Here is a 57423-nt window from a genome sequence, read left to right on the forward strand (position 1 = left end):
TTCAGAAGAAATAAAAAGTTTGCAGCTTACCGCAATGGTTCGCTGCCTGTTATGTCCATATTGTAAAGAGAAGATTTATCCGGATAACATCATTGATGTTATGTCGCTGTTACTTGCTCTAAGTGCAGCACTATGATGGCTTGTTTAACCGCAGCCTCGGATTAATCTCAAGAAGCTGGTCTTTTCGCCGGCATTTCCTAGAATTCAAGCGCAGGAAATGTTGGCAAGCATTGCTTTTTTAAGCGGTTGGCACACAGCCGTGCATATTAGCAATGAGAATGATTAAGTATAAGAAGGGCATTTAGTGGATGCCTTGGCATGCACAGCCGATGAAGGACGTGATACGCTGCGAAAAGCTATGGGGAGCTGCGAATACGCTATGATCCATAGATGTCCGAATGGGGAAACCCACCTTAGATACTTAGAAATTCAATTGAGCCGCAAGGCTCGGTGCTTCACGCATTGGCTCTAGGGCTTAATTGATTTCTAAGTATCGCTATAAGGTATCTTAACCTGAATACATAGGGTTAAGAAGGGAACGAGGGGAACTGAAACATCTAAGTACCCTTAGGAAAGGACATCAACCGAGACTCCGTCAGTAGCGGCGAGCGAACGCGGACCAGGCCAGTGGCAAAGTTAAGTTAAGTGGAACATTCTGGAAAGTTTGGCCATAGTGGGTGATAGCCCCGTACACGTAATACGAAACTTTGTCCTAGAGTAGGGCGGGACACGTGAAATCCTGTTCGAACGTGGGGGGACCACCCTCCAAGCCTAAGTACTCGTGCATGACCGATAGCGAACAAGTACCGTGAGGGAAAGGTGAAAAGCACCCCGACAAGGGGAGTGAAATAGTACCTGAAACTGGATGCCTACAAACTGTCGGAGCCCGCAAGGGTGACGGCGTACCTTTTGTATAATGGGTCAACGACTTAATGTAACGAGCAAGCTTAAGCCGATAGGTGTAGGCGTAGCGAAAGCGAGTCTGAATAGGGCGCCAAGTTCGTTGCATTAGACCCGAAACCAAGTGATCTATCCATGAGCAGGTTGAAGGTTGGGTAACACCAACTGAAGGACCGAACCCATAGACGTTGCAATGTCTCGGGATGACTTGTGGATAGGGGTGAAAGGCCAATCAAACTTGGAAATAGCTGGTTCTCTGCGAAAACTATTTAGGTAGTGCGTCAGACGAATACTCCGGGGGGTAGAGCACTGGATGGGTAATGGGGACTCACCGTCTTACTGATCCTAACCAAACTCCGAATACCCGGAAGTAATATCTGGCAGACACACGGCGGGTGCTAACGTCCGTCGTGGAGAGGGAAACAACCCTGACCGTCGATTAAGGTCCCCAAGTTGTAGTTAAGTGGGAAAGGAAGTGAAGATCCCAAAACAACCAGGATGTTGGCTTAGAAGCAGCCACCATTTAAAGAAAGCGTAACAGCTCACTGGTCTAAATAAGGGTCTTTGCGCCGAAAATGTAACGGGGCTAAAACTACACACCGAAATCGCGGGTTTACACATTAGTGTAAGCGGTAGCAGAGCGTTCTGTAAGTCTGTGAAGGGAGACCCGTGAGGGCTCCTGGAGATATCAGAAGTGCGAATGTTGACATGAGTAACGATAAAGGGAGTGAGAGACTCCCTCGCCGAAAGTCCAAGGGTTCCTGCTTAAAGTTAATCTGAGCAGGGTTAGTCGGCCCCTAAGGCGAGGCCGAAAGGCGTAGTCGATGGGAAACAGGTTAATATTCCTGTACTTGGAGGTAGTGACGGATCACGTGTATCGTCAATTCTTATCGGATTGAGTTGGCGGTGAAGTGGTTCCAGGAAATAGCTCCTCCATTATAAACCGTACCCCAAACCGACACAGGTGGACAGGTAGAGTATACCAAGGCGCTTGAGAGAACTATGTTGAAGGAACTCGGCAAATTGCACGCGTAACTTCGGAAGAAGCGTGACCCTTATTTACGCAAGTAGATGAGGGTGGCACAGACCAGGGGGTAGCGACTGTTTATCAAAAACACAGGGCTCTGCGAAGCCGTAAGGCGACGTATAGGGTCTGACGCCTGCCCGGTGCTGGAAGGTTAAGAGGAGGAGTGCAAGCTCTGAATTGAAGCCCCAGTAAACGGCGGCCGTAACTATAACGGTCCTAAGGTAGCGAAATTCCTTGTCGGGTAAGTTCCGACCTGCACGAATGGCGTAACGACTTCCCCGCTGTCTCCAACATAGACTCAGTGAAATTGAATTCCCCGTGAAGATGCGGGGTTCCTGCGGTTAGACGGAAAGACCCCGTGCACCTTTACTATAGCTTCACACTGGTATTCGCCAAGACATGTGTAGGATAGGTGGTAGACTTTGAAGCGTGGGCGCCAGCTCACGTGGAGTCATCCTTGAAATACCACCCTTATCTTCGTGGATATCTAACCGCGGTCCGTTATCCGGATCCGGGACAGTGTGTGGTGGGTAGTTTGACTGGGGCGGTCGCCTCCTAAAGAGTAACGGAGGCGCGCGATGGTGGGCTCAGAACGGTCGGAAATCGTTCGTCGAGTGCAATGGCATAAGCCCGCCTGACTGCGAGACTGACAAGTCGAGCAGAGACGAAAGTCGGTCATAGTGATCCGGTGGTCCCGAGTGGAAGGGCCATCGCTCAACGGATAAAAGGTACGCCGGGGATAACAGGCTGATGACCCCCAAGAGTCCATATCGACGGGGTTGTTTGGCACCTCGATGTCGACTCATCGCATCCTGGGGCTGGAGCAGGTCCCAAGGGTATGGCTGTTCGCCATTTAAAGCGGTACGTGAGTTGGGTTCAGAACGTCGTGAGACAGTTCGGTCCCTATCTGCCGTGGGTGTAGGAATATTGATAGGATCTGTCCCTAGTACGAGAGGACCGGGATGGACACACCACTGGTGGACCTGTTGTTGCGCCAGCAGCATTGCAGGGTAGCTATGTGTGGAATGGATAACCGCTGAAGGCATCTAAGCGGGAAACCAGCCTAAAAACGAGTATTCCCTGAGAGTCGTGGAAGACCACCACGTTGATAGGATGGGTGTGGAAGTACCGTAAGGTATGAAGCTTACCATTACTAATAGCTCGATCGACTTCATCATTCTCATTGCTTGTATTCACGTTTGTGAAAACAACACTTAAAGTAAGTCTCTCGTCATTTGCTACGCAATTGACTGCCGACTTAAACGCATTTTGGCTGCGCCAAATTTGCTTTACCAGCTTCTTACATATTGTCCTTTGCTGACCTGGTGGTTATGGCGGGGTCGCTGCACCCGTTCCCATTCCGAACACGGCCGTGAAATGCCCCAGCGCCGATGGTACTTTGTCTTAAGGCACGGGAGAGTAGGTCGCTGCCAGGTCTGCAAAGGACAATATGTATTCTCATTACAATATAAACATTACATTTAAGGCCGCTTACCTCACTTATGGTGTAAGGTCAGCGGCTTTTTTGTATGTTCAACTTTGATAAACAAAGATGAACACCATCATCAGTTCTTTATTGGTGATGTAATGACGCGGCCCTTCTCGGTATTTGCTTCGCAATTACCTGTCAGGGTAGCGTCAATCGCTTCAAGTAAGCAATTGACGCGGGATGGAGCAGCCCGGTAGCTCGTCAGGCTCATAACCTGAAGGTCGCAGGTTCAAATCCTGCTCCCGCAACCAAAAATAACATTAAAGCCTCTGATTTATCAGGGGCTTTTTTGCATTAAGCTCATAACCTGAACTGCTCTCGGCATTTGCTGCGCAATTGCCTGCCTTAGCAACGGGATCGCAGAGGCAAAACCAATACCCAAACCAATACTAAACCGTCAAACACATCGTCTGGCGGTTTTTTTATGACCTAATTTTAGAGCCGATATGGCATCTAAGTGTTGAAAATAAAAATCAGCACTGAAGATAACAGCCAAATCTATCTCAAAAATACTCTTCAAACGATTTTATATTGAATTCACAGCAAACCACGCGATTAAAGGGCTTGCACTCTTAATACTATCGTTGATTATCTGTTTGGTTTTCTGGGATTTGGTACAATACCATTATGCAGAATACATCAAAGCTGTTTAAGCTTTGAAACATAGAGCGGCGGACGACTTTATTTCCGCCAAGTATTAACGAGAGAGAATATATATGACCGTCATTGGTGCTCCCAAAGAGACTTTCGCTGGAGAAAATCGCGTCGCGATGACACCGCAATCAGCGCTAGATCTCCAAAAGCTCGGGTATGAGTGCATTATAGAGAAGGGGGCAGGCACTGCTGCCGGCTTTTCTGATAATGCTTATAAGGATGCTGGCGTAAAAATTGTTGCCACGGCTGCTGCTCTTTGGAAAGAAGCAGATGTTGTTGCCAAAGTACGTGCGCCATCGACTGCCGAAGTGAAAAAGTTTAAAACGGATCAAACCGTTATTAGTTTTGTTAATCCTGCTGCATCTGACAAATTGTTAGAGGCATCTAAAAAGGCTGGTAGTACGCTTATCGCCATTGATATGGTGCCGCGTATTTCGCGCGCTCAGAAAATGGATGCGCTTTCATCCATGGCAAATATTGCCGGATATCGCGCTGTCATTGAGGCGGGCAATAATTTTGGTCGCTTCTTTACCGGACAGGTAACGGCGGCTGGTAAAGTGCCTCCGGCGAAAGTTTTGGTTATTGGTGCAGGTGTTGCTGGTCTTGCAGCGATTGGAACATCAACGTCGCTCGGTGCCATTACCTATGCATTTGATGTGCGCCCTGAAGTTGCTGAACAAATTGAATCAATGGGCGCAGAATTTGTGTTCCTTGATTTTGAAGAGTCGAGCCAAGATAGTTCTGCAACAGGTGGTTATGCGGCACCTTCATCACCTGAGTTTCGTGAAAAACAACTCGAAAAGTTCCGTGAATTAGCACCCGATATTGATATTGTTATCTGTACAGCATTGATTCCGAACCGCGAAGCACCAGAGCTTTGGACTGCGGATATGGTTGCGGCGATGAAGCCTGGTTCTGTGATCATCGATCTTGCTGCTGAAAAAGGCGGCAATTGTAAGCTGACGCAAATGGACGAAAAGATTGTTACCGAACACGGCGTTACGATTGTTGGCTACACTGATTTTCCAAGCCGTATGGCAACGCAATCATCGACACTTTATGCCAACAATATCCGTCATATGATGAGTGATCTGACACCGGACAAAGACGGTGTGATCAATCACAATATGGAAGATGATGTCATTCGTGGTGCAACGGTGACTTATAAGGGCGAGATTACCTATCCGCCGCCACCGCCTAAGATTGCAGCCATTGCTGCTGCGCCTAAGAAGGAGAAAGCCAAAGAACTTACTCCTGAAGAGAAGAAGGCACAGGAAATAGCAAGCTTTAAGGCCGCAACCAAACAACAAGTTACGCTTTTGGCTGTTGGCGGCGCGATCATGCTGCTCATCGGTATGTTTGCTCCTGCAAGCTTCATGCAGCATTTTATCGTGTTTGCACTTGCGTGTTTCGTCGGTTTCCAAGTTATTTGGAATGTGTCGCATGCACTTCACACGCCTTTGATGGCGGTAACGAACGCTATTTCAGGTATCGTTATTATCGGGGCGTTGTTACAAATCGGGTCGGGTAGCTGGCTCGTTGTAATACTCAGCTTCATTTCGGTGCTTATCGCGTCAATCAATATCGTTGGTGGTTTTCTGGTTACACGCCGGATGCTTGCCATGTTCCAAAAATCTTAAGGGGGGCTGAAACATGTTTTCTATTGGTGTTTCATCAGCCGCCTACATCGCGGCATCTGTTCTATTTATTCTATCACTGGGCGGCCTGAGCAATCAGGAAAGCGCCAAACGCGCTGTCTGGTACGGTATTGCAGGTATGGCAATTGCTGTTATTGCGACAGTGTTTGGACCGGGCGTCTATAATGTTTTCCTCATTCTGATCGCAATCGCGGCGGGTGGTTTTGCCGGTTACTATGTGGCTGGTAAAGTCCAAATGACGGAGATGCCGCAACTCGTGGCAGCGCTTCACTCATTTGTGGGCCTTGCAGCCGTGTTCATTGGTTTGAATGCAGATATTGAGCTTTCATCTGTGCATGATCTTATTGCCGCTGGCGGTAATCAGGATTTGTTGACTGGCTTTGGTAAAAAACTGGCGGTGAAAGATGCGGTTGAAATCGCTATTCTTAAAGTCGAAGTGTTTCTTGGCATTTTCATTGGCGCGGTAACATTTACCGGTTCTGTGATTGCGTTTGGTAAGCTTGCTGGCAAAGTTGACGGTAAGCCGAAGCAATTGCCGGGCGGCCATATGCTCAACCTTGCATGTCTAATTGCTGCATTGATCCTCGGCATCATGTACTTCAACGGTGCCGGTATCTGGACAATGGTTCTTGTAACCTTGATTGCAGGCTTTATCGGTTGGCATTTGATCTTGGGTATTGGCGGCGCGGATATGCCGGTTGTGGTGTCCATGCTCAACTCTTATTCAGGTTGGGCAGCAGCGGCGATAGGCTTCACACTTGGCAATGACTTGCTGATTGTTGTCGGCGCTCTTGTGGGCTCTTCCGGTGCCATCCTGTCTTACATCATGTGTAAGGCGATGAACCGCAAATTCGTTTCGGTGATCCTTGGCGGATTTGGTGGTGCATCAGGACCGCAAATGGCCGTTGAAGGTGAACAAGTTGCGATTGATGCAGACGGCGTTGCTGCGGCTCTTGATGATGCAGACAGCGTTATCATCATTCCGGGCTACGGCATGGCGGTTGCACAGGCACAGCAGTCTGTATCTGAACTCACCAAGCGTTTGCGTGCTAAAGGCAAGAATGTTCGTTTCGCGATCCATCCGGTTGCAGGGCGTTTGCCAGGTCACATGAACGTTTTGCTGGCAGAAGCAAAAGTGCCTTATGACATCGTTTTGGAAATGGATGAAATCAACGACGATTTCCCTGAAACAGATGTGGCGATTGTTATTGGTTCAAACGATATCGTAAACCCTGCGGCGCAGGACGATCCAAACTCTCCAATTGCAGGCATGCCTGTTCTTGAGTGCTGGAAAGCCAAGCAAGTCTTCGTATCTAAGCGCGGACAGGGAACGGGTTACTCGGGTATCGAAAACCCGCTGTTCTTTAAAGACAATACGCGCATGTTCTATGGTGATGCGAAAGCGTCGCTTGATTTGTTGCTACAGAAGATCAGCTAAGCTCAATATAATAAATAAAAAGGCGGCAGAGATGCCGCCTTTTTTGTATCTAGTTTTGAACAGGAGCGTTTAGCGCTGCGCTGTTTCCCAATTAGGATTTATCCACGGCTCGGCATTGGATGCGGGCAGTAAATCTTTTCCCAAAATATGGTCGGCGGCTTTCTCACCTGTCATGATGGAAGGACCGTTCAGATTACCATTTGTGATTTGCGGAAAGATCGAGCTATCGGCAACGCGCAAACGGTCAACGCCGATGACTTTGGTGTCTTTGTCGACGACGGCCATCGGATCGTTCGCACTACCCATCTTGCATGATCCGCAAGGGTGATAAGCGCTCTCAACATGTTCTTTGATAAAGCTATTAAGCTCATCATCGGATTGCAGCGCGCTGCCCGGTTGAATTTCATGTTTAACGAAAGGCTTGAAGGCATCCTGCGCGAAGATTTCACGTGTTAAGCGAATACAATTGCGGAAGTCTTCCCAGTCTTTTTCATGCGCCATGTAGTTAAATAAGATTTTTGGTGCTTCACGCGGATCATTCGAACGCAATGTAATTTCGCCGCGGCTTGGTGAGCGCATCGGGCCAACATGAGCCTGAAAACCATGACCTTCAGCGGGTGCTTTACCATCATAGCGAATTGCCATTGGCAGGAAGTGATATTGAATGTCAGGATATTTAATGCCTGCTTTTGACCGCACAAAGGCAGCGCTTTCAAATTGATTGGATGCGCCAAGACCTGTTTTTGTAAACAACCATTGCGCACCGATCAGCGCCTTGGAAAGAATGTTCCAATGCTTATAAAGTGTGATCGGTTGGCTTGATGCCATTTGAAGATAAAGCTCCAAATGGTCTTGCAGGTTTTGCCCTACGCCAGCGCGGTCGGCAACGACATCAATTCCATGTTCTGCCAAATGCGCTGCTGGGCCAATGCCAGACAGCATGAGAAGTTTGGGCGAGTTGATAGAGCTGGCCGCAATGATGACTTCACGGTTTGCTGTGATTATTTCAGTGTTGCCACCGCGCGAAACTTGAACGCCTTTGGCTTCGCCATCTTTGATAATTATTTTCTCAGCGAAGGCGTTAATCACCTCACATTTATAACGCTTGATTGCGGGCCTCAGATAAGCATTGGCACCAGACCAGCGTCGGCCTTTATAGACCGTCTGCTCCATCGGGCCGAAGCCTTCCTGCTGGCGGCCATTATAATCATCTGTAAGCGCATAGCCTGCCTGTTTGCCTGCATCGACAAAGGCTTGAAATAATGGGTTTTCGCGTGGGCCGCGTGTGACATGCAGCGGCCCGGATTTGCCACGCCATTCAGCATCGCCGCCATGCCCGCCGCTATCCCAGCTCTCCATGCGTTTGTAATAGGGCAGCACATTTGCATAGGACCAGCTGTCTGCTCCCATGTCTGACCATGTGTTGAAATCTGCTGCGTGTCCGCGCACATAAACCATGCCGTTGATTGAGGACGAGCCGCCAATAACTTTACCGCGCGGCGTTGCCAAACGGCGACCACCTAAATGTGGTTCGGGTTCAGATTGGAAGCCCCAATCATAGCGCGACATCCCCATGGGATATGACAGCGCTGCTGGCATTTGAATGAACGGCCCGATATCTGTGCCGCCATGCTCGATGACGAGTACAGAGGCACCGGATTCAGATAGGCGGTAGGCTAGGGCGCAACCAGCAGACCCTGCGCCGACGATAACATAATCAGCTTGCATTAGAATTGGCTCTCCATGTGGCCCATTTCAACATAGACGGTTTTTAGCTGGCTATAATGTTCAACAGCCGCTTTTGAGTTTTCACGCCCCACACCGGAAGACTTGACGCCGCCGAACGGGATTTCGACAGGTGTTAAATTATACGCATTAATCCAGCAGGAACCGGCTTCCAGCTGGCCGATAACACGGTGCGCGCGGGTGAGGTCATTGGTGAAAATTCCCGCAGCCAAGCCAAATTCAGTATCATTGGCACGGGCGATAACCTCGTCATCGCTTTCAAAATCAAGAACGCACATGACTGGTCCAAAAATCTCTTCGCGGGCGATTGCCATATCGTCTTTTACGTCGGCAAAGATTGTTGGCTCAAAGTAAAAGCCGTCACGCTCAATGCGCTTGCCGCCATAGACGAGTGTTGCGCCTTCTTCGAGACCTTTGGCAACATAGCGCTCTGCAATTTCCATCTGGTTTTTAGAAACCATAGGGCCGAAATTTGTTGTCTCATCCATCGGATCGCCAATGATGGCTGTTTGCGTGCGCTCTTTAAGACGTGCAAGGAATTTCTCCTTGATCGATTTATGAACAAATACGCGTGTGCCGTTTGAGCATATTTGACCGGAAGAATAGAAGTTTCCAAGGATAGCGCCGCTGATTGCGTCTTCAATATTGGCATCATCAAAAACGATGAGGGGGGATTTTCCGCCAAGTTCCATCGTTACATGTTTGATCTGGCTTGCTGCGGCCGCATAGACTTTTTTGCCTGTTGGCACGGAGCCTGTAAGCGACACTTTATCAACACGCGGATCATTGACGAGGCTCGCGCCGACATCGCCCAGACCTTGTACCACATTGAAAAGCCCTGCTGGAGCACCAGCTTCCATGTATATTTCTGCAATTTTAAGCGCGCAAAGCGGTGTCATTTCCGATGGTTTGAAAATCATTGCGTTGCCACATGCAAGCGCCGGTGCTGACTTCCAACAAGCGATCTGGGTTGGGTAATTCCATGCGCCGATGCCGACACAAACGCCGAGCGGTTCACGCACCGTATAAGCAAAGCTTTGTCCAAGCGGAATGTGATCGCCTGTCAGAGTTCCGGCAAGTCCGCCGAAATATTCAATACTATCTGCGCCTGATGTTGCGTCGGCTACCAGCGTTTCTTGTAGCGGTTTGCCAGTGTCGTATGTTTCCAGAACAGACAATTCATGATTGCGCGCGCGGATAATATCGGCAGCTTTGCGCAACACGCGTCCACGTTCGGTGCCGCTCATCGCTGCCCAGATTTTTTGCGCTGCTTGCGCTGCTTTTATCGCTTGGTCGATAATGGCAGGTGTTGCCGAATAGACCGTTGCGATAGTTTCACCCGTTGCCGGATAGATGACATTGATTGGTGTGCCATCTTTATCTTCGACATAGGCACCGCCAATGAAGTGGCTGGCTGTTGGTTTCGTGTTCATTATTTACCTCTTGGGAAGCGTTGGTTTTCTTCCAGCACGTTCAAAGCATTATCAACATGCGTGGTGACAAGTTTGACGCAGAAATTTCCATCTGCTTTCTCATCGCGCAGCGCTTGGCGGATATAAAGACCGTCAATCAGCGCTGCGATAGAATGAGCAAGTTCAAGCGATTCTGCGCCCGCAAATGGGCGTAAATTATAGATCAAGTTAGAGATCAAACGTTTTTGATAAATGCGCAAAAGACGCTGCGCATTTTGCGAGTTTTGGGCCTGAACATAGAAGCTTAGCCAAGCGCTAACGATCTCCGGCCGGAAGTTTTGCGGGGAAAAACACGCCTTTATGATCGCCTGAAGGCGCTCTCGCGGTGTATCAGCCATCATTAATGCGCCGCGTACTTCAGCACCGAAAACCGTCAAGATATGGCGCATGGCGGCAAGAAATATCTGTTCTTTGCTGCCGAAGTAGTGGTGAGCCAAGGCACTGGAAACACCCGCTTTTTTCGCTATCTGACTGACCGTTACATCCAGTGAACCTGCACGTCCGATTTCATAAATTGTCGCTTCCACTAATGCGCTTCTGCGCATAGGCTCTATTCCAACTTTTGGCATTTTTAACCTCTTGACGTTGCCATTAGATAAAAAATGTTTTTAATTGACTCGTCAATCAATAATAATTTGAATGATTTCAAAAAGGAGATACCGATGCAAAAGAAACTAATTACGACAGCGTTCGCATTGCTGATGTCAGCGGGCGTTGCTTCAGCGCAGTGCGATGCTGTGACATTCTCCGATGTTGGTTGGACCGATATTACGGCCACAACAGCGGCGACAACTGTTGTGCTTGATGCGCTTGGCTATGAAACAGATATTAAAGTGCTGTCCGTGCCGGTCACATATGCGTCAATGAAAGAAGGCGATATCGATGTTTTCCTTGGCAATTGGATGCCAACAATGGAAGGCGACATTGCTGCTTACCGTGAAGATGGTTCTGTTGATACTGTGCGCACTAATCTTGAAGGCGCAAAATATACACTGGCAACAAATGCTGCGGGTACAGCGCTCGGCATTAAAACATTTGCCGATATTGCTAAGCACAAAGATGCGCTTGAAGGCAAAATCTACGGCATCGAGCCTGGCAATGACGGTAACCGTCTTATCCAAGACATGATCGAAAAAGGTGCTTTCGAGCTTGCTGGTTTCGAAGTTGCTGAAAGCTCAGAGCAAGGCATGTTGGCGCAGGTTGAACGCGCATCGAAAAAAGATGAGCCGATTGTGTTCCTTGGTTGGGAGCCGCATCCAATGAATGCTAATTTCGAGATGGGTTATCTTGAAGGCGGCGATGATTTCTTTGGGCCGAATCTTGGCGGTGCAACAGTGCATACAAACACACGTGCAGGCTATGTTGCCGAGTGTCCCAATGTTGGCAAGTTGCTTCAAAATCTAGAGTTCACGCTTGCCATGGAAAACGAAATCATGGGCGCTATTTTGAACGATGGTGAAGAAGCAAGCGATGCAGCAACTGCCTGGCTAAAAGCAAATCCATCAGCGCTTGATGGATGGCTTGAGGGTGTAACAACCAAAGATGGCGGCGATGCTATGGCTGCGGTTAAAACATCACTCGGCCTTTAATCTAAGTATATCTCCCCGCGGCTGCATGCCGCGGGGGTTCACAAACATCATTCATTATTTTCAGGTGGACATATGGATTGGCTAACAGAGACCAAAATTCCCGTTGGTAAAACGGCGAAAACTATTTTCGAGTGGTTACAAGAAAATGGAGAGTGGTTCTTTGATGGGCTGGATGTCGCGCTTGAAAATATGATTGATGCGATCCTATGGGTGTTTCAGACGCCGCATCCATTTATTGTTATCGCAATTGTCACGGCGCTAACATGGTACTTGCAACGTAGCTGGAAGATCTGCCTGTTTGTTGTTCTTGGCTTTTTGTTCATTCTCAATCAGGGGTATTGGGAAGAAACAACGGAAAGCCTGACGCTCGTTTTATCGGCCTGTGTTGTTTGTATGGCTGTGGGCGTGCCGATTGGCATTGCCACAGCGCACCGGCCAAGGCTGTTTTCTGCGATGCGGCCTGTACTTGATTTAATGCAGACTTTACCAACCTTCGTGTATCTTATTCCGGCTATTGTGTTTTTCGGCATCGGTATGGTGCCGGGCTTGATCGCGACCGTGATATTTGTTGTGCCTGCACCGATCAGATTGACCCATCTGGGCATTAGCACGACACCCAAGCCGCTTTTGGAAGCGGCCCAAGCCTTTGGCGCAACGCCAAGCCAGACGCTTTGGAAAGTCGAAATGCCTTACGCCCTACCGCAAATTATGGCGGGTTTAAACCAGACAATTATGTTGTCCCTATCGATGGTCGTTATCGCTGCCCTTGTTGGTGCCGATGGGCTTGGTGTGCCTGTTGTGCGTGCGCTTAACCAAGTGAACACGGCACTTGGCTTTGAAAGCGGAATTATAATCGTTGTTGTTGCTATTATGCTGGACCGGATTTTGCGGGTGGACCGATCATGACAAACGCTGTTGAATTTAAAAACGTCTCCATCGTATTTGGTGACAATCCTCAATCGGCACTGCCATTTATGGATGAGAATAAAACTCGTTCGGAAGTGCAAACCGAATCCGGCCAGATTTTAGGCGTTCATAATTGTTCGCTTGAAGTTGCTCAAGGTGAAATTCTTGTGCTCATGGGATTGTCCGGTTCTGGCAAGTCTACGCTGCTACGGGCGGTTAATGGGCTTAATCCGGTGGTGCGCGGTAGTGTAGCTATTCATGATGGAAAGTGGAGCGCTGATGTAACCAATGCTTCGCCTGAAGATTTGCGCCGTGTGCGACGCGAATGTGTGGCGATGGTGTTCCAGCAATTTGGCCTATTGCCTTGGCGCAGTGTGCGCGAAAATGTTGGCTTGGGGCTAGAGCTTGCAGGTATGGCGAAAGACGAGCGCAACGAGCAGATCGAACGGCAACTTGCGATGGTTGGCCTTGCTGAGTGGGCTGACAAAAAAGTATCAGAACTTTCTGGCGGTATGCAGCAGCGCGTTGGTCTTGCGCGTGCTTTTGCAACAGAAGCGCCTGTGCTGTTGATGGATGAGCCGTTTTCCGCGCTTGATCCGTTGATCCGTAATCGCCTACAGGATGAGCTCATAGAGCTTCAGCAGAATTTGAAGCGCACAATTATCTTTGTGAGCCATGATTTGGACGAGGCTTTTAAACTTGGTGATCGCATTGCGATTATGGAGGGCGGGCGCATCGTGCAAATCGGTACGCCGCGCGACATTTTCTCTAATCCAGTGAATGAATATGTTGCAGATTTTGTGGCCCATATGAACCCGCTTGGTGTGCTCACTGCGCGCGATGTGATGGAGCCTCTCAATGGTACTATGCCGACCGAAAATGTTGGTGCGAGCGAGCTTATTCAAAATGTAATGGAGCTTGCTGCGAGTTCGAACAAAGCGCTTGGTGTTGAAGAAAACGGGAAGATTATTGGGCGAATAACTAAGTCTGGCATTCTGGAACGCTTGTCAGGTGTGAATACTACAGACCAATAAATCATAAGTTTTCATTGCACTTTTTTGGTGTCGCGCTAGGTACAATTAAGATTTTAGTTCCTGATGGAGAAAATTGTGCCAAAACCGATTCGTAAAGCTGTATTTCCTGTCGCTGGTCTAGGAACGCGGTTTCTACCCGCGACAAAAGCTGTTCCGAAAGAAATGCTCACAGTTGTTGACCGTCCAGTCATTCAATACGCTGCTGATGAAGCGCGTGCGGCGGGTATTGAAACACTGATCTTTGTGACAGGACGCAATAAAGGGGTCATCGAAGATCACTTTGATATGGCGTTTGAATTGCAAACAACGCTCAAAGATCGCAACAAAGGCGATACGCTAGAGCAGCTCATCAAAGAATTGCCAGATGCTGGTCAGGCTGTGTTTACACGCCAACAGGCACCACTTGGCCTTGGCCATGCGGTTTGGTGTGCACGTGATATTGTTGGCGATGATCCGTTTGCGGTTCTTTTGCCAGATATGTTGATGACTGGAGAGCCGGGCGCTCTCAAGCAGATGGTTGACGTCTACAATGAGACAGGCGGCAATATCGTTTCGCTTTCTGAATGTGCCCCAGAAGAAGCGCATAATTACGGTATCGTTTCAAAAGGCGAAGATTTCGGTAGCCATTTTGAGATCAATGGCATGGTGGAAAAACCTAAACCAGGCACTGCGCCGTCAAATTATTATATCAATGGCCGCTATATTCTGGATGGCTCTATTATGAAGCTGCTTGGCACGCAGGCAGCTGGTGCTGGCGGTGAAATTCAGCTTACAGACTCGATGCTCCAGCTCATGGAGACGCAAAAGTTCTACGGTACGCCTTTTAAGGGTGAAGCTTTTGACTGTGGCTCTAAGCTTGGCTTCCTTGAGGCTAATATTGCACTTGGCCTGCGCAACAAGGAACTCGGCACTGATTTGCGTTTGAAACTTGCGCAACGGCTTGGCGATCGCCGTGGAAGTGTTCGCGATTAAGCGTTGTCTTGCTTTTTTGAAGCACGAAGCTTTTTGACTGTATCATCACCGATGTGACGCTTGCCGCGCTTTGCTGCAAGCTCACTTTGTTTTTGCCGCTCTGCAAAGCGCTGACGGTCTTCGTCGGTATATTGATCATAGCAGTTATGACAAGAAATACCGGCGATGAATTTATCAGAGCGCAAGTCCTCTGGTGAAAGCGGGTGACGGCAGGCGCGGCATAATTTATGATCGCCAAGCTCAAGCCCATGCTTTACCGCGACGCGTTCATCAAAGACAAAACATTCGCCATCCCAAGTGCTTTCTTCTTGCGGGACATTTTCAAGATATTTTAAAATACCGCCCTTGAGATGAAATACATCATCATAGCCAAGCGACTTTACATAGGCGGTTGATTTTTCGCAGCGAATACCGCCGGTACAGAACATGGCGATTTTTTTGCCTTTAAGCAGATTTTCATTGCGCTTTACCCAATCAGGGAACTCGCGAAATGCGTCTGTTTCAGGGTTGATAGCATTTTTGAATGTACCAACTTTAATTTCGTAATCATTGCGGGTGTCGATGACGACCGTATCTGGATCATCAATCAGATCATTCCAGTCTTCTGGCTCGACATAAGTGCCCACGATCTTTGTTGGATCGGTCTCAGGCACGCCCATAGCAACGATTTCTTTTTTAAGACGAACTTTGAGCCGGTAAAATGGCAGCTTGTCGGCAAAGCTTTCTTTATGTTCCAACTCGGCAAATTCGGGCTGTGAGCGGATGTAAGACAATATGCTGTCTATGCCTTCGCGTGTGCCAGCGATAGTGCCGTTTATACCTTCGGAGGCCAACAACAATGTGCCAACAATGCCGTTAGCTTCACATATTTGCGTCAAAGGCGCTTGCAGATCTGCGAAGCGTTCAAAACGTGCAAAATGATAAAGTGCGGCGACGACGATGTGCGGTGTTTCATTCATAACGGCTCTTTAGCCTGTGTTTTAAAATGAGTGAATAGGCTTTTTTGTCTCAATTTATCCACCATCTGTTTGATCATTGCAAAATGGCTCTTTTTCATATGGACAAGATGCGATGTTTTCCAAAGAGACAATAGGTGAGATAGAAAAAGTGGCGCACGAAGAAGGCATTGACCCAGCCGCGTTGTTGGCGATTGCCGAAGTGGAAAGTGGTGGCCGCGCCTTTGCTTATATAGGCGGTAAAAAAGAGCCGCTTATTCGCTTCGAAGGGCATTATTTTGACCGCTTGTTGAGTGCGGCGGACCGCGAAAAAGCACGCAAAGCGGGTCTTTCGTCGCCAAAAGCAGGGTTGATCAAGAATCCAGGCTCACAAGTTGATCGTTGGCGCTTGCTAGAAAAGGCGATGGGCATTGATAAGGCTGCGGCCCTGCAATCCGTTTCTTGGGGCATTGGGCAGGTTATGGGCTCGCACTATAAAGCGCTTGGTTATGCTTCAGTCGACGCTATGGTTCAGGAAGCGCGTGAGTCGATTGCGGGGCAAGTGCGGCTCATGATGCGTTTTATCCGCCAAAATGATTTGGTGACCTATATTGAGAAAAGCGATTGGGCAGGTTTTGCGCGTCGCTATAATGGCCCTGCTTATAAGATAAACAGCTATGACACGCGTCTTGCTGCTGCTTATGCCCGTCATTCCAATGGCACGCTTAAACGTTCGGTTTCAAAGCTGCTCAAGCTTGGCGGTGAGAAATCTCATTTGCGGGCTTATTCGCTTGAAAATGATGTTGAGGCGGTGCGCTCACTCCAGCAAATGCTGACGGCAGCTGGCTATGCTGTTCAAAGTGACGGTGTCTTTGGCGTGGAAACGGACCGCGCGTTGCGGCAGTTCCAGATGCAGCAAAAGCTTATTGTTGATGGTGTGTATGGCGCGAAAAGCCGCGCTGCATTGGAGAAGGCTTTGCCAAGGTTCGGGCGTTTTCCCAGCCTTTTACAGATGCTCATGAACATCATTCGGTTCATGCATTAGTTTAAATCGATTAATATATTTTCTCGGAGCGCTGGACATCATGCGATAAAGTGGCTTACCAAAAGGCAGTTTTAACGTATCTTAGATTTGGAAATACAAATGGCACAAAATGTCGATGCACTGATCCCCGTTATGACTGGCCAGAAGGTTATTCCGGTTATTGTTTTGGATAATGCCGATGATGCGGTGCCTTTGGCGCGCGCTTTAGCTGCTGGCGGCTTGCCTGCAGTAGAAATTACCCTGCGCACAGCTGCAGCGCTAGAAAGCATCAAGCGCGTTGCCGCCGAAGTGCCAGAAGCTATTGTTGGCGCAGGCACTATTCTCAATGGCCGAAATTTTGACGAAGCTGTTGCTGCTGGCTCGAAGTTTATTGTGTCGCCGGGGCTTACGCCAGAGCTTGTGTCTGCTGCTAATGGCCATGATGTGCCGCTCTTGCCGGGCTCTGTAACCTCATCAGAAATTATGAGTGCTTTAGAAGCAGGTTACACACATTTGAAGTTTTTCCCAGCGGAACAAGCCGGTGGTGCAGCCTATCTTAAAAGCTGTTCAACGGTGTTTGGTCAGGTGAAATTTTGCCCAACAGGCGGTGTGTCGGTTAAAAATGCCAATGATTATTTGAGCTTGCCTAATGTGCTTTGTGTTGGCGGTTCATGGGTTGCGCCAAAAGACATGATCACTTCAGGTGACTGGGATGGCATCACGGCGCTGGCGAAAGCTGCGGCAGGAATCTAATCTGCAAGCCTACCTATTAAACTGACTTTCTACATAACAAAAAGCCCGGGATTTCTCCCGGGCTTAATTCGTTCAACTCAAAGCGTAAGCTTAGAGTTTGCCTGCACGCTGTTGAAGCATGAGGAATGTGTCGAAGTTGTATTCTGACAACTGGAACCAGAGGTAGCCTTCTTTGCGGTAAGCCATGTAGCTGTCATGGATTTCTTTAAAGTCAGCATTTTCTGCGCTGATTTCAGCATATGTTTCTGTAGCAGCATCAAAGCATGCTTCCATAATGTCTTGGCTGTATGGACGCAATTGCGTGCCAGCAGCAGCAAGTTCTTTCAATGCTGTTGGGTTCAAAATATCATAACGTGCCATCATCACGCTGTTTGCGAGTGCTGATGCAGATTTTACGATACCTTGGTATGCTGGTGTTAGAGAGTTCCATGCATCGAGGTTGATCATGTTAAGCAGCGTAACGCCACCTTCCCACCAACCTGGGTAGTAGTAATATGGAGCCACTTTATTGAAGCCAAGCTTCTGGTCATCATATGGACCAACAAATTCAGCCGCGTCGATTGTGCCTTTTTCAAGTGCTGGGTAGATGTCACCACCTGGCAAGCCTTGTGGAACAACGCCGATTTTTTCCATGATACGGCCACCGAAACCACCGATGCGGAATTTCAAGCCCTTCATGTCTTCAAGTGAGTTGATTTCTTTACGGAACCAACCACCCATCTGCGCGCCAGTGTTACCAGCAGGGAATGAGATCATGTTCTGTTTTGCATAGAACTTGTTGAGGAGCTCAAGGCCGCCACCTTCATACATCCAAGCATTGGTCATGCGCTGGTTGAGGCCGAATGGAACGCCTGTACCAAATGCATATGTTGGGTCGATACCTGTGAAGTAGTAAGACGCTGTGTGAGCCATTTCGATTGTGCCGTTTTTAACAGCATCTGCACCTTCAAGTGCGCCAACGATTTCGCCTGCACCAAAAGTTTGAATTTCGAAATTGCCATCTGTTGCTTCTGCAACAGCTGCTGCAAACACTTCAGCGGCACCGTAAATTGTTGGCAATGATTTTGGAAAGCCAGATGAGCAGCGCCAAGTAACTTTTGGTGTTTCTTGAGCAATGGCAGGTGCTGCCAAAGTTGATGCAGCAGCTGCACCAGCACCAGTTACTCCGGCTTTTTTAATAAACGAACGTCGATCCATTAGATCCTCCCGTGGATAATAATATTGATCGGGGAAACAGTAGTCAGACTCCCCGATGCCCCATAGGTAACTTACAGTTTTAGAAACACGAGTCTAGTAGGCGGCAGGCAAACCGGTAAAATAAATTGTCCACTTTAGTAGAATGGTGATCCAGTACATATGAGCGGCTTGTCTTTGGCATCTCGCATTATTTGACTTGGCTTTTCTGCGGATCGGTTTAGGACAATATAGATCATCTTAAGGAGCGTAAAATGCAGCCTGTTGTTGCGGTTGTTGCCGATATTCGTGAATTTGAAAACTACTCTTGGCATTGTGTGCCAGATCAATATGTAAAGGCAGCCTTTAATGTTTCTGGGGTTTTGCCTTTACTTGTGCCCGCTTTTGGCGATGGTATTGATTTTGATGCGCTGTTGGAGCGTGTCGATGGCGTGATGCTGTCCGGTTCTAAAAGCAATGTACATCCATCCAATTTTGGCGCTGAGCCTGATGAGAAATATGAGCCTTATGATGAGGGGCGCGATGCAACATCCTTGCCGTTGATTCGGGCAGCGATTGATAAGGGTGTGCCGCTTTTTGCGATTTGCCGCGGAATCCAAGAGCTCAATGTTGCTCTTGGCGGAACATTAGCCACTGAAATTCAGGAAGCCGAAGGCGTTATGGACCACCGTGCGCCTACATCATCTGATCAAGCGGAACGCTTCGCGCTAACCCATAGTGTGAAAACAAAGGCTGATGGCTGTATTAATAAGATCATCGGCGGTGAGGCGCGGGTTAACTCGCTGCATCGTCAAGCAATTGATAATATTGCACCACGATTACAGGTTGAAGCGTCGGCAGAAGATGGAACGGTTGAAGCCGTGTCCGTTATTGACGCGAAAGGCTATGCCGTTGGTGTTCAGTGGCACCCTGAATATTGGGCAAAGACAGATGACACTTCGCGCAAATTATTTGAAGCATTTGGCGATGCTGTTCGCGCTTATGCATCAGCTAAGGCTAAATAAAGCGCTCAAGCTTCAACACTGACCGAAACAGATTGTTCGCGGAAATCGGCAAATCCATAACTTGTCATGAAGGCGACTTCCGCGGCATCCATGCCAACGCCGATTACGGCGATCTCTTCTTGGCGGGCCATTTTAGTTGGGTCCACCAGATGCCATGCCCCGTCCAAAAAGACTTCCGCAACAGCGTGGAAGTCCGGCGGGCTCACGAAGGGTGCAAAGACGCTTGTAAAACGGGCCGGAATAGCAGAAGCGCGGGCAAGCGTTACCAATAAATGTGCAAAATCACGGCATATGCCTTTCCGCTGCACAAAAGTGTCTAGCGCTGTAGTCTGCGCATTGCTGGAGCCTGCTACATAGGAAAAGCGGCTGTAAATCCAATCGCTTAGTTCAGCGATTCTCGCACCACCTTCAAGGTGTCCAAAATCGGATGCGACGAAGGCTTGAAACTCATCGGACGGGCAATAACGTGATGGCATTAAATAGCGAATTGCTTCGCCCGGTAGGAGATGAATAGGCGTTGCTGGCAGAGCGGCAATATCCGTTGCCTCCCGCTTTACCTCAATTTTAGATGTGTACCGGCAATTAAAGTGGCCGGTTGTCTGCAAAAGCAAACGGTCACCAATTCCAGCTTCTGTTGGCGCACGCACAAAGTTCTCGATTTTTGAGAACGCAATATTTGCGGCCAATATCTTCTGGTCTTTTGTTTTGCTGGCTTCGATCTGTAAAATGAGATCAGAGGGATGTTCGAAATGGTAGTGAAGGTAAGCTTCAATATTAAGGATCATATTTTAACTCTAGCGCATCGCCGCTAAAAGTTAAGTGCTTTCGTTAGAAAGCCTCCAGTGAGATTGCAATATTTCTAGGCTCGATAACTTCCCATGCAAAACCGTCGCTTGGGACCAGTTTCATTAGGTTTTTACCGCTGCGATCTGTAATGGCGACCAAACCATCATTGCCTTCTCTCCATGCACGGGCTGTTGCTAGAGAAGCGGTTACTGCGCCGCAATTTTCACTCGGCTCAACACGGTGGACATTATATCCATCGGCGCGGTGCAATTTTACGATACATGAGCGTCCATCGGCATGGTTGCGTACGGTAAAACGGTCAGCCAGCGCTTTGGGTCTTGTATCGACATGGGCTTGTACGCTTGCTGTCGATATTGTGTCGATACCGTCTGAACCGGGTACGTAATCTTTGTTTTGGTAGGCGCCCACCAGCATCATGGAAGCGACACCCGTTACGGTGACGCAATTAATAATAGTTACAGCCGAAAAACGCATGCCCGATAGCCCTTCATATTCCATTATGGGTTTATGAGACTTTTATGGTTAACGATTGATTAACTTTGTGCGTTAGCCGGATGTTTTACGTCATTTAGTCTTGCTGTTTAAATGCGCTGTTTCTGGTGTCGGGGTTATGGCTTGGCCTTTGTTGAACCAGCTTTCCAGATTATCAATCACCAGCGCACCCATTGCGTTGCGTGTGTCGTGCGAAGCAGAAGCAACATGCGGCAAAAGGCTGACATTCTTCATGGTGCGCAGCGCTTGCGGCACTTTTGGTTCATGTTCGAATACATCAAGTCCGGCTGCAGCAATTGTTCCGTCTTGCAATGCGGTAATGAGCGCAGGCTCGTCAATCACAGGTCCGCGGCCAACATTAATCAGCACGCCGCGCGGTCCAAGCAGCTTCAAGATATCTGCATTAATTGCATGATGGGTGGCAGCCGTGCCCGGAACCACACAAATGAGCGTATCTACGGCTTCAGCCATCTGGGCCAATGTGCTGTGATATGTGAAATCAACACCATCAACGGGCTTGCGGCTATGATAATGGATCGCGACATCAAAACCTGAAAGTCTTTTCGCGATGGTTTGGCCGATGCGTCCGAGCCCGAATATACCAATTGTGCGGTTGCGCATTGATAGAGGTGATAAAGCGTAGGGGCCTTCTGCTTCCCAGCGGTTTTCGCGCAAATAAGTTTCAGCATGAAACAAATCGCGCACTGTATTGAGCAAAAGAGCAACCGTCGTGTCAGCAACTTCATCGTCCAGCACCGATGGCGTGTGCGTGACAATAACATTTTTCTTGGCTGCATGCTGCGCATCAACGTGGTCATAGCCAACACCAAACGATGATATGATCTCAAGGTTTGGAAGCAGGTCAATCAGTGCAGCGTCAACGGGAATAAAAAGCGATGCAATCGCGCGGATTTGGGCGCGGTCATCAGCGGACATTTGCGCAACGTCATCGGGCGTTGAAATGAGGGTATCAAACATATCCTCGATGCGGGCACGTGTTGCAGCATGACCACCATTTCCGGCGAGCAGTTTGATAGATTTTAGTACAGACATTAAATTTCTCGGCGCTAGAGTCGTTCAACCACTTTGCTGGTTGATTGGCGAATATGCAATTCAGGTTTTATCAAAGTCAGTTCGCCATGTGCAGAATGTTTGCCTTCAATTCGGTCAAGCATTGCGCGTGCAGCTAAACGTCCAACTTCTGGTTGCCCATTGTGAACTGTTGTCAGTGCCGGTGTGGCAATTGATGCTTCTTCAAGATCGTCATAGCCAGTCACTGAAATATCAATGCCGGGGCGCAGGCCCGCACGTGCAATACCGCTCATCAAACCGATTGCGGCCAGATCATTCCAGCAAACAGCAGCTGTTGGTTTGTCAGGCAATGCAAGGAATTGTCCTGCGGCTTCAAATCCAGCAGCCTTGGTGCGCGGACCGACAATGCGCCACGCGTCTTTGACCTCAAGTCCTGCTTTGTGCATCGCCTCAACATAGCCTTCATAACGGTCGCGGCCGGTTGATGTTTTGTCTGTGCCGCCAATCATCGCAATACGCTTATGCCCAAGCGAGATCAGATGGTTGGTCGCAAGGCTGATGCCAAATTTGTCGTCACCGCGAAAAACTGGCAGGTCTACCTCTGGCACTGAGCGGGCGATGAGCACTGTCGGAAGTCCATTTTTCTGCAGCAGCTCCATGTCGCTGGCAGGGGTATCAATGGCCGGTGACATAATCACACCGTCGGCACCCAGCTGCATCAAGGTCTCTAGAAAATCACGTTGCTTTTCGACACGGTCATAATGATTGGAAAGAATAAATGTCTGGCGAGAGCGGTCCAGTTCCATTTCGATGGCGCGTAAGATTTCGCCATAAAACGGGTTCATAATGTCATGCACGACGACGCCTAGAATGCCTGATTTTGATGTGCGCAAGCTGGCAGCACGTCGGTTATAAATGTAACCCATTTCGAGCGCGTGGGCTTTGACCTTTTCGCGCGTGGCTTCTGCAACGAGCGGGCTATCGCGTAAAGCCAGAGACACTGTCGCCGTTGAAACACCAAGGCTTTCGCCAATCGTTGATAGTTTGACCTTTTGTGCCACGCTTTATTCCCCAGAACAGATACTATTCAAAATTTTAAAATGTTTTATTACATTTTAGGTGTTTTAAAAAGCCTTTAAATGCGAAAGAGGGATTAGCTGTCGCTTGAAGCGCGTTTGGCTGCTTTTTTCAGCGCTTTTTCATCGCGCTCGACCAAATTAGTCGATAATTGATTAAGGGCAATTTCGAACTGTTTTATCTGTGAATCTGAGAAACCCTTTAGAGCTTGTTTTTCAGCTTTCTTGGCAGCTTTGCGAACTTTTTTAAGGATATCGCGGCCTGCCTCGGTCAACTCAACGTGCACATGTCGCCCATCTGTGTGGCCTGTGGATTTCGTCACAAATCCCTGTTCTGTTAGCCGGCCAATAGATTTTGTGATCGTTGGAGGGCGTACCCCAATATATTTGGCAATCTGGCTAGGCGTGAGAGTTTCATGTTCGGCTAATAATGAAATGATGGTTTCTTGGCCGGCATAAAGCCCTGTTTCTAACAGGTGCCGTGCTGTATGCGTGCGGGCAAAGCGCGCAGCATTTTGAAGCGCGCCAAGCACAGTTCCTGAATGTTCGTCGTCTGGAGTTTCAATAAAGTATCTAGCCATAAAAATGTTTTAAGTCGGCGAATGAATAAATGCAATTGTTGCTGATATTATAATAATCGCGCTAATAAATAGGCGCATAATACCGATTGCCTGAGGTGCTTTGCTTTTTACAATTTAATTTGCTGTTGTTTTTTAAACCTGCGTCATGTCATTTGAATGACATGATGAACTGAGGCGGTGTATGGTAGCATGACTAGCACTGAGCTAAATAAGGCGGAATAATGAAAAAGATAGTCTCGCTTTTTGCCGCACTATTTACCACCTCGGCGAGTGCTGAACCAGCGCTGCCTGACTTATTGGCTGCGCTAGAAGTTCAATTGCAGAAAAAACGTCCAGACTTAGTGGCAACTTTACGTCCACCGCTGACCGAGGAAGATATTGTTGCGTTAGAACACAAATATGAAACGAGCTTACCGTCACAAGTCAGAATGTTATATAAATGGCATGACGGGCAAGACCTTGAAAAATTTAGTGTCTTTGTTGAGAATATGCAGTTCCAGCCTTTGGAATCTGCGCTTTTAACCAAAGTCGATCTTGATAGCATGATCGGCTATGACTTTGAATTGGAGAATTGGTGGCATCCCGCATGGTTACCGCTATTTCAAAATGGCGGCGGTGACTACATAGTTGTTGACGCTGCTGGTATTCACACTGGCAATAAAGGACAGCTGCTTACGGTATATCACGACTGGGAACACCGCCCAATTAATGCTCCAAATCTTCTGGTTTTTTCACAGGCTGTGCTTGCTTATTATAAAACGACGCCGATTGAAGACATGGATGAATTTTATTTGTTGGAAAATCACTTGCCCGAAACAGCTCTATCATTCGATGCATCAGGAAACGCAAAACCACTGAAATAATAAGCTGTAGCTCTAGTATTGGGTTGGTTGCCAGAATGTTAGCTGTCATCAGCGCTTGTTCAAATGAGGGGAAATTTGATGTCTGATCGACTTTTATGGATTAAAAACCCGCTCGCGATACTTGTGCCAGAAGGTATTGATGCGCGTGGCGGATTGCTTGTCGCTGGTGGCAAAATCATCGCGCATATTGCTTCGGGGCAATCACCTCAAGGTGAGTATGATGTTTTTGATGCTTCTCGCCATGTGGTGATTCCAGGTTTGATCAACACGCACCACCATTTCTACCAAACGCTAACGCGTGCACATCCAGATGCTATCAACAAAGAGCTTTTCCCTTGGCTTCAATCGCTTTATCCGCTTTGGACGCGGCTAACACCTAATGCGTTGGAATTGGCAACACAGGCAGCGCTCGTGGAACTGATGATGAGCGGCGTCACATGTGCATCTGATCATCATTATGTTTATCCCGACGGCCTTGACGATGCGATGGATATTCAGGCTGAAGTCGCGCGCAAATTAGGCGTGCGTATGGTTTTAAACCGTGGCTCCATGAACATGTCTGTTAAAGATGGGGGATTGCCGCCTGATAATATTGTTCAGGACGCCGATACAATTCTTGCCGATTGCGAACGCGTAATATCGAAATATCATTGTTCCGATGAAGGGGCGATGTTGCAGGTCGCGCTTGCTCCGTGCTCGCCGTTTTCTGTAACAAAGCAATTGATGAAAGATACGGCTGTGCTTGCTAAGAAATGCGGATGTGCGCTGCACACGCATTTGGCTGAAACGGAAGACGAGAACAGTTTTTGCTTGGAGACGATGGGGTGCAGGCCGCTTGATTATCTGGAAGAGACAGGTTGGCTCACCGATAAAACATGGCTCGCGCATGGCATTTATTTCAACGATGATGAAATCAAGCGCCTTGGAAAAGCTGGTACAGGTGTTTCGCATTGCCCAACATCCAATATGGTTCTCGCATCGGGGCATTGCCGAACCCGCGAATTGGAAACCGCCGGTGTAAAAGTTGGGCTTGGTGTTGATGGATCTGCCTCCAGCGATTCTTCAAATCTGATGGAGGGTGTGCGCCACGCTTTGATGATTAACCGCTTAACGTATGACGCGACAATCAGCCATATGGATGCTTTTCGCTGGGCCACTCAAGGCTCCGCTCAATGTCTTGGGCGCCAAGATCTGGGTACTTTGAATGTGGGCAAGCAAGCCGATATTGCGATGTTCACACTTGATGATTTGCGTTTTTCTGGTGCGCATGACCCACTTGCAGCGTTAGTTTTGTGCGGCGCTCATACCGCAGACCGTGTTATGGTTGCCGGAAAATGGACTGTTGAGGATGCTAATCCCGTCGGTGTTGATTTGGCCAAACTGCGTGCAGATCATGGGCAAGCTTCTAAAGCGTTTCAGTAGAATCTAGGCAGTTTATGATTGCTTGAAATGCGCTGTGTTATGTAACGAATGAATTTTATACAATATCGTCTCTGGAATATTGAACTTAGATAACTACATACGGGCCTTAAACAGGGTGTTTTGTCGATGGATACACTAACGCGGATGCGTGCCTTTGTGGCCGTTGTTGATCATGAGGGCTATTCTTCTGCGGCCCGAGCAATGGGCAGATCAAAAGCGTTATTGTCCAAATATGTGCGGGAATTGGAGGATGAGGTTAGCTCACTTCTGCTTAATCGCACGACACGACAATTTTCGCTGACCGAGGCTGGTCACACATATTATGCACGTGCTGTTGCCTTGCTTCGTGAGTTCGATGAACTGCAAGATATGATGCGCGAGGCGCGCGCTGGACTTAGCGGTAAGGTTCGTCTTTCGGCCCCGCGCACATTTGCCGATACGTCGCTTGGCCAAAGTTTGATAGATTTTTGCAAGCAAAATCCCGAAGTTCAGCTTGATATTGAACTGGATGACCGTTTCGTTGACCTTGTTGAAGAAGGCTTTGATTTAGCCATTCGAATGTCGACGCTCGATGATTCATCGTTGATTGCAAAGCGGGTTTCCGCATTTAGGGTTGCAGCTTACGCTTCGCCTGCAACAATAAAAAAATACGGCATGCCGAAACTGCCTGAAGATGCTGTGAATTTGCCCTGGGTGGTTGATACCAATGCACGGCGACGCGATGTCATTCCGTTTCACGACGGTGAGGGTAATTCCAAGCCCTTGCAGGTAAAAAGCGCGATGTTTGTTAATTCTCCATTGGCAACGAAGTCAGCCGCTTTAGCAGGTCTTGGATTTGCCATGTGTCCAGAATTTGTGGTGCGCGATGAGGTCGAGCAGGGCTTGCTGGTTCCTGTTTTGGAAGATTATCTGAAAATCGAAAGTGGTATTTATGCGGTATTTCCGCATCGTCGCTATTTGCCGGCAAAAATTCGTGCTCTTGTCGATTTTCTGGCAGATTGGTTTAAAAAGTACGATGCGACTATTCGTTCTTAATTAAGAACAGACTTGCCATAAAAGAGCCGATTTTGGCTGTTGTAAAACAATTTCAGAAAACAGACCCAAAATATGTTCAAAAAAATTACTACATTATTTTCCGGCGCAGCGTTTGCTGCAATCCTACCTGCCGTTGCAATTGCACATCCGCATGTGTTTGCTCAAGCGCGGCTGGAGCTCAAATCGACACCGCAGGGCACGATAGAAGAACTGCGCCATGTTTGGCGGTTTGACGAATTGTTCACTGCAACTGTCATGATCGAATTCGACATGGATGAAAGCGGTGATTTGAACGATAAAGAGCTGGATGAGGTTGCCAATACGGTTTCTTCCTCAATCGCTGATTTTAATTACTTTCAAAATATTGATGTGAATGGCCGAGATGTCGGCTTTAAGAAAGTAACAGAGATGGCGATCTCTATTGAAGATGGGCAGTTGTTGATTTTGTTTGCGACTGTTCCCGCTGAAGAAGTGGCTCTTAAAGATGCGCCTAAAATTGGTGTTTTTGACCCGACTTTTTATACCGCAATCGAATTTTACAGCGAAGATGACATGGTTTTAATCGATGCGCCAAAAAGCTGCTCTCGCAAAATGGTCGTGCCAGATCCTGATGAAGCGCTCGCACAAAATGAGCAAAATCTGACCGAAGCATTTTATGATACAACGACCGAGAATGATATGAGCAAAATTCTTGCGACCCGCATGGAAGTCTCATGCTCATGAAGCGCCGTTTCATTGTCGCGGCTGTGCTTTTAATTGGTGCTTGTAGCAGCGTTTATGCGCAGTCTTCGCTTGGTATTGGCGGTGCTGAACAACCGATTACGCCGAGCGGCGGTCTTTTTGGGTCTTTTTTTACATGGATTGGAACCGAACAGCGCGCGTTTTATCGCTCAATGACAAATGCTTTAAAAGCGATGCGTGAAGATGGCTCAGCGGTTTGGCTGCTGGTTGGTCTTTCGTTTCTTTATGGTGTGTTGCATGCCGCTGGCCCAGGGCACGGCAAGGTTGTGATCTCCTCTTATATGGTTGCGAATGAAACAGCTTTGCGACGCGGCATTGTGCTGGCGCTTGCATCATCTATTCTTCAAGCGTTTTCAGCGATTGTGTTGGTTGGGGCGGGCTTTTTGCTGTTGCGCGGAACATCGGTTTCGATGACCGATGCTTCAAAATGGTTGGAAATTGCCAGTTATATTCTAATTATAATGTTCGGCATTTGGCTTTTGTGGCGCAAAATAAAGGGGTTTTATCCCCGTAAGCATGACACGCATGCGCATAAACATGATGCGCATGATCACGCCCACGCCCATAATCACGATCATTCCCACGCCCATGATCACAGTCACGACGACCACCACCACCATAATCACGATGCGCATCATCACCACGGCGAAGCTGAAGTCTGTTCAAGCTGCGGCCATGCGCATATGCCTAGCCCAGATCAACTGGACCGTCCGCTCGATTGGCGCTCGGCGGGAGCCGCTATTTTTGCCGTTGGCATAAGGCCCTGTTCGGGGGCGGTTATTGTGTTTAGCTTTGCCTTGCTCAACGGTCTTTATTTGGGCGGCATTGTTTCCGTTTTCGCGATGGCGCTTGGCACAGCGATAACCGTATCAGCGCTGGCGATCTTATCGGTAACGGCAAAAAACGCGGCTTTGGCTATGTCCAATTCGGCCTTGATGAACAGCCGTTTGCATTTGGGCATAGAGGTTTTTGGCGCTCTTTTGCTGATCGTCTTGGGTAGTTTGTTGCTCGCGGGAACAATGGCGATTTAGTCTTTGTGTTTCGATTTGTTGCGGCCACGCAGCCATAGGCCAACAAAGGGCAGAACCAAGAAAGCGGCGATTATTGCGCCTGTCAAATATTGATTGCTCGTTCCAACCGCAGTCATGATGGTTGGTAGAAAATATGTCACCGCACAAAACCCGATGAAAATACCGGCAGCGGTAATAATCGTTTTGCGGTCGTAGTTCTGATTTTTATCTGGCGTGTTCAAGGTGCTTGCCCTTTATTATTGATATGGCCGTTACAGCCGTAAACGAGCTGCTCTTTATGTCAGTGCATTTCGAATTTCTTCAAGTGATGCTTTTTGATTGCCCTGACTATCAAAGTTTGACGGCTCTAGCCATGCTTTAAAAGCGGCTTTGATAATAGGCCAGTCCTGATTGGTCATTGCATACCAAGCGGTATCACGGTTTTTGCCTTTAGAGACAATGTGATTGCGAAATATGCCTTCAAATTTGAAGCCAAACCTTTTGGCCGCGCGGTGCGATGGTTCGTTTTCATTGTGAAGTTTCCATTCGTAGCGACGATAACCAAGCGCATCAAATACATGTTTTGCCATAAGGTAATGCACTTCTGTTGCTGCAATGGAGCGCTGAAGGGTAGGGGCGTGGCAAACCGCCCCGACTTCCACTACGCCATTGGCAGGGTCCATGCGCATATATGATGCCATGCCGAGCAATTTTTGCGTTGATGGATCACGAAACACCATTGTGTGATAGCTACTTTGATTGCCATCCAACCAAGCGCCAAATTCAGCAGCGTTTTCAAAATTTGGATTTGGGAAATAATAGGCCAGCTTGTTGAACGCTGTGCCGCCAAACGCATCCCAGAGTTCTGCTGCCATTTTTGGCTGATAGGCTTCAAGTCTTATATGGTTGCCATCAAGAATGTCTGGTTTTGGGGCTTTGCAACCTTGCCAGTTTTGTAAATCTTCTTGCATCATATCATCCATATTGTTGCAAAATATCTCTTGCCATAAGACATCAAGCATCTTTCACCCATTGGAAAGTTGCTAAAGGGACGAAAAACTTGTCATGGTTTCAATGCCGATCTCAATGAAGATGGCTCGATTATGAAAGACCTGCGATGTTAGAAAAACGCGTTTTACAAATTGCCGTGCTCATCGCCTCTATCGTGCCGATTGGGGCAGGGTTGGCTGGCATTATAATCGGTCCTTGGACTTTTGGCGCGCGCAGCTATTCGGTCGATCTGATAAGCCATGTGGGCTATTTATCAGGCCTTTTGCTCGCCATTGGGCTGATCTTCGCGATTTCTGTTCCTAATGTCGAAAAGCACAAGGATCGGTTTTTAATCCTTGGTGTGATCGTATTTATTGGCGGGCTGGCGCGTTTATATGAAGGCCTGCTGACCGGTTTTGGCACGATGCCCCATCAATTAGCGTTGGTTATGGAGCTGATCATTACACCATTGATTGTGTTGTGGCAGCGGCGTGTTGCGCGTTTGAGTGGGAGATAGAGATTAGGCGCATAAAAAAACGGGCGACCTGATGTAGATCGCCCGAGTGCGCGGACCCAAGTTGGGAGGAGACCTCAAGCCCGTGTAATCTCTAGTTCCATAATGTCGCAAATTTCCTAATAAATAGTTAACGGTTAACTTTCATTAATCATATGCGGTCTTTGAACCAACTATGCTGTTGCCTGTTTGATTGTCGCTTCGATGTGATCGACGAGCTGATCTGGCAAGGATAGACGGCCAGCAAGCATATCTAAATAGCCGCGTTCAGCACGCGATGTTGGGTCAATCGCAAGGCGTGAAGCTGTGTATAATTCAATGCGCTGTGCTTCTGTCTTAGCCGAAGCAACAATCATATCGAGGTCAACGGGCTTGGAAAGTTCGGCGCGGATAAAGCTCTGTGCATCTTCATCATAACCGCCCATGGACAGTTTGTCAGCAATACGGCCTCGTTCTTCGTCATCAATATGACCATCGGCGCGTGCTGCTGCAATCATCGCTTTAACCAGCGATAGGGTGAATTCATCAGCCCCTTGTGGTGCGGATTCTGTTGCAAAATCGCTATCTTTAGGCGGCGCCAAAACAACTTGCTCATCGCTTGTCGCTTCAGGCTTTTGGCCGTTTTGATAATTTTGATAGGCTTTGTATGCGAGGCCTGCAACGGCTGCAACGCCGCCGATTTTCAAAGCTGATCCTGTAATGGAGCGTCCAGCCCCAGTACCCAGCAACACGGCAGCGAGTGCGCCGGTGGCAAGCGGATTGTCTTTGGCTAATTGGCCAACTTGAGAGGCTTTATCGCGCACTGTGGCATTGTCATTGCTGCCTGGTACAGGTGAATTTAAAAGGTCATTTAAAAGCTTTTTAGCGTCGAACATATATGTCTCCCAGTTGTTGGTAGACGTCAGATGGGGTTGCGCATGGTATAGTGCAATATTGAATGAATATTTTTGCGTCTGACAAGTGTGTCGGACAAAATGCTAGGGCTTTAAGATCAAGCCATTTGCTTATTGCTCGCGAAATGCATGTGTGATTTCGTCAAGCATCGGCTCAAACAGATAGCCCACAAGTGTTCTTGTTCCATTGGAAATAATCACTTCCGCTGGCATTCCCGGTTGGAGCTGTATTCCAGCGCTTTGAATATCTTCGGGGTCAACTTCAACGCGTATTGAGAAAAAACTGGCACCCGATTTCGTATCGGTGAGTTTGTCAGCCGATATGCTGATAATTTTACCACTTAAAGAAGGGCGTTTGCCACGCGGCACACCCGTCAATACGATATCAGCAATCGCGCCGCTCTGAACTGTGGTCACGTCAGAAAGCCGTAGGCGGCCCTCAACGATGATTGGATTATCGTCCGGTACGATATCCATCAGTCTTTCGCCGCTTTGTACGACGCCGCCAACAGTGAACACTGAAAGACCGACAATCGATCCACTCGCCGGCGCTTTGATAATTGTGCGATCAAGAGCATCATCTGCCAATACGAGTGCGGGTAGGGCCTTGGTAAGTGCGGTTTGTGTGATGCGCAGCTCATCCACAATGTCGCTCATACGTTGAGATTGCATTTGCGAGATCGCAAGTCTTGTTTCATCAACGGCTTGCTCGGTTTTAGTAATCTCAGAGTTTTTGACTTCCGTTTCGGTTAGCAAGCTTGCAGCTGTGCGTTCTAGCGCCAATATCCGCGTTTTGGGCGTATATCCTTTCAAATATAATTTACGAGCGCCTTGAAGCTCTTCCTCAAGGATGCGGCTTTGTTCGGATAAGCCTTTCGATTGCGCTCTTAGGCCGACAATCTTCTCTATGTTTTGCATGGTTTGAGATTTTAGGAGCGCAATCTGTGCATCATATTGTTGGCGCTGTGCAACCATGACTGCATGTTCATTGGAAATCGCTTGTTCAAGTTCAGCATAAGGCCACTTTGATCTGTCATAGGACAACAAACAATCGGGTTTTCGGTCATCGCGTTCGCAGGTCAATCTTGCTTGGCGTGCCAACAGGGTGACGACTTCTGCCGTCGCAATATCTCGCTTTGCTTGTACCTCAGTACGGTTCAACTCAATCACGGGCTGATCGCGCGCAACTCTATCGCCTTCAGATACGAGTACCCGTGCAATAATACCGCCGTAAGGATGCTGAATTGATTGTCTTTGGGTTTTAACTTGAAGGTTGCCCTGAGCAATTGCAGCGGTGGACAGTGGCGCGATATTGCCCCAAACTACCAAGACTGCGATGAAAAGCAAAAAGGCTGATATGCTGGTGATCGCTGGTTCAAGTGGGTTGCGATATTTGTCTAATTTCTTGCTATATAGTTCACTCATTGTAGCGCCACTATTCGCTTTTCAGGCGGATTTTGGAGCGCGCTGAGCTGATGGTCGACCGTTGATTTTTCGTTGTGCAGCGTAATAATTTTATCGGAAAACTCGATAAGCTCCGCCATTTGTGTGACTAAGACAATGATTGATCCGTTCTTCTTCATCGAGATCAGAGCGTTGCGAAGGAATAATTTTCCTGCCTCATCAAGCTTTAAGCTGGGCTCATCAAGTACCAATAATTTTGGCTTGCAAAGAAGTGCGCGCGCCAATGCTAATTGTTGCATTTCGCCTCCAGATAATTTTTCACCGCCCATGCCAATAATGGTTTCATATTGATCTGGAAGGTCCAATATAGCTTTGTGAATGCCTGCCATTTCGGCAGCTTCTATGATCTCATCCATCGAAGATGTGCCAAATCTGGCTATGTTTTCTCGAATAGTGCCGTTAAATAATCCGGTGTTTTGCGGCAAATATCCCGTCATGCGGCCCAACTCAGCTGCATCCCAATCTTGGATGGCCAGTCCGCCAAATTGTAGCGATCCGTTCGTTGGTTGCCGCGTGCCGATAACCATTTTTAACAGGGAGCTTTTGCCTGAGCCGCTGGGGCCAGCAATTCCCAAGACTTCGCCTTCGCCGACCTTGAACGAGATATTTTCAAAGAGGGGTTTGGTTTTTGTAGGTGCTGAATAGGAAACGTCTTTGCCTTCCAATACAGCATTGTTTGAATTTCCAACGCGCTTAGATGCCTCAATTGAAGGGGCGTCCAGCATCGATTTTATGCGTTTATAACTTGCGAGCGCCGAGCGGGCTTGGCGCCAAGTTGCAACCATACGTTCTATGGGAGCGAGCGCTCTAGTCATGATGATCGACGAGGCAAAAATTGTCGCGGGCATAATTACCTGCTCTAGGGCAAGCCAAGCACCGACGCCAAGCATCATGGATTGCAGCAAGAGCCTTGACGAGCGAACCCCTGCAGTCATCACAGCGCTGCGGTCACTTGCTATAGCTTGGGAGAAAAGCATCTGTGCGCGCCTTTCTTGCCAGTGGTGTTCTATGGGGGTGAGCATTCCCATTGCGCGAACGACATCCGAGTTGTGCATGACATTATTTGCGACAATAAAAGATCGTTTTGTCTCCTCTTGTCCTTTGTTCAGAGGGACCCTCGTTATGAATTCATTGAGGAATGCAAGGCAGCCCAAAAGGACAAAGCCAAAGGTGCCGATATAGCCCAAAATGGGATTAATCATGTATAATATGATCAGATATAATGGAGCCCATGGAGCATCGAAAGCAAAGTAAGCGCCTGATCCGGTTATGAAATTTCGAAATTCATCAAAATCGCGTAGGGCGCGCGTACCCAAAGATACTCCCTTGCTCCAAGACCGTTCTGCGGTTGATTTAAAAATACGGCCGGAAAGTTTTCTATCAATAGCGATTGAACATCGAACCAGCATTTTTGCCCTGATAAAGTCCAGAACAAACATAACACTTACTGCTAAAAACAGAATGAAAGAAAGTAATATGAGTGTGGTTTCGTTCCCGCCGACAAGCACTCTGTTGTATATTTGAATTAAGTATAATGGGGAGCTTAAGTAGAGCACATTTATAAATAAGGAAAAAAAAGCCATGAGCAGCAGCTGTGGTGCGATCATTCTTATTGAGATGGGGGAATCGTTGGCTTCGATCTTCACTGAACTATCCTTGCTGCTTTTAGGGCTAATTTCATGTGCTTCTATGAAGCTAAGCATTGCTCAAGAAGGGTAGGGATTGGTCCAGCATATACAGCTTGATGCTGGTAATTTGGCTTTTTGAGGTTAGCTCCATATGCGCAAGCAGCACTCTGGTCACCTGCGCACATGGGTTCTCAGTCTTAATCAGATCGAATTTTAGATTATCTCGTCTACGATGTCGGCAATTCTGGGAAGATCGGCCACCATTCCGAGAAGCCCAACTTCTTCAACAACCTCATCATCACCATCAAGTTGCTCAGCAAGTTCAGCTGCCCTTTGAGCTGCGCTAATCACAAGGCCGTTCTCGCCAAGAACGTCGTTATCAACGATCTCAGCAGTGTCCTCAGCGAGGTTCCCTAGGATACCATTCGCATTGCTTAAAAGTCCCATAATATTCTCTCCTTATGTTTGCACCAATAAGTTGTGGTTTGAAAATACACTGCGCTTTTTTTAATTTAAAAAGCTCTGTTTTGGGATTTAATTTCATTTTTATTAAAAGCTGCATATGACGCGAGGGGGTGCAGTTTTAAATTATTTGGAATTTAATGTGCCTGCGTTAGCAGAATCCGGATGCCATTTATCATGATTGATATTGGCTCAACTTGAAATTCTCTCGAATTTATACTTTGTACAAATAATTGAAATTACTATAGAAATTGAAAGCTGATATCAGGTGCAACTTTAACGCGAGATTTTATATGGTGAGGTGCTATGACGTGTTCTACGCCTGTGCTCAGTGGCGCGGTTACACCTGCAAAAGTGACGAGCGGCGCGTAATTGAAAAGCTTAAAATTTTTTTCGCGGAATGCGCGATTGTCACCACTATTTGGCGCGTGTGAATTATAATATCGCGTAAGGCTTTTTTAGAATCGCGTATTTCTGCCTCCCAATTTTCTGGCCGTAGTCGGGAGAAATTGTAACGTCGAACTATAATATCAATATTCTGCGGCTAACAAAAAACGCCGGACAATATGCCCGGCGTTCTAAAATCAACTCATCTGCTTTAATTTACTTTTGGTGGTTCGTTGCCAAGATTAAGCGGTTGGCTATTGAGGTTTAATTGCCCCGGCAAACCAAGCTGACCATTATTGCCAGTGGAGCCGCCGCTCTGTGCCGGCTCCGTATTATTGGTTTGGCCCGGCAAGCCAGAAGGAGGGCTGCCGTTAAGATTAAGGCCACCTGGCAAACTTAATCCGCCGCCATTACCGCCTGTTTGGGCGGGCAGGCTCAAGCCGGGCATTCCGTTGCCGCCAAGTCCTGGCAATCCACTGCCCATACCTGGCAGATTAATTTGAACATCTTCAATGTTGTATTTTACTTCATCATCTTTGTAGTGGGTTACAAGACGCGGGTAGAAAATCACAACCATGATCGCGATAAATTGGATCACGATATAAGGCAAAACACCTTTGTATATTTGTGTTGTCTTGATGCCTGCAATGCGCTCACCAGTAACCTCATCATCCCAATCCTGTGTCGGCGAAATTGATCGCAGGTAAAACAGGGCAAAGCCAAATGGCGGTGTCAGGAACGATGTTTGCAAGTTGATGCCAAGGATGATGCCGAGCCAAATTAGGTCAATGCCGAGCGATTCTGCCGGACCAACCAATAGTGGGACCACGATGAAAGCAATTTCAAAGAAGTCGAGGAAACATCCCAATACAAAGACGATCACTGTAACGACGAAAAGGAAACCAGTTTCGCCGCCAGGTAGCGCTAGAAGAAGCTCCTCAATCCAAATATGGCCATTAATACCATAAAATGTCAGGCCGAACACGCGTGCGCCAATCAAGATAAACATGACAAATGCTGTCAGTTTGGTCGTTGAATCAAGCGCTTCTTTGAGTGTTTTGATGCCAAGGCGACGTTTGAACATTGCCAGTATCAAGGCACCAGTTGCGCCCATCGCGCCGCCTTCGGTTGGTGTTGCAATACCAAGGAAGATTGTACCTAGCACCAAGAAGATTAGTGCGAGCGGCGGTATCAGAACAATAATAACTTGTTCGGCAAGCCGTGAAATGATGCCGAGTTTCAAGTGACGATTGAGCAATGAAACGCCAAGCGCGGTTAAAGTCGCGATCGTAGCAGACCAGACAAAACGTGTCTCATACCGAAGATCGGCGAAGACAAAGTTGTAAAGTGCGTAATGAAGGCCGACCGCCAAGGCGATCATAACAAGCAGCGATGTAACGCCGCCGCCGAGCGTGCGTGCTTCAATGGGTAAGGCAGGCACTTTTTTAGGACTAATGATCGTGAGTAAGAAAATGTACAAGCAGTACATTCCCATAATCATGAGCGCTGGATAGAGCGCTGCAACATACATGTCACCCACAGAGCGCCCCAGTTGGTCAGACATGACGATGAGGACGAGTGATGGCGGCACAATTTGCGCCAAAGTGCCTGAGGCGGCAATTGTGCCGCTTGCAACAGAGCGATCATATCCATAACGCATCATGATGGGCAAAGAGATAAGTCCCATTGCAATCACGGATGCAGCAACAACCCCTGTCGTCGCGCCAAGAAGTCCGCCAACGATAATCACGGCAATCGCTAATCCGCCGCGTAACGGGCCGAACAGCTGACCAATCGTATCGAGTAGATCTTCTGCCATTCGGGACCGTTCGAGAATAAGCCCCATGAATGTAAAGAATGGAATGGCGAGCAATGTATCATTACGCATGATATCAAATGTGCGGTTCGCCAGCGACTGTATCAGCGGGTAAAAGAGGCGAATTTCACTGGAATATTGTGAAAGCTCGACGCCGATAAAGAAAAAGATCAAGCCGCCAGCTGCAAGGGTAAAAGCGACCGGATAGCCAATGAGAAGCATGGCCATCACAGATATAAACATGATTGGCGCTAGGTTGTGGGCGATAAGTTGAATCATTATTTTTCCACCCGATTTGATAAGCCTGAAACTGCTTCGAGTTCCTGGACGACTGGCGGTAAATCTTTTGGAATTGTTGGGTCTTCAATCAGGCCCTTGATGACTGCCCAACGCTTGATGATTTCTGAGAACCCTTGCGCGGTCAAAAGTATGAAACTAACCAAAATCAGCAGTTTTGCGGGCCATATGGTTAGGCCTCCAGCGTTTAGCGATGTTTCGCCATTTTGAAAGGCGTTCCAAAAGAAGGGCCAGCCTAAGTAGACCATCAAGAAACAGAAAGGTAGAAGGAAGAAGATATGTCCGAGCAGGTCGATCCAATCTCTGGTCTTTTTGGATAGGCCAGATGTCGCTATGTCGATGCGTACATGTTCATTGCGTTGCAATGTGTAGGCAGCGGCCAAAAGAAACACGGCGCCATATAAGTACCATTGAAGTTCTAGCCAAGCATTCGAAGATGCATCAAATAATTTTCGTATGATCGCATTTCCAGCGCTTACCAGTACCGCGACGAGAATTAGCCATGATACCGATCTACCGATGAATGCTGTCACTGCATCGATTGCTGATGAGAGCCTTAAAAGTGCCGTCATATTCCTCCCCTTGCGCCTAATGACTGGCTTTTATCCCATAAATGCCAATGCTTATCATGTGTTATTTCAAAGCGTACAGTTTTGCTATCATCATAAAGAACGAGATTCAATTCGGTGGTCAATATTTTTGACCAGCCTGTGTTTTCTGCGGCAAGTGTTGAAAATCGGTGTGTATTTAATCCAAATATTCATTGCGGCTTGACGTTATTTATAGCGATGCTGTCTATAGCCTATGAGCAAAGAGCTGTTTTCGATAAAAGGCAAGGTTTGCCTTGTGACCGGTGTTTCGAGGGGATTGGGTGCGCATATTGCGCAACTTTACCTTTCACATGGCGCGAAAATTATAGGCATATCGCGCGAAGAGCCGCGATGGGATGTCAGTACATATGCTGATAGTTTCGAACATTTTATTGGTGATGTTACCGATGCGAGTGCTGTTGAAAAGCTATTTGCGCATGTGAGTGATGTTCATGGCAATGTTGATGTTGTTGTGAACAATGCAGGCATATCGCAGGTCCAGCGCCTCGATAAAATAGCAACGCATGAATTGCAGAAAATTTTCGATCTCAATGTCTATGCGGCAACAAATATTGCGACACGCGCATCAGCCCAGATGCGCAAAAATAAAGTCGCGGGCTCAATTATTAATATCACATCTGTGATGTCTGATTCATCCATGACAGGGCTTGCTGCTTATTCGGCTTCAAAAGCAGCGCTTAGCCAGTTGACGAAGTCTATGGCTATTGAATGGGCGCGTTCAGGCGTGCGCGTCAATAATTTGTCGCCTGGATGGTTTCCATCGGCAATGACCGATGAATATTTTAATAAAGGGCTCGGACAGGTGCTTAAAGCACGTGTTCCAATGGCAAGATTAGGGGAGGCTTCTGATTTGGATGGAGCTTGCCTTTTACTTGCGAGTGACGCGTCAAGATATATGACCGGAACGACTTTGACTGTTGATGGTGGCTATAGCTTAATCAGCTAACGGTATAATCTCGATATATATCTGATTTTAAATCAATTTTTGTGGCTCGCGAAACCTGAAAAGTTGACTGTGCGCCTACTCAGTCACGCTTAATTAAAGCTAAACTTTTTTAGTCTAAACCATACATATAATTTTAAGACCTCAATGTTAGTGTGGGTACTGAGGTTGTTATGAGAAATATTTTAGTTCAGGCGAAAAGCCAGCGTATTGAAGATGAGGCCTATGTAGAGTTCGTGAATTCGTTGTTTGGCGATACACGGGGTCTTCTTGTGGGTGGCTTGCTTCAAGCTACGACTATATTTTTCTTTTTACTTACAACCGGCGTCTATTATTTTAGCATCTTTATTGTTGGTGCTATTGGCTTTGCCTTGTGGCGCGCGCGTTTGGGGCAATTGTATCAGGTTGCCTATGATGAGGTGAAATCACGGCCCATCAGTGTGCAGCTTGCCATGACGCGGCAATGGGAACACAAATATGTCGTTCCTGGCACTCTGACAGCGATTAATATTGGGCTTTTTTGCTATTTTGGATTTCAAGCAGCTGAAGGCGGTGTTTCGATTGGAGCTGTTTACTGTTTGCTGTTTGCACCAGTTCCTACAATCGTTGGGCGTTTGTATGGGTCAATGAAGCTCGCAAGCTTCATGCTATTTGGTCTTTTTGGTCCTATAATTTTGGGCTTTATGGTTGATGGTAGCTTGTTGCACATCCTGTTGGCGCTTCTTTGCCTTCCGTACATTGTACTTGTTTTAAGCATGGTCAAAGCGGTGCGAGGTACAGTTGTTAGCGCTGTTGAAGGAAATGCGGACAAAATTGAGATTGGTCGACGCTTTGATGTAGCACTTAAGAATATGGCGCACGGCCTCATGATGTTTGATGATAACAATCGAATATTAATTGCCAATGAGCAGGCGCGTAAGCTTTTCGATTTTCCAGATCACCTCGATATCGTCGGGCGACATTTTTCTGTGCTGATGCGTTTTGCTCGGCGTTTTGATGGTCTGGCTGAACGTAATATTAAAAATTTGGATATTGCGTTTAACGCGCTGCTTGGGCGTGTTGCTGACAGGCGACAGGTTTTACTCGATGATGGTCGTTATTTGGAGCTAGCAGTAAGCGAGCGGTCTGACGGTGGCACGGTTCTTACTTTTGAAGACATTAGTGATCGCGTTCAGTCGGCACGAAAAATTGAGCGTATGGCGCAGTATGATAGCCTGACAAATCTTCCTAATCGTCAGTATTTTGAGACTATGATCGCAGATATTGCAGCTGCTGCGAAACCTGATGAATATTGCGCACTATTGGTCGTGGACGTTGATGATTTTAAACATGTAAATGATGCTGTTGGCCATGCGCAAGGCGATGCATTATTGCGTAGTATCGCCTCGCTGTTATCGTTGAAAAGCAATAGCTATAAGCATTTAGCTTGCCGTTTAGGCGGCGATGAATTTTTGTTTTTTATATGCGGTGTCAAAGAACCTCAGCACATGGATATGACCGTTGCTGCTCTTAACCGTGACTTGTGCCGGATCCATGATTTGAAATCTGAGCAGGTATATGTGAGCTGCAGCATTGGCTATGTAACGATGAAGGCCAATGAATATAATCATGATGATGCGATTGTGCGTGCAGATTTGGCACTTTATGCTGCAAAAGATGATGGCAAAGGTACGTGGCGTGAATTTGAAAAAATCATGGACGACGAGTATCAGCGTCGGCAACGTATTAAGAACCATCTTGCCAAGGCTGTTCAAGCTGACAGCCTGAGTATTGTATATCAACCACTTGTGGACGCGCATTCTGGACGTCTTGTTTCTTGTGAAGCTTTGTCGCGTTGGCATGATGATGAATATGGCAATGTTTCTCCGGCAGAATATATCCCGCTTGCTGAAGAGATGGGTATTGTTACTCAAATTAGTGGGCAAATGTTGCGCAAAGCCACAATGGAATGTGCCAAGTGGCCCGACAACGTCTCTGTCTCTGTAAACCTTTCACCCGTTGATTTTAGAACTGGGGAAATTGTATCTGTCATTAAGCATGCTCTGTCTGCTTCAAAGCTACCGGCGCATCGGTTGGAAATTGAAATCACGGAGACGGCCGTTATTTCCAATGAACGCGAAATGATCGGTAAATTGCGTGCGATTCGTGATTTGGGTGTGCGTATTGCCTTGGATGATTTTGGCACAGGCCATTCATCTTTGAGTTATTTGCACCGTTTGCCGCTGCATAAAGTCAAGATTGACCGCTCATTTGTTGTCGGCATTGATACGGGGGAGACCCCAATCGCCCTTCTGCATGGTGTAACGGAACTTTGCCGTACGCTTGGCCTTGATGTTACTGTTGAGGGTGTTGAGACCGAAGAGCAGCTTGCGCTGGTCATTAGTGAAGGTAAAGTCGACCGAATTCAGGGCTATGTCTACGGACCAGGTTTGCCATCAAGCGGTATTCTCACTTTGGCAAAAATGGGAAGACTCCCAACAGCCAAGTCACAGGAATATGCATCAGCTTAGTGCTGATATGTCGTTGTTTTCTTTAAAGTAATTCATTGTTCTTTTCGTGCTGATTAATAGCGCGCTATTCTTATCCACACAGTCTACGCATTTATTAACCTTAATTATAGGTTAAATTAATACTACGTTTACTTTCTTAGCTGAGATTTTTACATTCAGCGAATACAGAGGATTGTAGCGTTGACTGGATTAACTCCTTCGAAGATTGGTGTACTGGACCCAGCAACACAGCTATCGAAAGATATGTTCGATAGTTTGGATTTGCTGGAATACAGGCGGGCTGTCACACCGGAAGACTTTGAAGCGATTGGACGCTTGCGGCAACGTGCCTTTGATGCGCGTGATATTTATGAACGCAAGTTTGGCGAGAGCGTTATTGAGGATCTTGATTATGATCCTGAATCATTTGTCTTTGGTGTGTATTTTCAACACGAGCTTGTATCCACAATTCGCGTTTCGAAGTTGACAGCAACAAAGCGTAATACACCAGCAACTTATATTTTTGGGGATGTGTTGAACCCTTTGCTTGACCAAGGCATGACATTCATTGATCCGAGTAGGCTGGCCATTGAAACGCAGTTCACCAAGCTTATTCCGGGCCTGCCCATCCTGACACTTCGCTTGCCAATTATCGCAACGGCATATTTTAACTCAAATTACTGTTTGTCCGCCGTTAAAAAAGAACACCGTGCTTTTTACCTTCGCATTTTCAAGTCCACACTTTTGGCAGGGCCCTACAATCCGCCGGGCATGAATGTGGATGCCGTTTTGCTGGGGGGCTCCGTTAATCAGCGCGAAGATTTGTTCGCGCGTTATCCGGTTTTCAACTTTAAGGCTTCTGAAGCACGTATGTTGTTTGGTGACTATAAACGCGAACAAGTGCCGTTCTGCGTGCGGCCAACGGCGCGCTATGCTGTTAAGGCGGCGTAAGATTATCTAATCTTTGAATTCAGTTGCTTGTGTGACCATGTGACCATTGCGGCGCGCTCATGTTTTAGGTAAACATGAATCAAATAATTTTTGCCTTTGGAGCTTCTAAAATGGCTGACACCAAAACGTCGAACAACGAAAACATCATGGATTATGCAGAGCATGATCGCACCTACAGCATGTTCCTTATTGGCGCTAAATGGGTGACGATTGTTTCCTGTGCAATCCTTATTGGCATGGCCTTTGGCTTTTTTGCAGGCGCAGGACTTATTGGTGGAACTTTGGTCGCGATTATTTGCGTCGTTCTTGCAAAATTCCTAGCCTAAAATTTTCAACATAATTTTTGATATGACAAAGCCGCCGAATGAATATCGGCGGCTTTTTTATGCTTTGAATTTGTTAGCCGCCGATGCGGTTTAGGCCATTTCTTGCAGGCTCGAAATTTGCGTTGAGCTGAAGGGCGCGGCGGTATGATTTACGCGCTTTATCAATTTCGCCTTTTTGTTCCCAAAGCAGAGCTTGGTTTGCCCAGCTCTCAGCGTTCTTGTCATCAAGGCTTATGGCAAAGTTGACGGCGTCAAAAGCATTGTCAATCTGGCCAAGGGCTATGTAGGAAATGGCGCGGCCATTATAGGGCTCGGGTGAATTTGGCGCTAATGAAATGGCCGTTGCAAAGTCATCCAGTGCAAAGTCATGTTGTTTACGGCTTTGATAAATCAGGCCGCGACGGTGATATGCGCGCGGATCGGTTGTATCAAGCTGAATAGCTTTTTGAAAATCATTGAAAGCTTCATTTGTGCGACCAGCACGGCGATATAATTCACCGCGACCGACATAGGCTTTGTCATAGCGTGGGTTAATTTGAAGCGCATTATTATAGTCCGTAGCCGCAGCGGCTAGGTCGCCTTTAATGCGATGGATAAGCGCGCGGTTAGCATAGGCTTCAAAATAACGTGGGTTCAGCTGTATCGCTTTATCAAAATCGCGCAGCGCATCATTATAACTACCGGATTTTCCGAAAGCAGATCCGCGCACATTATAGGCAACAGGATCGTTAGGGTTTGAGCGGATGACGGCCGTTAATGAGCCGATATTTTCTGCGCTGCCTTGCTCGGTTTCGATACGGGCAATTTCAGAGGGTATTGATGTTGACGAGGTGCAGGCTGAAACCGTTAGAGTGCCTAACAAGCTAGCCAGCAAAATCAGTCGTGGTTTGCCGGAGCCATTTATTGTTGGCAGCTTTGTCACCGAAGTCATTCAATATCCCCTTAAGATAAGCCGCTGTCATTACAGCAGTTTATCGGATTTCCGACAAACGAAAAGTGGCGCGTTCTGAGAACGCACCACTAATGAAAACAAAAAGCGTCGAAAACGCGGCAACGCATCCAGTTAGATGCGTTGGTCAAGCCTTAGCGTGCGGCAGGAGTCGGGCGGCCGCCAAGAAGACCTTCACGCTGTGCGCGTTTACGCGCTAGTTTGCGTGTGCGGCGTACAGCTTCTGCTTTTTCGCGTGCGCGTTTTTCAGAAGGCTTTTCATAATGACCGCGCAATTTCATTTCGCGGAAAACGCCTTCGCGTTGCAATTTCTTTTTCAGCACGCGGAGTGCTTGGTCTACATTGTTGTCGCGTACGAGTACTTGCACGTTGATCCCATTCCTTAACGGTTCAAATTCAAATATGTGTCGACCAGAATGCGGGCAAACATGTTATTTCCTGCGAACGAAAGCCGCGAATGGCGTTGTGTTCAAATGGATAAACGGTATTGCTCGCAAAGCCGTAGGCCGAGCGGTTGGGGTGGGAATACCAGCTTTGAGTCTAGAAGTCCAGCGTTTCAAGGAGAGAAATAGTGCGTGCACAACAGAACGTTTGAGGGCTTGAGGTATAAATTAACGTCGATCTCCGTCGCAAAATGACTGGTTCTTGACTGTGACTTATGCAAATTTTGCGCGTGAATGTGATTTTGTTCTGTTTGGGTAGGTTTCTATGCGCCGATTTTCTGGATTTGCTGTTGCTCGTGAAGCGATGCGTGCTCACAAGGGGTGGGGCCAACAATGGGATAACCCAGAGCCGAAATCGAGCTATGACGTCATTATCATTGGCGCTGGTGGGCACGGGCTGGCAACGGCTTATTATTTGGCGAAAGAGCACGGTATTACCAATGTGGCTGTGCTTGAAAAAGGCTGGCTGGGCGGTGGTAATACGGGCCGTAACACGACGATTATCCGTTCAAACTATTTGTTCGATGAATCTGCCGGTCTTTACAATCACGCTGTGAATTTATGGGAAGGGCTGAGCCAAGACCTTAATTATAACGTCATGTTCTCCCAGCGCGGCGTTATGATGATGGCGCATAATGTGCACGACGTACAAGTGTTTAAGCGCCATGTTCATGCCAACCGTTTGAACGGTGTTGATAATGAATGGCTGACGCCGGAGCAGGCTAAAGCCTATTGCCCGCCGCTCGATATTTCCAAATCTGCACGATACCCTGTGATGGGCGCTGCGCTTCAACGCAAAGGCGGAACGGCGCGTCATGATGCGGTTGCGTGGGGTTATGCCCGTGCTGCGGCGGCGCGCGGTGTGCACATCATTCAAAACTGTGAAGTAACAGGCATTAAGCGTGGCCAAGGCGGCGAAGTAACGGGCGTTGAAACGTCGCGCGGCTTTATTGGCGCAAAGAAAGTGGGCGTTGTTGCTGCGGGTAATACGTCTCATGTTATGCAGATGGCCGATGTTCAGATGCCGCTTGAAAGCTTCCCGTTACAAGCGTTGGTTTCTGAGCCTGTTAAGCCGTGCTTTCCATGCGTTGTGATGTCGAACACTGTTCATGCCTATATATCACAATCTGATAAGGGCGAATTGGTAATTGGTGCAGGTACAGACCAATATACATCCTATTCGCAGACCGGTGGCTTGCATGTTATTCAGCATACGCTGGACGCGATTTGCGAAATTTTCCCCATCTTTAGCCGCATGAAAATGCTGCGCTCATGGGGCGGTATTGTTGATGTGACACCGGACCGCTCGCCTATTATCGCGCAAACGCCGGTGCCGGGGCTTTATGTAAATTGCGGTTGGGGTACGGGCGGCTTTAAGGCCACGCCGGGCTCTGGACATGTGTTTGCTCACACCATTGCCAAGGCTGCACCACACAAAATCAATGAAGGTTACACAATGGAACGCTTTACCACAGGGCGTTTGATTGATGAGGCCGCCGCCGCCGCCGTATCACACTAAGCCATTGGCTGGTTTGTTATAAATTTGCGACAAAATGCGACAAGAATCAGGTTTTAAATAATGCTTCTAATACATTGCCCCTATTGCGCTGAAGAACGCCCTGAAACAGAATTTGCCCATGCAGGTGAAGCTCATATTGAGCGCTCGACAGAAATGAATGCGCTGACCGATGAGGGATTTTCAAAATTCTTTTTCTACCGCGACAATACCAAAGGCACTACATTTGAGCGCTGGCGGCATATTCATGGCTGCGGACGTTATTTCAATGCGGCGCGGGACACCGTGTCTGACAAGTTTTTGACGACTTACAAAGCTGGCGAACCAAAGCCCGATCTTTCAAAACTAGTTGACGACCAAACAAATGCAGGAGCAAAATCATGAACGCACCTGTTTTAATTCAGCCGAACCGCATTGCAGGCAAGGGACGTTTAAGCGTTGCCGATCCAATGCGCTTCACATTTGATGGTAAAACATTGCCCGCGCTTAAAGGCGACACCGTTGCCTCTGCCTTGATTGCCAATGATATTCATCTCGTTGGTCGCTCATTTAAATATCACCGTCCGCGCGGTATCGTGTCCGCTGGACCAGAAGAGCCAAATGCGCTGCTTGGTATTCAGCGCGATGTTGCGCGTCATACGCCCAATATTCGCGCTACGGTTCAAGAAGTTTACGATGGTTTGGAGGCAACCAGCCAGAACCGTTGGCCGTCACTGAAATATGATATTGGCGAAATCAATGATGTTGTGTCACCGCTTTTATCTGCGGGCTTTTATTACAAGACATTTATGTGGCCGCGCAAAGCGTGGGACAAAGTTTATGAGCCATTTATCCGCAATGCGGCTGGGCTTGGTAAAGCGCCTGTCCATAAAGATCCAGACCGTTATTCATCGCAGCATGAACATTGCGATGTGTTGATATTGGGCGGCGGTGTTGCCGGTCTTTCTGCGGCTTTAGCGGCGGCGAAAAACGGTGCGCGTGTTATCATTTGTGATGAGCAACCGACATTTGGCGGTGCGCTGCACTTTGATACCGATATTGTTATTGACGGTATGGACGGCTTTAGCTGGGCGCAGCAGGCCATGGCAAAACTTGCCGCAATGGACAATGTTCGTGTGCTCACCCGAACAACGGCCTTTGGTTATTACGCGCAAAATTATGTGGGGCTCATAGAGCGTGTTAGCGAGCATTTATCCGCGCCTAGCGCCGATTTGCCACGCGAACGGCTTTGGGAAGTTCGTGCGAAGAAAGTCATCATCGCAACCGGCTCCATTGAACGTCATATGGTGTTTGCCAATAATGATAGGCCGGGCATTTTGCTCGCGTCGTCTGCACGCACTTACCTTAATCATTACGGTGTTGCTGTTGGTAAAAATGTCGGTGTCTATACGGCCAATGACAGTGCTTATGCGGCAGCTTTTGATCTGAAAGAAGCTGGCATCAACATTCCTGCGATTGTTGATATACGTGAGCACCCGAACGCTGAATTAGTGGCAAAAGCAAAGGCGCTTGGTATTCGCGTTTTGACAGGCCATGGGGTTATGGCCGCTGGCGGCAAGTTGCGTGTTTCATCCATGTCTGTTGCGCCTGTAAACGGCGGTGCGCGCGAAGTTATTCCTATCGACAGCATCATCATGAGCGGCGGCTGGACACCGTCTGTGCATATGTTCTCGCAGTCACGCGGCAAGGTTGCCTATGATGCTGCCAAAAGCCGCTTTGTACCGGGCGTCTATGCGCAGGACTGTGTCAGCGTTGGTTCTTGCAATGGCACCGATGATTTGAGCGCAATAATTGATGAAGCGATTAAAGCGGGCGAAGAGGCTGCAACTTATGTGCGGCCAAACACCAGCCAAGTTTCAATATCGATAGAGGCCAATGGCGGCAATGCTTGGGAAGGCACTTTAATCGGCGCTGCCCCTGGCGCAGAAGCTGGCAAGGTTGTTAAAGCGTTCGTTGATTTCCAAAACGATGTGACTGCAAAAGATATCCGTCTTGCTGTGCAAGAAGGGTTTCAGTCTATTGAGCATGTCAAGCGTTTCACAACCAATGGCATGGCGACGGACCAAGGCAAATTGTCCAATATGCATGGCTTGGCCATTGCGGCCGAAGCGCTTGGCAAGGAGCTGCCGGAAGTGGGCCTCACCACATTCCGTGCGCCTTACACGCCGATCACATTTGGTGCGCTTGTTTCTCACTCAAAGGGCGCTTTGTTTGAGCCTACCCGCAAAACGCCAATGCACGAAAGCGAAGTTGCAATCGGTGCTGTGTTTGAAGATGTGGGTAATTGGAAACGCGCTTGGTATTATCCTAAGGGCGGCGAAGATATGCATGCTGCGGTTAATCGCGAATGCAAAACAACACGCACAAATGTCGGCATGTTTGATGCCTCAACGCTTGGCAAGATTGAAGTTGTTGGGCCCGATGCCGCCGAGTTTTTGAACCTTATCTATACCAACCCATTCTTGAAGCTCGGTGTTGGTAAATTGCGTTATGGCATTATGTGCCGCGAAGATGGCTTTATCTATGATGATGGTGTTGTCGCACGTATTGCCGAAGACCGTTTCCATGTGACGACCACAACTGGCGGTGCGCCGCGTGTGCTCAACATGATGGAAGATTATTTGCAGACAGAGTTTCCGCATATGAAGGTCTGGCTGACATCAACATCCGAGCAGTGGGCTGTCATTGCGGTTCAAGGGCCAAAATCACGCGATATTATTGCGCCCTTTGTTGATGGAATTGATCTTTCGGCGGAAGCCCTGCCACATATGTCTATGGCGGAAGGTACAATTTGCGGAGTGCCAACGCGTTTGATGCGCATGTCATTTACCGGTGAGATGGGCTTTGAGATCAATGTTCCTGCTGATTATGGCCGTGCGGTTTGGGATACGCTTTATGAAGCTGTTGAGGCTGCCGATGGTTGTGCCTATGGCACGGAAAGCATGCATGTTCTGCGCGCTGAAAAAGGCTACATCATTGTTGGCCAAGACACCGACGGCACGGTAACCCCGCATGATGCGGGGCTTGACTGGGCTGTTGGCAAAAAGAAAACCGACTTTGTTGGTATTCGCGGCTTGAAGCGACCTGATCTGGTCGCTAGCGGGCGCCGCCAATTGGTTGGCTTAAAGTCAATTGATGGGCGCAGTGTACTGGAAGAGGGCGCGCAAATCGTCGAAGATCCGAACCAGCCAGTGCCGATGAAAATGATCGGCTGGGTATCATCAAGCTATTGGTCGGAAAATGCGCAAAAGCCTATTGCGATGGCGCTGATTGAAGATGGTTTTAATTTGATGGGCAAAAAACTTTATGTGCCAATGGCCAATGAAGTGATCGAAGTTGAAGTTTGCAAAGCTGTCTTTGTGGACGAAGAAGGAGGCCGTTTGCATGGATAATTCAGTGAAATTGCGGCGCTCGCTTCCGCTTGCAGAGAAAGCGTTTGGCGCTTCTGGCGTAAGCGTTACGTCGATGGGGGCGGGGTATCGTTGCAGCCTGCGGGTTGGAGCAGATGATGTTGCGGCACTATCGCAAGCGCTTGGCGTTGACCTGCCGCAAACACCCAAGACGTCTGCGCGATCAGCCAGCAGAATAGCTATGTGGCTTGGGCCGGATGAATGGTCGATCTATGATTCAAAAAACAATCCCATTGATGACCTAAAAAATGTCGATGTGGCGTGTGCTGGCGTTGATGTATCGCACCGAAATACGGCCATAGAGGTCAGCGGTTCTTTGGCCGCTGGCGTGATTAACGCTGGTTGTCCGCAGGATTTGTCATTGGAAGTATTTCCGGTGGGCGCATGTTCGCGCACAATCTTAGGCAAGGTCGAAATTGTTTTGTGCCGCACGAAAGCCGACATATTCCATGTGGAATGCTGGCGTTCTTTTTCGCCTTATGTATTCGAGTTTTTAAGCACAGCTGCAAAAGAACAAAGTGCTTTGGCGGCGCGTTAATCGCGCCGCACCGGACTTAATCCTGCTGTTCAATAACGGCGAGCGTTAGCCAGGTTGCGGTGAACGCTGGCTTTAAGCTGCCGTCGATCTCGAGCGTGACGTCATAGGTCGATAGAACGCGGCCCGATGGCCTTATATCGGCATCTTGAAGTTTGAACACCGCACGCACTTTTGCGCCAGAACGCACAGGTGCCATGAAACGGATTTTATCAAATCCATAATTGATGCCCATCGTGGCACCTTCCAGCGCGGGCAGTGCTTCATAGGTCAGTGTTGAAAGCATTGAGAGCGTTAGAAAGCCGTGCGCGATGGTTGAAGCGAAGGGTGTTTCTTTTTCCGCCCGTTCAGGGTCGCAGTGAATCCACTGATGATCATCAGTGGCATCTGCGAATTTATCGATCATCTCTTGCGTGATAACACGCCAATCGGATGTGCCGACAATAGTGCCGATTGCGTTTGGAATATCTTCGAGTGTGATTGTGCGTTTGGTCATAATTGGCGTTTTGGCAGTCTGGCAATGTGCAATCAAGTAGATTTTTGCACGGGCCTTTTATGATTGACCAGCCAGACACCTGCGACAACGATCAAAGTGCCGATGATGAATGGTATGGTTGGCGTTTCACCGAACAATATCCACGCCTCTATGCCAACGGCTGGCGGTACAAGATATATGAGCGATGCTGCACGGCTGACTTGTCCGCGGCGTATCAAGTAAAGCAGCAAAAGAATTGCGCCAAGTGAAAGGCCAAATACAGACCAGATCATCGCCAATATGGAATGAATATTGAGATCAAATACGAGCGATGGTTCTAAAATCATGGCAGCTGGCGCAATAAAGATAAACGCGCCGACATATTGCAGCGTGGCGACTGGTATCAAATCACCTTCTTGTAAGAACCGTTTTTGATAGATCGTGCCAAAGGTAACGCTGGCCATCGCAATGACATTGATAATGAGCGGCAGGCTGGCGGTCAGCAATGCATCGGTATCAAGCGATAATAATCGTGGCCCGATTGCAATGAGCAAGCCAAACAGACCGACGGCGATGCCCATACGTTGGCGCATGGTCAGGCGCTCTTTAATGATCCAGAATGCAATCATGGCGGTCATTAACGGCTGCAATGCTGCCAGTAAGCCAGAGATGGATGCCGGAACGCCTTGTTTAATTGCCCACCAAACACCGCCAAGATATATCGCGTGGAGAAATAGGCCGGAGATGATGGCATGTAGCCAGCCCGCGCGTGTTGTCGGCCATTTGGCAGACATGATGACGGCGATGACTGCGAAAGCAAGGGCTGCGATTGCAAAGCGCCAAGTTAAAAATGTTAGCGGCCCTGCATAATCATTGGCGTATTTTGCAACGATCCAACCGGTTGACCAAAGTAGCACAAACAATGCTGGCGCAACGGTTTCTAATTTAATGCCGTTCGCCATGTTTCGCCTTCGCCAAGTCATAAGATGGCGCTGTTATATGGCGCAATACTATGTTCTGAAAGGGGAATATTGCACCCCAATGTACCCCTGATTAAAGCGGTATGTGGCTAAGGCGAAAACAAGAAATTTAATCTAAGCCAAGCATGGTTCGCGCTTCACGCCAGTTTGCGACAGGCCGCTCATATTTTTCACATAAGTCGGTTACGCGTTTAACAAGTGCTGCATTGGATGGCGCAAGCGTATCTTTGTCTATGCGCACATTATCTTCCAATCCTGTGCGGGCGTGACCGCCTGCGGCAACAGACCATTCATTGAGGATAATCTGGTTTGGACCGATACCAGCTGCGCACCACTGACTGTTGGGCGAAAGGCGTTTTACTGTTTTGACATAGTAGTCAAACACGTCTTTATCGGCAGGCATCGCATTTTTAACACCCATGACAAACTGAATGTAAGGCGTGTCTTTTATGCGGCCGTCTTTGTGCATTAAGGCTGCTTGATGGATGTGCGATAGATCAAATGCTTCGATCTCTGGTTTGACATTATGAGTGATCATTTCACGCGCTAACCAATCAACCAGATCAGGCGCGTTTTCATAAATCCGTGTCGGGAAGTTGTTCGAGCCAACCGATAGTGAAGCCATGTCCGGCTTTAATGAAAGCATAGCGCCGCGTTCTTTGCCCGCACCGGAACGGCCGCCTGTCGAAAATTGAATGATCATGCCGGGGCAATGTTTCAGCAAGCCTTCTTGTAGCTTGGCAAATTTATCGGGATCGGATGTTGGTGTTTCATCGTCATTGCGCACATGGGCATGGACAATGCTAGCGCCGGCTTCAAATGCGGCGTGCGTGGATTCGACCTGTTCAGTGATGGTGATTGGTACGGCTGGATTATTCGCTTTGCGCGGTAGTGATCCGGTAATCGCAACACAAATGATACATGGCTTATTTAGGTCAGACATTGGCCGTTCGTTCTCCACTTTTTTCAAACCGACTATTTCGTAGTTAAACCCGTTTTCATAGGGCTGCTTTGAAAAGATGTTATATTTGAGAGGGTTTTACACATATCGCAAATCATGAAAATGATTTGCGTAAAAATAATCTGAATTCGTTGGCTCTTCTCTGGGATAAGTTTTGGTGCCTTTGACAGCGCGATGCCTATCAGATTTTTGTATCTATAGTGAAAAATCCTGCTGACAGGAAAACCAATTGCTGTGACCACAGTGTGACAGCAACAGAAATCAAGCCAAAGGGTGCTAAGGCTGTAATCAGCTGATGTATTGAAGCTAAAAGAGAAAAGGATGGTGGGCGATACTGGGATTGAACCAGTGACCCCTTCGATGTCAACGAAGTGCTCTCCCGCTGAGCTAATCGCCCATCCGTGGCGCGATACACCACATAAAACCGTTTGCCGTCAATAGCTTTGACGATAAATTCCGCGATTGATTAAGCTGCTGCGATAAGTTTTTCTACTTCATCAACAAGCTCACGCAAGTGGAACGGCTTTGAAAGGACTTTTGCGTCTTTTGGCGCGTCGCTTTCAGGGTTGAGTGCAACAGCTGCAAAACCAGTGATGAACATGACTTTAAGGTCAGGATCAAGCTCGGTTGCGCGGCGCGCAAGTTCAATACCATCCATCTCAGGCATAACAATATCTGTTAAAAGCAGAGAGAATGGTTCTTCGCGAAGGCGCTCGTAAGCGCTTGCGCCATTATCAAAGTCAACGACTTGATAGCCGGCTTTTTCAAGCGCTTTGACCAGAAACCGGCGCATATCGTTATCATCTTCTGCCAATAGTATGCGATGCATTTTAATTCCCGCTTCTCTTGTTGCCTATGCTTAAAGCAAGCTAGCCATGCTCTTAGCCCGATCAAGGTAAATTTCAGGTTTACACCATCTGCGCTGTTTGGCTTCATATATAAAGCCGCACACTCGTAACGACGGTTTGAAACTGAACTTCGCTCTCAAGGTCGAGCTCTTGTGAAACATGATGTAGTGCAAAATTATAATTTTGTTCAATTAAAATCTTGTGATCTGCCGATTGTCTTGGATTTACCCTTAACGCGTAACCCTAGACAAAGCTCATTGAGACTGTCAAAACTAAAGCCAAGATACGATTATTGCTGGAAAATTTGGGTTTATGCACGTTTCACCAGATTTCATTGATATGGAAGCCTTTGAGGTTTGTGAACCGGATTTTCACAACGTACCGTTTGTTATGAACTCGCCGCATAGTGGACGCTATTATCCAAAGCGTTTTCTTGAAATGAGCAATCTCGACATCCATGCGATTCGCCGATCAGAAGACTATTTTGTCGACGAATTGTTTTCCGATGCTGTCCAAATTGGCATTCCTATGCTCAAAGCGCATTTTCCGCGCGCTTATTTGGATGTAAATCGCGAGCCCTATGAGCTGGACCCGCGTATGTTTATCGACAAACTGCCACCTTATACGAATAGGAATTCGCTGCGCGTGGCCGCTGGGCTTGGCACGATACCGCGCATCGTGTGTGAAGGCTTGAATATTTATAAGACCCGTATCGGCCTTGATGAGGCGATGATGCGCGTTGAGCAACTCTATAAGCCGTACCATGCCGAGTTACGTGCACTTTTAAGTCGTACCTATGGCCATTTTGGCCATGCTGTACTTATCGATTGCCATTCCATGCCTGCCTCTGTTCACTTGGGGGCAGAGGGTGCGCGGCCAGATTTTATCATTGGTGATCGGTTTGGCACCAGCGCAGCCCAGGTGCTTAGCGAAGCTGCCGTCGATATTTTGCGCGATATGGGATATTTGGTGACAAGCAATAAGCCTTATGCTGGCGGGTTCATTACGGAGCATTATGGGCGTCCCGCACGCGGCTTGCACGCGTTGCAGATTGAGATCAATCGCAGTCTTTATGTCAACGAAAAGACAATGGAAAAACGGCCAGGATTTGATGCATTGCGCGATGATTTAACGCGATTTATGGCGCAGTTGAGTGTATTGGATGGTGCGCAGCTGAGTGATTTTAGTATTGCTGCTGAATAAATTTTAAATCCAAACTATAGATAGTCTATATTAAGTAAAAAAAGACCGCACCCTAAGATGCGGCCAGTCGTTGGGAGGAAAGTAACGTCTAGTGCGTAGCAAATAGCCTCGCCGTCTAATAATTTTCTTCCTTGTACTACTAAAGTCAAGCCGCATACCTTAGTTCTGGGTTCGGCAGTCCAATCCTCCAATTCAAGTGATCGGTTATCTCTATGACGAATATAAATGATTTGAAGCGTTTAGCTGATGCAGCCTCTGTTCAGACGCTAAAATATTTTAGGTCCAACTTAAATGTGGATAACAAGTATGAGGTTGGATTTGACCCCGTCACCGCTGGCGACCGTGAAGCCGAAGCAGCTATTCGCCAAATATTGGATGCTGATTTCCCGGATCACGGCATATTGGGCGAAGAGTTCGGTGCCAAGAACCTTGATGCACGCTATGTTTGGGTCATTGATCCGATTGACGGTACGCGCGCGTTTATCTCAGGTCTGCCTGTTTGGGGCACGCTCGTTGGCTTGATGGAAGATGGTGTCGCCAAACAAGGCTTTATGCATCAACCCTATACGGATGAACTCTATATCGCTGATGGTACGCAATCATGGCTGATCGAAAAGGGCGGCGAGCCTCAAAAGCTTACATCGCGACAAAGCGCAAAATTGCAAGATGCGATTATGTTCACAACATCGCCTGCGCTATATCAGGGTGCTGAAGCAGAAGGCTATAAGAGGCTTGAAAGCCGTGCAAAATTAGCGCGCTATGGCACAGATTGTTACGGCGCTGTGATGGTGGCATCCGGCCATGCAGACATTTTTATTGAGGCTGGCCTTCAGTCCTATGACATCGTTGCACTTATTCCGATTATTGAGCAGGCGGGCGGCGTTATAACGACGGTTGATGGGGAGCGTGCAGAAAAGGGCGGTACTATTCTGGCTGCAGGTTCTAGAGAACTGCACGCAGAAGCATTGCAAGCATATTGGGGCAGAGCCTGACTTTTGTTAGTCAGGTGAGCCTGGAATGAATGCATCAAGAGCTGCAAAGAATTGCTCGCGGTAGTCATCTATCTCTTGCATCAATTCGTGCCGCGCTCCGTCGATTGTAATCAATGAACCGGAGCGCAAGCGGTGTGCATAGTCCTCAATGGCTGGCCGCGAAACCACCTGATCAGCGCCTGCATTAATCAGCAAAACGGGTATGTGGATTTGCGTCATGTGCTCGCTATGGCATACGCATTGAACGGCTTTCATTGATGCGCGCAGCCATGAAGCCGTTGCGCTGCCAAGCCCTAACCCACGTTTTGGGTCCATCAAATCTTGATTGCGGGCATAACGCACGGGATCGTTTGTTACGCGGTTTTTCTCAAATGGCGTGGCGGCAATACCATTGCGGCTGCCCCCCATATGCATTGCGCCAAGGCCAAGAAACGTAAAAATGTTTGATAGAAAATTGACTTGGTTTTCGCTGAGTGTTTCATCGCCAACGCCTAAAAACGGTGAGCCAAGCAGCATGCGGCGAATACGGTTGTTCAGGCGCGGGGCGGTGTAAAGAGCGATCAAAGAACCGGTTGAGTGAGCAACGATGTAGAATGGTGCGCGGCATTCGGGCAGAACAACATCCTTGAACACAAGTTCTAAATCAGCGCTGTATTGTTCATAAGTGTCGATATGGCCGCGGCGATGATCTGAGAAGAACCTAGAAGATCCGCCTTGGCCCCGCCAATCAAAGGTGACCACATCAAAGCCACGTTCTAAAAGTTGGCCGATTGTTTCAAGATATTTCTCAATGGCTTCATTGCGACCATGCAGCAATATGATGGTGCCATTGTTTGGTTTGTTGGTTGATTTAAACAATGCAAACCGGATTTTATAACCGTCATCCGTTTCAAGCATGTCCAGAACATCTGGATCAGGGCCAGTATTATTCGCAATTTTCAAAAGGCTGGTCATGGCAGGCAGGAAGCTCGGTTTCAGGTGCTCTAGTGATAGGTTTAACGCGTTCAAAGGTCAAAGAAAAACCGGAGACAATTGCTTGTCTCCGGCTATATAACTGGACAGGAAGGGACAGGACAGTCCAGCTAATTTCAAATGGTTTTAGCGAAAGCTATAAGAGAAACTAAACCCGTTGCCACGGCGGTGTCCGCTGTTTTGGCGGTGGTTGCGGATGCGCTCACGGCTGATAACTTTTCCGTTTCTAGCGCTTACGGTAAGATGAACCAGACCGTGACGAGTTTTGGCAACCGCGGAGTAGCGACCATGGTTGAAACGAATGTTTCTGACATTGCGAAAACCTTGGTTGCTGAGTTTGCGTGAAATCTGACGCGGCGAAAGAATGCGTTTACGGTCAGCGCGGTTATGTAAATGTTTGCGGCTCGTGGAGTGCACCTTGGTCACATCCAAGGTTGTTGTGAGTGCGGTTTCAGCACGCAGTGGTGCCGCTTGTGCAGGTGCGATAAAACTTGTTGCGCCCATGGCCAAAAATGCAGTTGCGATAATAAACTTTTTCATCAGTCGTCTCCTTTTTAGTGGAGCCAGCCTTTGATTTGTTTGGCCAGTTCCGTTGATAAAGCCAATTAAACATTTTGACCCTGAACTCAGACGGAAGGTGCTGTTCATTTTCAGTTCATAAAAAATCGACGTGTTTTGTTTGGTTTTTCAATCGGGACTTGAAACCTGTTTTTGCCATCACCAAATTATGGAGGCAGACGCCAATTATGGGTCTGCTGGCCGCAAGAGACACGCCAATTATGGGTGTTTCAGGTCAAATATCGCAAACGAAGAAGGCTGTACCGGCAGGTATAGTCGTAATGTCGCTCAAAGGAGGACACCTCATGCGTCACGTAGATTTTACACCATTAAACCGTTCAACTGTTGGTTTTGACCGTTTATTTTCAATGCTCGATACACTCGCGCAACCTGAAAGCGGGCAAACCTATCCGCCTTATAATATCGAACGCATTAGTGAAAATGCTTACCGCATCACAATGGCAGTCGCAGGTTTTGGCGAAGATGATATTACCATCGAAGCGCGCCCGAATGTTTTGAAGATTGCTGCGGCACAAACGCCGGATGAAGATGGCGAAAAGCATGAAATGCTGCATCGTGGTATCGCGTCTCGCGCTTTCGAACGTCGCTTCCAACTTGCCGATTATGTTGAGGTTAAGGGTGCAAAGCTGAAAAACGGCTTGCTCCACATTGATCTTGCACGCGAAGTGCCAGAAGCAATGAAACCGCGCAAAATTGAGATCACTAAAGGTAGCGCCGACAGCACGAAACAGATTGAAGCAAAAACGACCAACTAATCGAAGTTAATCGTATCATGCTAAACTGATGAGAGCCGCCGGAATTCCGGCGGCTTTTTTGTGCGGAGTTCTGCGGCCTTAGCGGTATAGGCGCTGCAGAAAACTATCGACAGCAATACGGCCTGGACCCCATGCCATAAGTGCCAATGCGATTGCGGCCCATGTGAGGTGCACCGGCCA

54 protein-coding genes, 2 tRNA genes, 2 rRNA genes and 1 pseudogene (1 of these 59 running past the window's edge) are annotated in these 57423 nt (G+C 47.9%); 31 read left to right on the plus strand and 28 right to left on the minus strand.

All coding sequences use genetic code 11. The features are described from left to right. The first annotated feature begins 280 nt into the window (after positions 1 to 280). From C504_RS0109360 to C504_RS0109380, 5 genes are all read left to right on the plus strand, one after another. Positions 281 to 3105, plus strand: a 23S ribosomal RNA gene (locus C504_RS0109360). Between the two features lie 143 nt (positions 3106 to 3248). After that, positions 3249 to 3363 (plus strand): 5S ribosomal RNA (rrf, locus tag C504_RS0109365). A 227-nt stretch (positions 3364 to 3590) separates the two neighbouring features. Then, a tRNA-Met gene (locus C504_RS0109370) sits at positions 3591 to 3667 on the plus strand. A 465-nt stretch (positions 3668 to 4132) separates the two neighbouring features. Then, the gene (locus tag C504_RS0109375) at positions 4133 to 5710 is read left to right on the plus strand and encodes a Re/Si-specific NAD(P)(+) transhydrogenase subunit alpha (RefSeq protein ID WP_018689072.1); all 1578 of its coding nucleotides are present in this window, start codon (positions 4133 to 4135) and stop codon (positions 5708 to 5710) included. 13 nt (positions 5711 to 5723) lie between these two features. Further along, the gene (locus C504_RS0109380; RefSeq protein WP_018689073.1) at positions 5724 to 7166 is read left to right on the plus strand and encodes an NAD(P)(+) transhydrogenase (Re/Si-specific) subunit beta; all 1443 of its coding nucleotides are present in this window, start codon (positions 5724 to 5726) and stop codon (positions 7164 to 7166) included. Between the two features lie 69 nt (positions 7167 to 7235). Here C504_RS0109380 and betA read toward each other — a convergent pair whose 3' ends face one another. The 3 genes from betA to betI are packed head-to-tail and all read right to left on the minus strand — an operon-like array spanning position 7236 to position 10953. Next, positions 7236 to 8894: a choline dehydrogenase gene (betA, locus tag C504_RS0109385; protein ID WP_018689074.1), complete on the minus strand. Its 1659-nt coding sequence runs from the start codon at positions 8892 to 8894 to the stop codon at positions 7236 to 7238. After that, positions 8894 to 10345 (minus strand): betaine-aldehyde dehydrogenase, encoded by a 1452-nt coding sequence (gene betB / locus C504_RS0109390; protein WP_018689075.1) that lies wholly within the window; start codon positions 10343 to 10345, stop codon positions 8894 to 8896. Before betB ends, betA begins: the two co-directional genes overlap by 1 nt. Further along, positions 10345 to 10953: a choline-binding transcriptional repressor BetI gene (gene betI / locus C504_RS0109395; RefSeq protein ID WP_041951665.1), complete on the minus strand. Its 609-nt coding sequence runs from the start codon at positions 10951 to 10953 to the stop codon at positions 10345 to 10347. The genes betB and betI overlap by 1 nt, the downstream gene beginning before the upstream one ends. A 132-nt stretch (positions 10954 to 11085) precedes the next feature. Here betI and C504_RS0109400 point away from each other — a divergent pair, with 132 nt between their 5' ends. From C504_RS0109400 to C504_RS0109415, 4 genes are all read left to right on the plus strand, one after another. Further along, entirely contained in the window at positions 11086 to 11973 is an 888-nt protein-coding gene (locus tag C504_RS0109400; RefSeq protein ID WP_245555174.1) for a choline ABC transporter substrate-binding protein, read from the plus strand. 72 nt (positions 11974 to 12045) lie between these two features. Continuing rightward, positions 12046 to 12879, plus strand: coding sequence for a choline ABC transporter permease subunit (gene choW / locus C504_RS0109405; RefSeq protein WP_018689078.1), 834 nt, complete (start codon positions 12046 to 12048; stop codon positions 12877 to 12879). Continuing rightward, positions 12876 to 13913: a choline ABC transporter ATP-binding protein gene (gene choV / locus C504_RS0109410; RefSeq protein WP_018689079.1), complete on the plus strand. Its 1038-nt coding sequence runs from the start codon at positions 12876 to 12878 to the stop codon at positions 13911 to 13913. Before choW ends, choV begins: the two co-directional genes overlap by 4 nt. 63 nt (positions 13914 to 13976) lie before the next feature. Then, on the plus strand, positions 13977 to 14885 hold the full coding sequence (locus C504_RS0109415) for a UTP--glucose-1-phosphate uridylyltransferase (RefSeq protein WP_041951666.1): 909 nt from the start codon (positions 13977 to 13979) through the stop codon (positions 14883 to 14885). Here the strand turns inward: C504_RS0109415 and trhO are convergent. Beyond that, positions 14882 to 15844, minus strand: coding sequence for an oxygen-dependent tRNA uridine(34) hydroxylase TrhO (gene trhO, locus C504_RS0109420; RefSeq protein ID WP_018689081.1), 963 nt, complete (start codon positions 15842 to 15844; stop codon positions 14882 to 14884). The two genes, C504_RS0109415 and trhO, sit on opposite strands and share 4 nt — an antisense overlap. A 112-nt stretch (positions 15845 to 15956) precedes the next feature. Between trhO and C504_RS19040 the strand changes: the two are divergent. The 3 genes and pseudogenes from C504_RS19040 to C504_RS0109435 form a co-directional block, all read left to right on the plus strand. Further along, a pseudogene (locus tag C504_RS19040) lies at positions 15957 to 16556 on the plus strand (N-acetylmuramidase family protein); the annotation flags it as partial. Between the two features lie 75 nt (positions 16557 to 16631). Next, complete coding sequence (locus C504_RS19045) at positions 16632 to 16865, plus strand: peptidoglycan-binding domain-containing protein (protein WP_342662736.1); 234 nt, start codon at positions 16632 to 16634, stop codon at positions 16863 to 16865. A gap of 99 nt (positions 16866 to 16964) precedes the next feature. Continuing rightward, complete coding sequence (locus tag C504_RS0109435; protein WP_018689084.1) at positions 16965 to 17597, plus strand: 2-dehydro-3-deoxy-phosphogluconate aldolase; 633 nt, start codon at positions 16965 to 16967, stop codon at positions 17595 to 17597. Positions 17598 to 17687: 90 nt separating this feature from the next. On the opposite strand, the gene C504_RS0109440 is transcribed toward C504_RS0109435, so the two are convergent. Further along, positions 17688 to 18794, minus strand: a complete 1107-nt coding sequence (locus C504_RS0109440; protein ID WP_018689085.1) for a TRAP transporter substrate-binding protein — start codon at positions 18792 to 18794, stop codon at positions 17688 to 17690. Between the two features lie 251 nt (positions 18795 to 19045). Here C504_RS0109440 and C504_RS0109445 point away from each other — a divergent pair, with 251 nt between their 5' ends. After that, entirely contained in the window at positions 19046 to 19795 is a 750-nt protein-coding gene (locus C504_RS0109445) for a gamma-glutamyl-gamma-aminobutyrate hydrolase family protein (RefSeq protein WP_018689086.1), read from the plus strand. Positions 19796 to 19800: 5 nt separating this feature from the next. Here the strand turns inward: C504_RS0109445 and C504_RS0109450 are convergent, their stop codons facing one another. The 5 genes from C504_RS0109450 to C504_RS17555 all read right to left on the minus strand — a co-directional run bounded on the left by C504_RS0109450 (position 19801) and on the right by C504_RS17555 (position 23783). Next, positions 19801 to 20580 (minus strand): transglutaminase-like domain-containing protein, encoded by a 780-nt coding sequence (locus C504_RS0109450; RefSeq protein WP_018689087.1) that lies wholly within the window; start codon positions 20578 to 20580, stop codon positions 19801 to 19803. A 43-nt stretch (positions 20581 to 20623) separates the two neighbouring features. After that, positions 20624 to 21076: an AprI/Inh family metalloprotease inhibitor gene (locus C504_RS0109455; RefSeq protein WP_018689088.1), complete on the minus strand. Its 453-nt coding sequence runs from the start codon at positions 21074 to 21076 to the stop codon at positions 20624 to 20626. A gap of 90 nt (positions 21077 to 21166) precedes the next feature. Beyond that, entirely contained in the window at positions 21167 to 22147 is a 981-nt protein-coding gene (locus C504_RS0109460) for a 2-hydroxyacid dehydrogenase (RefSeq protein ID WP_018689089.1), read from the minus strand. A 14-nt stretch (positions 22148 to 22161) separates the two neighbouring features. Beyond that, positions 22162 to 23187, minus strand: coding sequence for a LacI family DNA-binding transcriptional regulator (locus C504_RS0109465; protein ID WP_018689090.1), 1026 nt, complete (start codon positions 23185 to 23187; stop codon positions 22162 to 22164). A gap of 92 nt (positions 23188 to 23279) precedes the next feature. Next, positions 23280 to 23783, minus strand: a complete 504-nt coding sequence (locus C504_RS17555) for a MarR family winged helix-turn-helix transcriptional regulator (RefSeq protein WP_018689091.1) — start codon at positions 23781 to 23783, stop codon at positions 23280 to 23282. A gap of 221 nt (positions 23784 to 24004) precedes the next feature. On the opposite strand from C504_RS17555, the gene C504_RS0109475 reads away from it, so the two are divergent. The 5 genes from C504_RS0109475 (at position 24005) to C504_RS0109495 (ending at position 28875) form a co-directional block, all read left to right on the plus strand. Beyond that, positions 24005 to 24646, plus strand: coding sequence for an SMI1/KNR4 family protein (locus C504_RS0109475; RefSeq protein ID WP_018689092.1), 642 nt, complete (start codon positions 24005 to 24007; stop codon positions 24644 to 24646). Positions 24647 to 24724: 78 nt separating this feature from the next. Continuing rightward, complete coding sequence (locus tag C504_RS0109480; RefSeq protein ID WP_018689093.1) at positions 24725 to 26068, plus strand: 8-oxoguanine deaminase; 1344 nt, start codon at positions 24725 to 24727, stop codon at positions 26066 to 26068. A gap of 126 nt (positions 26069 to 26194) precedes the next feature. Beyond that, complete coding sequence (locus C504_RS0109485; RefSeq protein ID WP_018689094.1) at positions 26195 to 27103, plus strand: LysR family transcriptional regulator; 909 nt, start codon at positions 26195 to 26197, stop codon at positions 27101 to 27103. Between the two features lie 72 nt (positions 27104 to 27175). After that, a complete protein-coding gene (locus C504_RS0109490) occupies positions 27176 to 27826 on the plus strand; it encodes a DUF1007 family protein (protein ID WP_018689095.1) in 651 nt (216 codons plus the stop codon). After that, positions 27817 to 28875, plus strand: coding sequence for a nickel/cobalt transporter (locus tag C504_RS0109495; RefSeq protein WP_018689096.1), 1059 nt, complete (start codon positions 27817 to 27819; stop codon positions 28873 to 28875). The genes C504_RS0109490 and C504_RS0109495 overlap by 10 nt, the downstream gene beginning before the upstream one ends. Here C504_RS0109495 and C504_RS0109500 read toward each other — a convergent pair. Both C504_RS0109500 and C504_RS0109505 read right to left on the minus strand, forming a co-directional pair. Beyond that, the gene (locus C504_RS0109500) at positions 28872 to 29096 is read right to left on the minus strand and encodes a hypothetical protein (RefSeq protein ID WP_018689097.1); all 225 of its coding nucleotides are present in this window, start codon (positions 29094 to 29096) and stop codon (positions 28872 to 28874) included. The genes C504_RS0109495 and C504_RS0109500 overlap by 4 nt on opposite strands. Positions 29097 to 29150: 54 nt before the next feature. Continuing rightward, the gene (locus C504_RS0109505; protein WP_018689098.1) at positions 29151 to 29876 is read right to left on the minus strand and encodes a GNAT family N-acetyltransferase; all 726 of its coding nucleotides are present in this window, start codon (positions 29874 to 29876) and stop codon (positions 29151 to 29153) included. Positions 29877 to 29971: 95 nt separating this feature from the next. On the opposite strand from C504_RS0109505, the gene C504_RS0109510 reads away from it, so the two are divergent. Then, complete coding sequence (locus C504_RS0109510) at positions 29972 to 30361, plus strand: DUF4345 domain-containing protein (RefSeq protein WP_018689099.1); 390 nt, start codon at positions 29972 to 29974, stop codon at positions 30359 to 30361. Positions 30362 to 30531: 170 nt separating this feature from the next. Here the strand turns inward: C504_RS0109510 and C504_RS0109515 are convergent, their stop codons facing one another. From C504_RS0109515 to C504_RS0109525, 3 genes are all read right to left on the minus strand, one after another. Continuing rightward, complete coding sequence (locus C504_RS0109515; protein WP_018689100.1) at positions 30532 to 31233, minus strand: tellurite resistance TerB family protein; 702 nt, start codon at positions 31231 to 31233, stop codon at positions 30532 to 30534. 129 nt (positions 31234 to 31362) lie between these two features. After that, a complete protein-coding gene (locus C504_RS0109520; RefSeq protein ID WP_018689101.1) occupies positions 31363 to 32676 on the minus strand; it encodes an HlyD family type I secretion periplasmic adaptor subunit in 1314 nt (437 codons plus the stop codon). After that, positions 32673 to 34322, minus strand: a complete 1650-nt coding sequence (locus tag C504_RS0109525; protein ID WP_018689102.1) for a type I secretion system permease/ATPase — start codon at positions 34320 to 34322, stop codon at positions 32673 to 32675. Before C504_RS0109525 ends, C504_RS0109520 begins: the two co-directional genes overlap by 4 nt. On the opposite strand from C504_RS0109525, the gene C504_RS18840 reads away from it, so the two are divergent. Next, complete coding sequence (locus C504_RS18840) at positions 34297 to 34434, plus strand: hypothetical protein (protein WP_169385104.1); 138 nt, start codon at positions 34297 to 34299, stop codon at positions 34432 to 34434. The genes C504_RS0109525 and C504_RS18840 overlap by 26 nt on opposite strands. Before the next feature lie 122 nt (positions 34435 to 34556). Here the strand turns inward: C504_RS18840 and C504_RS0109530 are convergent, their stop codons facing one another. The 3 genes from C504_RS0109530 to C504_RS0109540 all read right to left on the minus strand — a co-directional run bounded on the left by C504_RS0109530 (position 34557) and on the right by C504_RS0109540 (position 37877). Beyond that, positions 34557 to 34790, minus strand: a complete 234-nt coding sequence (locus tag C504_RS0109530; protein WP_018689103.1) for a hypothetical protein — start codon at positions 34788 to 34790, stop codon at positions 34557 to 34559. A gap of 613 nt (positions 34791 to 35403) precedes the next feature. Then, entirely contained in the window at positions 35404 to 37287 is a 1884-nt protein-coding gene (locus C504_RS0109535) for a TRAP transporter large permease (RefSeq protein WP_018689104.1), read from the minus strand. After that, positions 37287 to 37877, minus strand: a complete 591-nt coding sequence (locus C504_RS0109540; RefSeq protein WP_018689105.1) for a TRAP transporter small permease subunit — start codon at positions 37875 to 37877, stop codon at positions 37287 to 37289. The genes C504_RS0109535 and C504_RS0109540 overlap by 1 nt, the downstream gene beginning before the upstream one ends. Before the next feature lie 232 nt (positions 37878 to 38109). Between C504_RS0109540 and C504_RS0109545 the strand changes: the two genes are divergently transcribed. The 4 genes from C504_RS0109545 (at position 38110) to C504_RS0109560 (ending at position 42625) form a co-directional block, all read left to right on the plus strand. After that, entirely contained in the window at positions 38110 to 38862 is a 753-nt protein-coding gene (locus C504_RS0109545) for an SDR family NAD(P)-dependent oxidoreductase (protein WP_018689106.1), read from the plus strand. Between the two features lie 170 nt (positions 38863 to 39032). After that, positions 39033 to 41369: a putative bifunctional diguanylate cyclase/phosphodiesterase gene (locus C504_RS0109550; protein WP_018689107.1), complete on the plus strand. Its 2337-nt coding sequence runs from the start codon at positions 39033 to 39035 to the stop codon at positions 41367 to 41369. 180 nt (positions 41370 to 41549) lie between these two features. After that, positions 41550 to 42299: an N-acyl amino acid synthase FeeM domain-containing protein gene (locus C504_RS0109555; RefSeq protein ID WP_018689108.1), complete on the plus strand. Its 750-nt coding sequence runs from the start codon at positions 41550 to 41552 to the stop codon at positions 42297 to 42299. A 110-nt stretch (positions 42300 to 42409) separates the two neighbouring features. Further along, positions 42410 to 42625, plus strand: a complete 216-nt coding sequence (locus C504_RS0109560) for an aa3-type cytochrome c oxidase subunit IV (RefSeq protein ID WP_026317360.1) — start codon at positions 42410 to 42412, stop codon at positions 42623 to 42625. Positions 42626 to 42698: 73 nt separating this feature from the next. On the opposite strand, the gene C504_RS0109565 is transcribed toward C504_RS0109560, so the two are convergent. Continuing rightward, positions 42699 to 43556, minus strand: coding sequence for a tetratricopeptide repeat protein (locus C504_RS0109565; protein ID WP_018689110.1), 858 nt, complete (start codon positions 43554 to 43556; stop codon positions 42699 to 42701). A 152-nt stretch (positions 43557 to 43708) separates the two neighbouring features. Further along, positions 43709 to 43942 carry a 30S ribosomal protein S21 gene (gene rpsU / locus C504_RS0109570; RefSeq protein WP_018689111.1) on the minus strand — a complete coding sequence of 78 codons (234 nt, stop codon included), beginning with the start codon at positions 43940 to 43942 and terminating at the stop codon, positions 43709 to 43711. Between the two features lie 340 nt (positions 43943 to 44282). Here rpsU and C504_RS0109575 point away from each other — a divergent pair, with 340 nt between their 5' ends. Genes C504_RS0109575 through C504_RS0109590 form a run of 4 tightly spaced genes read left to right on the plus strand, consistent with a single transcriptional unit; the run spans position 44283 to position 49481 of the window. Continuing rightward, the gene (locus C504_RS0109575; protein ID WP_018689112.1) at positions 44283 to 45536 is read left to right on the plus strand and encodes a sarcosine oxidase subunit beta family protein; all 1254 of its coding nucleotides are present in this window, start codon (positions 44283 to 44285) and stop codon (positions 45534 to 45536) included. Between the two features lie 60 nt (positions 45537 to 45596). Beyond that, the gene (locus C504_RS0109580; RefSeq protein WP_018689113.1) at positions 45597 to 45917 is read left to right on the plus strand and encodes a sarcosine oxidase subunit delta; all 321 of its coding nucleotides are present in this window, start codon (positions 45597 to 45599) and stop codon (positions 45915 to 45917) included. Then, positions 45914 to 48925 carry a sarcosine oxidase subunit alpha gene (locus C504_RS0109585; RefSeq protein WP_018689114.1) on the plus strand — a complete coding sequence of 1004 codons (3012 nt, stop codon included), beginning with the start codon at positions 45914 to 45916 and terminating at the stop codon, positions 48923 to 48925. The genes C504_RS0109580 and C504_RS0109585 overlap by 4 nt, the downstream gene beginning before the upstream one ends. Continuing rightward, positions 48918 to 49481 (plus strand): sarcosine oxidase subunit gamma, encoded by a 564-nt coding sequence (locus C504_RS0109590; protein WP_018689115.1) that lies wholly within the window; start codon positions 48918 to 48920, stop codon positions 49479 to 49481. The genes C504_RS0109585 and C504_RS0109590 overlap by 8 nt, the downstream gene beginning before the upstream one ends. Before the next feature lie 16 nt (positions 49482 to 49497). On the opposite strand, the gene C504_RS0109595 is transcribed toward C504_RS0109590, so the two are convergent. From C504_RS0109595 to cpdR, 5 genes are all read right to left on the minus strand, one after another. Beyond that, positions 49498 to 49974 (minus strand): MaoC family dehydratase, encoded by a 477-nt coding sequence (locus tag C504_RS0109595; protein WP_041951676.1) that lies wholly within the window; start codon positions 49972 to 49974, stop codon positions 49498 to 49500. Between the two features lie 32 nt (positions 49975 to 50006). Continuing rightward, on the minus strand, positions 50007 to 50915 hold the full coding sequence (locus tag C504_RS0109600) for a DMT family transporter (RefSeq protein WP_018689117.1): 909 nt from the start codon (positions 50913 to 50915) through the stop codon (positions 50007 to 50009). Positions 50916 to 51042: 127 nt separating this feature from the next. Further along, complete coding sequence (locus tag C504_RS0109605; RefSeq protein ID WP_018689118.1) at positions 51043 to 51876, minus strand: 3-oxoadipate:acetyl-CoA acetyltransferase; 834 nt, start codon at positions 51874 to 51876, stop codon at positions 51043 to 51045. A 340-nt stretch (positions 51877 to 52216) separates the two neighbouring features. Beyond that, positions 52217 to 52291 (minus strand) — tRNA-Val (locus C504_RS0109610). Between the two features lie 69 nt (positions 52292 to 52360). Continuing rightward, the gene (gene cpdR / locus C504_RS0109615) at positions 52361 to 52723 is read right to left on the minus strand and encodes a cell cycle two-component system response regulator CpdR (RefSeq protein WP_018689119.1); all 363 of its coding nucleotides are present in this window, start codon (positions 52721 to 52723) and stop codon (positions 52361 to 52363) included. Positions 52724 to 53054: 331 nt separating this feature from the next. On the opposite strand from cpdR, the gene C504_RS17560 reads away from it, so the two are divergent. Both C504_RS17560 and hisN read left to right on the plus strand, forming a co-directional pair. Beyond that, complete coding sequence (locus C504_RS17560) at positions 53055 to 53945, plus strand: N-formylglutamate amidohydrolase (RefSeq protein ID WP_018689120.1); 891 nt, start codon at positions 53055 to 53057, stop codon at positions 53943 to 53945. A gap of 212 nt (positions 53946 to 54157) precedes the next feature. Further along, positions 54158 to 54937 carry a histidinol-phosphatase gene (gene hisN, locus C504_RS0109625; RefSeq protein WP_018689121.1) on the plus strand — a complete coding sequence of 260 codons (780 nt, stop codon included), beginning with the start codon at positions 54158 to 54160 and terminating at the stop codon, positions 54935 to 54937. Between the two features lie 6 nt (positions 54938 to 54943). On the opposite strand, the gene C504_RS0109630 is transcribed toward hisN, so the two are convergent. Both C504_RS0109630 and C504_RS0109635 read right to left on the minus strand, forming a co-directional pair. Beyond that, a complete protein-coding gene (locus C504_RS0109630) occupies positions 54944 to 55891 on the minus strand; it encodes an alpha/beta hydrolase (RefSeq protein WP_018689122.1) in 948 nt (315 codons plus the stop codon). A gap of 144 nt (positions 55892 to 56035) precedes the next feature. Continuing rightward, a complete protein-coding gene (locus tag C504_RS0109635; RefSeq protein ID WP_018689123.1) occupies positions 56036 to 56449 on the minus strand; it encodes a hypothetical protein in 414 nt (137 codons plus the stop codon). Between the two features lie 323 nt (positions 56450 to 56772). On the opposite strand from C504_RS0109635, the gene C504_RS0109640 reads away from it, so the two are divergent. Further along, a complete protein-coding gene (locus tag C504_RS0109640) occupies positions 56773 to 57243 on the plus strand; it encodes an Hsp20 family protein (RefSeq protein WP_026317365.1) in 471 nt (156 codons plus the stop codon). A 78-nt stretch (positions 57244 to 57321) separates the two neighbouring features. On the opposite strand, the gene C504_RS0109645 is transcribed toward C504_RS0109640, so the two are convergent. Next, positions 57322 to 57423, minus strand: the end of a protein-coding gene (locus C504_RS0109645) for a DoxX family protein (RefSeq protein ID WP_018689125.1). The gene runs 408 nt beyond the window's last position; 102 of the gene's 510 nt are visible here — the last part of the coding sequence; its start codon lies beyond the right edge, outside the window; it ends in the stop codon at positions 57322 to 57324.

The sequence above is a fragment of the Ahrensia kielensis DSM 5890 genome, assembly GCF_000374465.1.
GTDB classification, from domain to species: Bacteria; Pseudomonadota; Alphaproteobacteria; order Rhizobiales; family Rhizobiaceae; genus Ahrensia; species Ahrensia kielensis.

Bases quoted from the DNA above. Each gene is read 5' to 3' on its own strand.
- C504_RS0109630 (WP_018689122.1), bottom strand. From the start codon at position 55,891: ATGACCAGCCTTTTGAAAATTGCGAATAATACTGGCCCTGATCCAGAT.
- C504_RS0109455 (WP_018689088.1), bottom strand. From the start codon at position 21,076: ATGCGTTTTTCGGCTGTAACTATTATTAATTGCGTCACCGTAACGGGT.
- C504_RS0109445 (WP_018689086.1), top strand. From the start codon at position 19,046: ATGCAGCCTGTTGTTGCGGTTGTTGCCGATATTCGTGAATTTGAAAAC.
- betI (WP_041951665.1), bottom strand. From the start codon at position 10,953: ATGCCAAAAGTTGGAATAGAGCCTATGCGCAGAAGCGCATTAGTGGAA.
- C504_RS0109605 (WP_018689118.1), bottom strand. From the start codon at position 51,876: ATGTCTGACCTAAATAAGCCATGTATCATTTGTGTTGCGATTACCGGA.
- C504_RS0109400 (WP_245555174.1), top strand. From the start codon at position 11,086: ATGTCAGCGGGCGTTGCTTCAGCGCAGTGCGATGCTGTGACATTCTCC.
- C504_RS0109480 (WP_018689093.1), top strand. From the start codon at position 24,725: ATGTCTGATCGACTTTTATGGATTAAAAACCCGCTCGCGATACTTGTG.
- C504_RS0109495 (WP_018689096.1), top strand. From the start codon at position 27,817: ATGCTCATGAAGCGCCGTTTCATTGTCGCGGCTGTGCTTTTAATTGGT.
- C504_RS0109640 (WP_026317365.1), top strand. From the start codon at position 56,773: ATGCGTCACGTAGATTTTACACCATTAAACCGTTCAACTGTTGGTTTT.
- C504_RS0109540 (WP_018689105.1), bottom strand. From the start codon at position 37,877: ATGACGGCACTTTTAAGGCTCTCATCAGCAATCGATGCAGTGACAGCA.
- cpdR (WP_018689119.1), bottom strand. From the start codon at position 52,723: ATGCATCGCATACTATTGGCAGAAGATGATAACGATATGCGCCGGTTT.
- C504_RS0109415 (WP_041951666.1), top strand. From the start codon at position 13,977: ATGGAGAAAATTGTGCCAAAACCGATTCGTAAAGCTGTATTTCCTGTC.
- C504_RS0109515 (WP_018689100.1), bottom strand. From the start codon at position 31,233: ATGTTCGACGCTAAAAAGCTTTTAAATGACCTTTTAAATTCACCTGTA.
- C504_RS0109590 (WP_018689115.1), top strand. From the start codon at position 48,918: ATGGATAATTCAGTGAAATTGCGGCGCTCGCTTCCGCTTGCAGAGAAA.
- C504_RS0109595 (WP_041951676.1), bottom strand. From the start codon at position 49,974: ATGACCAAACGCACAATCACACTCGAAGATATTCCAAACGCAATCGGC.
- C504_RS0109380 (WP_018689073.1), top strand. From the start codon at position 5,724: ATGTTTTCTATTGGTGTTTCATCAGCCGCCTACATCGCGGCATCTGTT.
- C504_RS0109520 (WP_018689101.1), bottom strand. From the start codon at position 32,676: ATGAGTGAACTATATAGCAAGAAATTAGACAAATATCGCAACCCACTT.
- C504_RS0109440 (WP_018689085.1), bottom strand. From the start codon at position 18,794: ATGGATCGACGTTCGTTTATTAAAAAAGCCGGAGTAACTGGTGCTGGT.
- choV (WP_018689079.1), top strand. From the start codon at position 12,876: ATGACAAACGCTGTTGAATTTAAAAACGTCTCCATCGTATTTGGTGAC.
- C504_RS0109485 (WP_018689094.1), top strand. From the start codon at position 26,195: ATGGATACACTAACGCGGATGCGTGCCTTTGTGGCCGTTGTTGATCAT.
- C504_RS0109510 (WP_018689099.1), top strand. From the start codon at position 29,972: ATGTTAGAAAAACGCGTTTTACAAATTGCCGTGCTCATCGCCTCTATC.
- C504_RS0109475 (WP_018689092.1), top strand. From the start codon at position 24,005: ATGAAAAAGATAGTCTCGCTTTTTGCCGCACTATTTACCACCTCGGCG.
- C504_RS0109635 (WP_018689123.1), bottom strand. From the start codon at position 56,449: ATGAAAAAGTTTATTATCGCAACTGCATTTTTGGCCATGGGCGCAACA.
- C504_RS0109490 (WP_018689095.1), top strand. From the start codon at position 27,176: ATGTTCAAAAAAATTACTACATTATTTTCCGGCGCAGCGTTTGCTGCA.
- C504_RS0109505 (WP_018689098.1), bottom strand. From the start codon at position 29,876: ATGCTTGATGTCTTATGGCAAGAGATATTTTGCAACAATATGGATGAT.
- trhO (WP_018689081.1), bottom strand. From the start codon at position 15,844: ATGAATGAAACACCGCACATCGTCGTCGCCGCACTTTATCATTTTGCA.
- choW (WP_018689078.1), top strand. From the start codon at position 12,046: ATGGATTGGCTAACAGAGACCAAAATTCCCGTTGGTAAAACGGCGAAA.
- C504_RS0109550 (WP_018689107.1), top strand. From the start codon at position 39,033: ATGAGAAATATTTTAGTTCAGGCGAAAAGCCAGCGTATTGAAGATGAG.
- C504_RS18840 (WP_169385104.1), top strand. From the start codon at position 34,297: ATGAGCAGCAGCTGTGGTGCGATCATTCTTATTGAGATGGGGGAATCG.
- betA (WP_018689074.1), bottom strand. From the start codon at position 8,894: ATGCAAGCTGATTATGTTATCGTCGGCGCAGGGTCTGCTGGTTGCGCC.
- C504_RS0109535 (WP_018689104.1), bottom strand. From the start codon at position 37,287: ATGATTCAACTTATCGCCCACAACCTAGCGCCAATCATGTTTATATCT.
- C504_RS0109375 (WP_018689072.1), top strand. From the start codon at position 4,133: ATGACCGTCATTGGTGCTCCCAAAGAGACTTTCGCTGGAGAAAATCGC.
- C504_RS17555 (WP_018689091.1), bottom strand. From the start codon at position 23,783: ATGGCTAGATACTTTATTGAAACTCCAGACGACGAACATTCAGGAACT.
- C504_RS0109565 (WP_018689110.1), bottom strand. From the start codon at position 43,556: ATGACTTCGGTGACAAAGCTGCCAACAATAAATGGCTCCGGCAAACCA.
- hisN (WP_018689121.1), top strand. From the start codon at position 54,158: ATGACGAATATAAATGATTTGAAGCGTTTAGCTGATGCAGCCTCTGTT.
- C504_RS0109560 (WP_026317360.1), top strand. From the start codon at position 42,410: ATGGCTGACACCAAAACGTCGAACAACGAAAACATCATGGATTATGCA.
- C504_RS0109580 (WP_018689113.1), top strand. From the start codon at position 45,597: ATGCTTCTAATACATTGCCCCTATTGCGCTGAAGAACGCCCTGAAACA.
- C504_RS0109545 (WP_018689106.1), top strand. From the start codon at position 38,110: ATGAGCAAAGAGCTGTTTTCGATAAAAGGCAAGGTTTGCCTTGTGACC.
- C504_RS0109575 (WP_018689112.1), top strand. From the start codon at position 44,283: ATGCGCCGATTTTCTGGATTTGCTGTTGCTCGTGAAGCGATGCGTGCT.
- C504_RS0109460 (WP_018689089.1), bottom strand. From the start codon at position 22,147: ATGTCTGTACTAAAATCTATCAAACTGCTCGCCGGAAATGGTGGTCAT.
- C504_RS0109585 (WP_018689114.1), top strand. From the start codon at position 45,914: ATGAACGCACCTGTTTTAATTCAGCCGAACCGCATTGCAGGCAAGGGA.
- C504_RS0109525 (WP_018689102.1), bottom strand. From the start codon at position 34,322: ATGATCGCACCACAGCTGCTGCTCATGGCTTTTTTTTCCTTATTTATA.
- C504_RS0109530 (WP_018689103.1), bottom strand. From the start codon at position 34,790: ATGGGACTTTTAAGCAATGCGAATGGTATCCTAGGGAACCTCGCTGAG.
- C504_RS0109450 (WP_018689087.1), bottom strand. From the start codon at position 20,580: ATGATCCTTAATATTGAAGCTTACCTTCACTACCATTTCGAACATCCC.
- C504_RS0109435 (WP_018689084.1), top strand. From the start codon at position 16,965: ATGGCACAAAATGTCGATGCACTGATCCCCGTTATGACTGGCCAGAAG.
- C504_RS17560 (WP_018689120.1), top strand. From the start codon at position 53,055: ATGCACGTTTCACCAGATTTCATTGATATGGAAGCCTTTGAGGTTTGT.
- betB (WP_018689075.1), bottom strand. From the start codon at position 10,345: ATGAACACGAAACCAACAGCCAGCCACTTCATTGGCGGTGCCTATGTC.
- C504_RS0109600 (WP_018689117.1), bottom strand. From the start codon at position 50,915: ATGGCGAACGGCATTAAATTAGAAACCGTTGCGCCAGCATTGTTTGTG.